Below are 56,863 nucleotides of genomic sequence, written 5' to 3'. Positions count from 1 at the left end.
GGTCGCCCGCGGTGAGCTCGTGTACGCGGTGCTCAACCTGTACCCGTACAACCCCGGCCACATGATGGTGGTCCCGTACCGTCGCGTCGCCAACCTGGAAGACCTCACCGACGCCGAGAGCGCCGAACTGATGGAGTTCACCCAGCAGGCCATCCGGGTGATGAAGCGGGTGTCGCGACCGCACGGTTTCAACGTCGGGCTCAACCTCGGTGGCGTCGCGGGCGGGTCGCTGGCCGACCACCTGCACCAGCACATCGTGCCGCGATGGGGCGGTGACGCGAACTTCATCACCGTGGTGGGCGGGGTCAAGGTGATGCCCCAGTTGCTCAGGGAGACCAGGGCGCTGCTCGCGGCGGCCTGGGACGAGGAGTAGATCGGTGCTCAGCATCTTCGGTCGCGCGACGTTCGCCAAAGCGACGGCGCCGCTCGGCAGGGCACTGGTGCGCACCGGCCTCACCCCGGACACGATGACTCTCATCGGGACCGCAGCCTCGATCGCCGCGGCGGTCACGCTGTTCCCGTCCGGTCACCTGTTCTGGGGAACCATGGTGATCTGGCTGTTCGTCATGTTCGACATGCTCGACGGCGCGATGGCACGGGCTCGCGGCGGCGGGACGAAATACGGCGCCGTGCTCGACGCCACCTGCGACCGCCTTGCCGACGGCGCGATTTTCGGTGGTCTGGCCTGGTGGGCGGTCTATCACGAGCACAGCAAGCCGCTGTTCTTCGCTACCCTGGTCGTGCTGGTGACCTCGCAGGTCATCTCGTATGCGAAAGCGCGGGCCGAAGCCAGCGGACTGTCGGCCGACGGCGGCCTCATCGAGCGCCCGGACCGGCTGGTCATCGTGCTGGTGGGCGCCGGATTGACCGGCATCGGCGGATATTGGGGGATCGAATGGCTGACCTGGGCGGTGCACGTCGCGATGTGGATCCTCGCGGTGCTCAGCATCGTGACGGTATTCCAGCGCGTGCTGGCGGTACGCAATTCGCCGGGCGCGCGCGACATCATCCCGATGCCGCGTCCGCAGGAGCCGGCCGAGGACTCGACGGAGCGGCAGTCGTGACCACGACCGCCACCCGGCCGCGGGCCGCGCAGGCCCTCGACGGCGTTGCCGCACGCATCAAGAGCGGGCTCAGCGACCGTGGTTACGCGACAGGCTGGCGGCTGGTGCGGGCCCTTCCGGAGCCGGTCGCGCGCAGGCTGTTCGATTGGGGCGCCGACCGCGTGGTGCGAGACGGCGGTCCGGAACAACTGCGCCGCAATCTTGCTCGCGTGCTCGGGGTCGCACCGGAGGCCGTGCCCGACGAGCTGATCCGCGCCAGCATGCGGTCCTACGCGCGCTATTGGCGCGAGGCGTTCCGGTTGCCGACTATGGACCATGGCGCGCTGGCTTCCCCTGGCCGGATACCGGTGGAGGGTCTTGCCCATCTGGACGCCGCGCTCGCCGGAGGTCGCGGCGGGATTTTGGTGCTGCCCCATTCGGGTAACTGGGATATGGCGGGTATGTGGCTGGTGCAGAACTACGGCACTTTCAGCACCGTCGCCGAGCGGTTGAAGCCGGAATCGCTGTTCGAACGGTTCGTCGCATACCGCGAGAGCCTCGGCTTCGAGGTGTTCGCGCTGACCGGTGGCGAGCAGCCGCCGTTTCCGCAGCTGGCGGCGCGATTGCGGGAGAACAAGATCGTCTGCCTGATGGGTGAGCGGGATCTGACCGGTAAGGGCGTACCGGTGAATTTCTTCGGTGAGCGCACCTGGATGCCCGCCGGGGCGGCGAAGCTGGCGATCGAGACCGGTGCGGCGCTGATGCCGGTGCACGCCTGGTTCACCGTCGACGAGTCCGGGCATGAGGGTTGGGGTATGAAAGTCGATGCCCCGCTGGATATTTCGGGTGGTGTCGGTCCTGCCGCGCAGGCGCTGGCCGATCGCTTCGCGGCGAATATCGCAGCACATCCCGCCGACTGGCACATGCTGCAACCGCTGTGGGAGAGCGATCTGTCCGAACAGCGACGCGCCAGAATCGCGGCCGCGCAGGCGGATCTGGACGATCCGGGCATACGCGGCGGCGGCAACGACGGGGGAGACGCGCAGCGATGAAGATCGGCATGGTCTGCCCCTATTCGTTCGACGTCCCTGGCGGTGTGCAGGCGCATGTGGTCGAGCTGGCGCGGGTCATGATCGAACGTGGGCACAAGGTGAGTGTCCTTGCGCCCGCGTCTGATTCGACGCCGCTGCCGGAGTTCGTGGTCTCGGCGGGCCGGGCGGTGGCGATCCCGTACAACGGCTCGGTCGCGCGGTTGTCGTTCGGGCCGACGGCCTACACCCGCATCCGCCGCTGGATCGACGGCAACGATTTCGACGTGCTGCACATCCACGAGCCGAACGCGCCGAGCCTGTCCATGCTCGCGCTCAAGATCGCCGAAGGCCCGATCGTGGCAACCTTCCACACCTCGACGACGAAATCGCTGGTGCTCAGTACTTTTCAGGGTGTGCTGCGTCCGTATCACGAGAAGATCAGTGGCCGGATCGCGGTCTCGGAACTGGCGCGACGCTGGCAGGTCGAGGCGCTGGGCTCGGACGCGGTGGAGATCCCCAACGGCGTCGACGTCCCCGCCTTCGCCCGCGCCCCGATGCTCCCCGGCTATCCACGCCGGGGCCCGACCGTACTGTTCCTCGGACGCTACGACGAACCACGCAAGGGCATGGAAGTGCTGCTCGGCGCATTGCCCGAGCTGGTGGGCAAACATCCGGAGATCGAGATCCTGATCGTCGGTCGCGGTGACGAGGAACGGCTGCGCAAGGAGGCGGGCCCGCACGCCGGGCATCTGCGGTTCCTCGGGCAGGTCTCCGATGCAGACAAGGCTTCGGCGATGCGCAGCGCGGACGTCTACGTGGCGCCGAATCTGGGTGGTGAGAGCTTCGGCATCATCCTGATCGAGGCGATGGCCGCGGGTACCGCGGTCGTCGCCAGCGAACTCGACGCGTTCCGCCGTGTGCTGCGCGACGGCCTCGCGGGTCTGCTGGTGCCGGTGGGTGATTCCGCGGCGCTTGCCACCGCGCTGGACACCGTGCTCACCGATGACACCCGGCGCGCGGAATTGGTGCGGGCGGCGACGCAGGTCGTCGGCGAATACGACTGGCCGGTGGTGGCCGAACAGATTCTGCGGGTGTACGAGACGGTGGCCGTCGGCGACATCCGGGTGAGGGCAGCCGGATGATCACCTTTTCCGCGACAACCGTTCTCGTCCTCGCTCTGATCGCCGCGGTGGTCGTGGCCATCGGGCTGTGGGCCTACTCCACCGCCAACCGGCTCGACCGGCTGCATGTGCGATCGGATCAGTCCTGGCAGGCGCTCGACGGCGCGCTGGCGCGCCGTGCCGTTGTCGCCCGTGCGGTGGCAATGGCGATCGCGGGTCCGGTCTCCGATCCGGTGCTCGCCGATCAGGCCAAACAGCTGTCCACGCTGGCCGATCGCGCCGAACGCGCCGGTCGCGCCGACCGGGAAACGGTCGAGAACCAGCTCTCGGCGGCGTTGTCGTCGGTCGATATCGGGCAGCTGCGCCCGCAACTGGTGGCCGAACTGGCCGACGCCGAGGCCAGGGTGCTGATCGCACGCAGGTTCCACAACGACGCTGTCCGCGACACCCTGGCGCTGCGCACCCGGCGTCCGGTGCGGATTCTGCATCTGGGCGGTACCGCCCCACTGCCGACCTACTTCGAGATCACCGAACGCGCGACCCCGGCCGCCGCGACCGGTCTCGAGGTCGACACCATCCGCACCTCTGCCCGGGTGGTGCTGATCGACGACCAGGGCCGCGTGCTGCTGATGCGCGGCAACGATCCGAAAGTGCCGGAGGTGTCGTTCTGGTTCACCGTCGGCGGCGGCGTGGAACCGGGGGAGAGCCTGCGGGCCGCGGCGGTCCGGGAGATCCACGAGGAAACCGGGTTCACCGCGGATCCGGCGGCGCTGCGCGGGCCGATCTGGCGGCGGGTGGCGGTGTTCCCGTTCAATGGCGAGCTGATCCGCTCCGAGGAGCTGTTCTTCGCCCTGCGGGTGCAATTGTTCGATCCGCGACCCGCCAACCTCACCTACGTCGAGCGGCGATCCATCACCGGACACCGCTGGTGCACCGCGGCCGATATCGCCGCACTCGATGCTTCCGGCGAAACGGTGTACCCGTATCACCTCGACGAACTCATCGCCGAAGCCGCCTCCGCTGCGGCCGCCGATACCGACCCAGAGGTACGTTCCATCCGGTGAGGCGGCTATTTCCTCGATCACTGTGACCGGATTCACCGTCGTGTTACCGTCGATGCGGTTTGACCGGCCGAGCGAGGGTCGACTCGGTGGGTGGAGGTGAGTAGTACGTGTCGTACATCCTGTTCGATTTCCTGATGCCGATCATCGGCCCCGCCGCTGCGGAGTATTGGGCGACGTTGCTGGTGATCAACCCGATCTGATCCGGCGCAGGTAGTTCGCCGGGCCCGCGGAAGCCGCATCGGGCCCGGCGAATTCGACTCCACCGACCGGCCACGATCGGTCCAGTCCGGCCAGAGGCCGGCGAACGTGCTGGTCGCGGCAAGGCCAGTCGTCTCCAACTGGCTATCAATGGCACTTCGGGGCACGCCTAGAATCGTGTCGTTCTACCGCTGACGACCCCATAGGCGCACATGACACAGGAGTTTGCCGTGACCACGCCCGAGACCACCCAGACCACCGAGGCGACCCGCGAGGCGGGTACCGCGCGCGTGAAGCGCGGTATGGCCGAAATGCTCAAGGGCGGGGTGATCATGGACGTCGTCACCCCGGACCAGGCCAAGATCGCCGAGGACGCGGGCGCAGTCGCTGTCATGGCGCTCGAGCGCGTGCCCGCCGATATCCGCGCCCAGGGCGGCGTGTCCCGGATGAGCGATCCGGACATGATCGACGGCATCATCGCCGCGGTGTCGATCCCGGTGATGGCCAAGGCCCGCATCGGCCACTTCGTGGAGGCGCAGATCCTGCAGAGCCTCGGCGTCGACTACATCGACGAGTCCGAAGTGCTGACCCCCGCCGACTACACCAACCACATCGAGAAGTGGAACTTCACCGTTCCGTTCGTCTGTGGCGCCACCAACCTCGGTGAGGCCCTTCGCCGCATCACCGAGGGCGCGGCCATGATCCGCTCCAAGGGTGAGGCCGGTACCGGCGACGTCTCCAACGCCACCACCCACATGCGTCAGATCCGCCAGGAGATCCGCAAGCTGGCGTCGCTGCCCGCCGATGAGCTCTACGTCGCCGCCAAAGAGCTGCAGGCGCCCTATGAGCTGGTCCGTGAGGTTGCCGAAACCGGCAAGCTGCCGGTCGTGCTGTTCACCGCGGGCGGTATCGCGACCCCGGCCGACGCCGCGATGATGATGCAGCTCGGCGCCGAGGGCGTGTTCGTCGGCTCCGGCATCTTCAAGTCCGGCAACCCGGCCCAGCGTGCCGCCGCCATTGTCAAGGCCACCACCTTCTACGACGATGCCGACGTGCTGGCCAAGGTGTCGCGTGGCCTTGGCGAGGCCATGGTCGGCATCAATGTCGAGGACATCGCGCAGCCGCACCGCCTGGCCGAACGCGGCTGGTGAGCCTGCGCCCGCGATAGGGCGAGCGGATGTGCGCGGAGCGGGTGCCACAGGCACCCGCTCCGATGCGTTTCGCGGTCCCGAGCCCGTGCCGCAACGTGGTCGGCAGTAGCCGAGCTCAGCGCCGAATTCTGCATTGTCGTGGTACTTTCCGAATCTCAGCGAACCCGGTCTAGGAGTTCCGCGACACAGGGGAACGTGCAGATGAACCTTCACAGGACCGGCAGTCTCGCGACCGCCTGCCTGGCCGTGGCCGTGACGCTCGGCCCAGCTGCCACGGCTGCAGCCGACAACGAGCATCCGCCGCTGCCGTCCGCGAAAGCCCTGCAAGACCAGCTGAGCACCGGCCTCGATCCGGTGGCTCGGGTGTGGGCGTGGATCCACCCGGTCCGCAACGAGCACAAGCTCGCGTTCGTCCAGGGCGCACAGGCCGATCCGGAGCTGCCGTATCGGCTGGCGCAGACGGTACATGAAGCCGGGGCGCGGGTCCGCGTCGTCGAGGTGGACCCGGACCCCTTCGGTGACGCCGTCTACGCGAAGGTCGACATCACCCTCAACGGCGAGGCCAGCCCGGCCGAAATTCCGTTCGTGGTCGAGGACGGCACGTGGAAGGTTCAGCTGACCTGGGCCTGCACCATGCTGTCGATACTCGGTGAGCAGTCGCCCGCCTGCGCCTGAACTCGTTATCGCAGTCGCGCGCACCTGGTCCGCCCCGGCCACGCGCGACCTGCCTGGGGTCGAGGCCGATGTGACCGCCGTCATCCCGGTACGCCCGTGCTGCGCCCCCTGCCGGACCGACCCCGCCTGCGTGCGAACATAGAGATCCCGTCGGGGACCGGCCGGTACGAAAGTTGCCGTCCGATCGCCCGCACGGTTGCGCAGTACTCACACGACCGGCCAGTGGCGCGGAGAGGCGGAGAAGTTGGCGACCATCGAAGAAGCGCTGGAGATCGATCGGCTCGAGCGAGACATCTTTCGGGGAGCCTCGCCCAAGACCCAGCTACGGCGAACCTTCGGCGGTCAGGTCGCAGGCCAGGCCCTGGTCTCGGCGGTGCGCACGGTGGACCCACGGTTCCAGGTGCATTCGCTGCACGGCTACTTCCTGCGGCCGGGCAACCCCGATCAGCCGACGGTGTACCTCGTCGAACGTATCCGTGACGGACGCTCCTTCTGCACCCGCCGGGTGACCGGGGTTCAGGACGGTGCCGCGATCTTCACCATGTCGGCGTCGTTCCATGTCGGTGACGAAGGCCCGTCCCATCAGGACGAGATGCCGGTGGTGCAGGCGCCCGACGAGCTGCCCGATGCGAAGACCACCATGAGCCCCGAGCGACTGTGGGCCATGCGGGAATGGGAGCACTGGGACATCCGCCCGGTCCCGCAGGAGTCGGTCACCCAGCGGCCGGGAGTGGTTTCCCCGCAGCAGGTGTGGTTCCGCTACCGGCACCCGCTGCCCGACGACCCGCTGTTCCACGTGTGCACCCTCGCGTACATGAGCGATATGACGCTGCTGGGTTCGTCGAAGGTCACCCACCCCGACGAGCCCACCCAGGACGCCTCGCTCGACCACGCCATGTGGTTCCTGCGCCCGTTCCGCGCCGACGACTGGCTGCTCTACGACCAGTCCTCGCCGTCGGCGGGCTTCGGCCGCGCTCTCACCGGCGGCAAGATCTTCAACCGCGCAGGCGAACTGGTCGCCTCCGTTGTTCAGGAAGGGCTGATCCGCACGCCGCGCGAGAAGTAAGCACGACGCGCGGGCCTCAGACCGCCTGGACCCGGAGATGACACACGATGGTGTCGCTCATCCGTCGCAGTGTGCGTTCGAGTTCGTCGCTGCGATGGCTGGGTAGCACCCGATCCCAGCCGGTGGGCGGATCCACCTCGGCCACGACCACGATCTTGCGCCGATCCGGGAAGGTCTGGCGCAGATAGTGGGCGACCGGGCCTGCGACGGTCGCGTCGTGGTCGGGGAGCAGGACCAGCGGAACCTCGGGATGCCAGTTCTCCCAGGCGGCGGTGAACTCCTCGGCGCGTTCGTCGTCCAGGCAGACGTGCACCGCCACCACCTCGCTCCCCAGCGACAGCGCCGCCGACAATGCCTCACAAGTGAGCCCGGATACCTCCGCCGCAGGAACCACGACGACGGCGTCCCGCCCTCGCGGTGCGGGCGGCACGGCGTCCGCGCGACGCTGGGCGCCGATGAGTCGATAGGCGCGTCGCACCCGCCGCATCCCGAAGACCAGCGCGGCCAGCACGACAATGATCAGCCACGCGCCCTCCTGGAATTTCACGGCCATGGTGACGACGGCCGCCGCGCCGGTCGCCGCGGCACCGAATCCATTGAGCGCCAACCGCAGCCGGCGACGTGGGGCGTGCGGTGTCGCCCACCAGTGGCGCACCATGCCGGCCTGGGCGAGGGTGAACCCGACGAACACGCCGATCGCGAACAGCGGCACCAGCGCGTTCATGTTTCCGCTGGATCCGATCAGCAGCACCGCCGCGCAGATCCCGAGAGCGAGCACACCGTGCCGGTACACCCGTCGCGGCGAATTCACGGCGAACCGGTGCGGCAGGCAGTTGTCGTCGGCCAGCAGCCGAGCCAAGGTCGGCAGTCCGCCATACGAGGTGTTGGCCGCCAGCGCCAGCAGCACCACGGTGGCGAATTGCACGATGTAGTAGCCGACTCCGTGGCCGAGCGCCGCCTCGGTCAACTGCGACAGCACCGTGGTGCCCGCGACGGGGTGCAGGGCGAATTTCTCGATCAGCAGGGCGAGTCCGATGAGCATCGTGCCGAGCAGCGCTCCCAGCGCCACCTCGGCGCGCTGCGCCCGGCGGATACCGGGCGAGCGGAAGTCCGGCACCGCGTTGGCGATAGCCTCCACGCCGGTCAGCGCCGCGCATCCGCTGGAGAAGGCCTTGAGCAGCAACAGGACTCCGACCGTCTGCACATCCGTCACCGCGGCCGCGCCCGTGGTGACGCTCGCCGGCTCCGCACGCAGCAGCCCCGCGACGATCACGGTGCAGATGCCGGCCACGAACACGATCGTCGGCACCATGAACGCACGTGCGCTGTGGGTGATACCAAGCAGATTCACCGCCGTGATGCCGATCAGCACCGCAAGGCACAGCCACACCGTGTAGTTGTGCAGCGCCGGGAACGCCGAAGTCAGCGCCGCCACACCGGCCGCGATGGACACCGCGACATTCAGCACGTAGTCCACGATCAGCGAGGCCGCCGCCACCAGCGCCGCGCGATCGCCCAGCTGTGCCTTGGCCACCGCATAGGCGCCGCCACCGTTGGGGAACGCCGCGATGACCTGGCGGTAGGAGGCGATCAGCACCGCGAGCAGCGCGGTGATCGCCAGGGTGACCGGCAGCGTCATCCCGAGTCCGGCCGAGCCCGCCGCGGCGAGCACCAGCACGATGGCCTCGGGGCCGTAGGAAACCGACGCCATCGCGTCCAGTGAGAGCCCGGACAAGCCCGTCGGGACGGTCAGTCCTCGGCGTGCGGCGGATACGTCCCCGGGCCCCGGTGACGGCAACACAGTAGTCATGTCAGCGAGTGTCGGCCCGTGCGCGACGATCATCGGCGGGGCTTGACGCAATGTTGACGGCGACCGTGAGCAGGCCCACAGCGCGACGCCTCGTAAGCTCTGCGGGGTGAACGGTTCAGCGGTCGCCGCGCCCGCGGCGCAGACCTCCGCGCGCGAGAGCGCCCAGCCTGCCATCGGTGTGCTGGCCCTGCAGGGTGATGTGCGCGAACATGTGTCGGCGCTGGAGCGCTGCGGTGCGCGTCCGGTGCTGGTGCGCCGGGTCGAGGAGCTCGCGGCCGTCGACGGGCTGGTGCTGCCCGGTGGGGAATCCACCGCCATCAGCAAACTGCTCGAGGTGTTCGAGCTGCTGGAACCGTTGCGCGCCCGGCTGCGTGACGGGCTGCCCGCCTTCGGGTCGTGCGCGGGCATGATCTTGCTCGCCGACGAGGTGCTCGACACCCGCCCGGATGCCAAGCATCTGTCCGGAATCGATATGACAGTGCGGCGCAATGCTTTCGGCCGTCAGGTCGATTCCTTCGAAACCGATCTCGAGTTCGCCGGGCTCGACGATGGACCGGTCCGCGCGGTGTTCATCCGGGCACCATGGGTCGAGCGGGTGGGTGAGGGCGTCGAGGTGCTGGCACGGGTGCCGAGCGGTCCGGCCGCGGGCAGGATCGTCGCCGTGCGTCAGCGCAATGTCCTCGCGACGTCGTTCCATCCTGAAGTCACCGGCGATCTGCGGGTGCACCGAATGTTCGTCGATCTGGTTCGCGCGAGCTGATCAGGGCCCGCCAGGCCACACGCCGCACCCCTGCCGAGTAGGCTGATCGAGTTGTCCGCCCGGCGCAGCCGGTACCGTAGACGACCACACATGCCATCGACCTGAAGGAAGTAGGGGAATGAGCGGCCACTCCAAATGGGCCACCACCAAGCACAAGAAGGCGGCGATCGACGCGAAGCGCGGCAAGCTCTTCGCCAAGTTGATCAAGAACATCGAGGTGGCGGCCCGGACGGGTGGCGGTGACCCGGAGGGCAACCCGACCCTGTTCGACGCCATCCAGAAGGCGAAGAAGTCGTCGGTCCCCAACGACAACATCGAGCGTGCCCGCAAGCGAGGTGGCGGCGAGGAAGCCGGCGGCGCCGACTGGCAGACCATCATGTACGAGGGCTACGGCCCCAATGGTGTCGCCGTGCTGATCGAATGCCTCACCGACAACCGCAACCGCGCCGCAGGTGAGGTGCGTGTCGCGATGACCCGCAACGGCGGCAATATGGCCGACCCGGGTTCGGTGTCGTACCTGTTCCACCGCAAGGGCGTCGTCATGCTGGACAAGAACGGCCTGTCCGAGGACGACGTGCTGATGGCGGTCCTGGACGCGGGCGCCGAAGAGGTCAACGATCTCGGTGAAGCCTTCGAGATCATCAGCGAGCCCGGCGACCTGATCGCGGTGCGTTCGGCGCTGCAGTCCGCCGGTATCGACTACGACTCCGCCGAGTCCGGCTTCCAGCCCTCGGTCAGTGTCGCGGTCGACGCCGACGGCGCGCGCAAGGTCTTCAAACTGGTCGACGCCCTCGAAGACAGCGACGACGTGCAGAACGTTTACACCAACGTCGACGTCTCCGACGAGGTCCTCGCTGAACTGGACGACTGACCCGGCCATTCGACGACTCGTCGGCGACTGGAGTCTCGAGGCCCCCGCACTGGTGCGCGCACCGATGCGGGGGCTTTCTGTGTCGAGGCAGCGGGCGCCGTCCCTCGAGTTGACGAGCGACACTGAACGGCCAAGGCAGATGCGGCAGCGGGTGATGCCCTCGGCGTCAGCGGATGAACCGTGACGGTTCAGCCGGTCTGCAGTTCGTAGTGCTCCTTCATCGCCGGGTAATAGTCGTCGAAATCGGGGCGGTCGGTGCCGGCGCGGGCGGCGCCGAGCATGTCGAGGTAGAACTCCCAGCCCGGTCCGACCTGCGGAGCCTGAGCAATCTCGTCCTCGGTGCGCAGGTGGTGGGTGAATCGCAGTTCGGTGGTGCCGTCTGTTTCGGTGAGCTCCACGTCCAGGAACCAGGATCCGGCCTCGTCCTCGGCGGAGACGCCGAGGTGGCGGGGCGGCTCGCAGGCGTCGATGCGCATATCCATCCATGGCTCGTCGTCTTCGAACGCCATCTGCACCTTGATGGTCTTACCGGCGCCCGCCTCGCCCTCCCAGGGGCCGAACCAGCGCGCGGTGCGGTCGGATTCGGTGATACTGGCCCACACGTCCTCGATCGGGGCGCGGTAGATGCGGGTCAACACCAGGTCCCGGCCGGTCGGCGCGGGAAACAGTCGTCCGGTGGGTCGGGGGGTCATGCGGTGTTCTCCTTTGTCGTCGCGTGGTCCGCGGTGCGGCGTTCGCGCCTGGTGCGGTAGACCTCGGTGTCGAGTGCGTCGAGGTGGCGTTCCCAGGTGGCCGACTGGGTGAATGCGGTCAGCCAGTCGGTGAGGGCGCCGAAGGGCGCGGTGTCGAGCCGGTAATAGCGCTGTCTGCCGACGAGTTTGTCGTGTACCAGGCCGCTGTCGCGCAGGACGCGCAGATGTCTGCTGATCGCGGGCCTGCTGATGGTGAAGTGTCCGGCGATCTCACCGGCGGTGAGCCGGGTACCGCGCAGCATCTCCAGGATTTCCCGGCGTACCGGATCGGCGATCGCGCCCGCCACCTCGTCCACGGAGAAAGTGTAACCATGTGGTTACGCATTTGTCCATCGATGGAGTTCGTGAAACGGCGGGAGAGTGGCGACGGCCCGATCAGTGCCGCCGCCTACAGGGATCGTGCGGGATCACTCCGCGATTTCGGTGCGGTCGCTCCAGGCGTAGACCGGCAGTCGACCTTCGGGTGTGTCCTGCTCCCGTCCGGTGGTCTTGAAGTGTTCGTAGCCACCTTTGAACTGGATCTTCAGCTCGTACCCGGGCGGGGTGATCGGCACGATACGTTCGGGCAGGTCCTGCGGCCCGCCCTCGAGGACAGCCTTGGCGCCAATGCTCATACTCGGATGGTAGAAGCGCGCGCGCTCCGAATGCGGGACATTCGCCACCGGTGTGCGCATCGGTTTGCCAACGATATGCCCGGCGGTGCCCGGATTCGCCGCGGAAAACGGTGGCGACGTCACGGTATGCCGGTGAGAATCGAGGAATGGTCGAGCTGCTGTTCGTGCGCGGAGACATCACCGAACAGGAGGTGGACGCGGTGGTCAACGCCGCGAATTCGTCGCTGCTCGGTGGTGGGGGAGTCGACGGTGCCATTCACCGTCGTGGCGGGCCCGAAGTCCTGGCCGAATGCCGCAAACTCCGCGCCTCCCAATATGGCAAGGGCTTGCCGACGGGCCAGGCGGTGGCCACAACGGCGGGAAACCTCCCGGCCCGCTGGGTCATCCACACCGTGGGACCGGTGTGGTCGGCCGGTGACGACCGCTCCGCCCTGCTGGCCTCCTGCTACCGCGAATCACTTCGGGTCGCCGATGAACTGGGTGCGGACACCGTCGCGTTTCCAGCGATCTCGACCGGCATCTTCGGCTGGCCGATCGACGACGGTGCCCGCATTGCCATCGAAACGGTCACCCACACCAGCACTTCGGTACGCGAGGCTCGCTTCGTCCTGTTCGATGAACGCGCCCACGCCGCCTTCGCTGCCCACGCGCCGGACTGACCGGACTCACCTCCGCGGCGCCCGACTCACCGCGCCGATCAGCACTGCCGCGCCGGCGCGTCCACTGCGACGGCGGCGGTCGATGGCGGGGGCAGCGGCGGCAACAGCAGAACCAGCGCGAGGGCTTAGTGCCTGCGCCGCGGCCTCTGGGTGGCTGGTCGACGCCGTTGGGCCCTGCCTAGTACCGTGCTGGGGGATCGGCTTTTTCGTTCGGGACTTCATCATCGGCGCCCGCATCGGGTGTCCGGTATCCGCCAGGGAGAGGCAGGGCTATGACCACAACGATCGGCAAGGTCACCGTGCTCGGCACGGGCGTGCTCGGCTCGCAGATCGCATTCCAGACCGCCTACAGCGGCTTCGACGTGGTCGCCTACGACATCGACGACGCGGCCGTGGAGAAGGCGGCGTCCCGGTTCGACGGTTTGGTGCAGACCTATCGGGACGAGGTGGCCGGTGCGGCCGACGGCAAGGCCGAGGACGGGCGGGCGAGGATCCGGCTCACCGCCGACCTCGCCGACGCGGTGCGCGAAGCCGATCTGGTCATCGAGGCGATCCCCGAGGTGCTGAAGATCAAGATCGACACCTATACCGAGCTCGGCAAGCTGGCCCCGCAGTCGACGATCTTCGCCACCAACTCCTCCACCCTGCTGCCCAGCGATATGAAGGACGCGACCGGCCGCCCGGACCGATTCCTCGCCCTGCACTTCGCCAATCGGGTGTGGACGTTCAACACCGCCGAGGTGATGGGTACCGCCGACACCGATCCGCAAGTGTTTCGCACGGTGGTGCAGTTCGCGAAGGACATCGGCATGGTGCCGATCGAACTGCACAAGGAAAAGGCCGGCTACGTACTGAACTCATTGCTGGTGCCGTTCCTGAACGCGGCGGGCGAGCTGGTCGCCGATGGTTACGCCGACCCCGAGACCGTCGACAAGACCTGGAAGATCGCCACCGGCGCACCTATGGGCCCGCTGCAGATCTTCGACATCGTCGGCCTCACCACCGCGTACAACATCTCCGCCCACGGCGACGAGGCCGCTCAGCGATTCGCCGCGTACCTGAAGGAGAACTACATCGACAAGGGCAAACTCGGCATAGCCACCGGGGAAGGGTTCTACAAATATCCGAGCAAGTAGCCGCAGGCCCGTGCAGGTAGCCGTCTGCGGCCCCAGCGCCTGCACCGACATCGACACCGCGAATGCGCGGACGGTCGGGCGGCTGCTCGGCGAGGCCGGGGCGACCGTGTTGTGCGGTGGCGGCACCGGGGTCATGGCCGCGGTGGCCGAAGGCGCTTCGCGCGCTGGTGGATTGGTGATCGGCGTGCGCCCCGACACCGACCGTGGTGGCACGTGCGCGGGCCTGTCGGCGGTGCTCTATACGAACATGGGCGAGGCACGCAACGCGATCCTGGTGCGCTCGGCCGACGCTGTCATCGTCATCGGCGGATCGTGGGGCACGCTGTCGGAATTGGCACTGGCCCGGCACCGTGCGACCGTCCCGGTCGTGTCCCTCGGCGGTTGGCGGGTCGTGGATGCCGACGGCGCGCCGTTGAACATCGGGATGATCGCCGACGATCCTGCCGAGGCCGTGGAATTGGCCCTCGCGCGGAGATCGCCCGGACGGCGGTGAGTACACGGCATGGACATACCTCCGCGCGCGGTGAGCAAGCACGCCGAGCGCCTGCCTCGACTCAGTGCGTCCTACGTCGACGGATCAGTGCGACGAGAATGCCGGCTGCGGCCACGACGCACACGCCGAGCGCACTCGCGACCCACACCACCGGCGGCACTCCGTCACCATCTCCGGACTCGCCCGCGGCGACGGTCTGGTCACCACCGGGGCGATCGACCGGCTTGTCGTTGCCGAAGGTTTCGCCTGCGGCTTCCCGGTATTGGGGTCCGGGCTCCGGGTCGCCGGTGACATCGAGTTCCAGCTCGATCGGTACCCCTGCGGCCCGCTCATTCCCGGCCGACGGGCTCAGCTTCACCGCGATGTAGTACCAACCGGCCACCGCCTGTTTTGCGATGGCGCCGTCACGGACATCACGATTCAGGTATCGGACCGGCGCGGTCGCCAGCGCGGGATCGTTCGTCGGCAGGATCTTCTCGTGCCCCCCGTAGGAGGTGGTGTCGGAGTCGATTTCCTCGCGAGAGGGCGCATAGAGCGTGGTGGCGATATTGGAGATGTTCTCGGATCCGCGCCCCGGTGTCTCGGCGAAACGCACTCGGTAGGCCAGGGCCTGACCCCAATCCAGTTTCACCCGGTAGAAAACGAACTCACCGCGCTGCAAAGTATCGGTGTACCGGCCGGATTCGGGCAGCGTGGCCGCGACGTTGAACGATCCACCGCCGGTTACCGGCACCATCGGGCCGTCCGGTGCGGTGAAGGTGACCGGGGCCGGTTCGGCGGCCTCCCCGGGATCGGTTACCGCGGGCTCGATACCGACCGAAACCTCGACCGGCAGTTGGGCTGGTGCGTTATCGGCGACATGGGCCCATTCCAGGGTGAAGTAGTACCGGCCGCCACCGGTGCATTTGGCGGTGCTCGGGCTGTCCGACTCCGGCTGTGTCGCACCGTCCCACACCGTGCCGACCGTCAGTGCGACACCATCGGCAGATCGAGTGGCCAACTCGTTCTCGTAGGCGTGGCAGTCGTGTCCGTCGGTGCCGAACACCCGCAGATCGAGACGGTTGTTCGCGGACACGGCCTCGCCGCCGCGCGGGAACGAAACGGTGCCACTGAAATACGCTGTCGCGCCCTCGGGGACATCCACCGCGTAGAAGCGCTGCTTCTTCTGCCCGAGCACATCCAGATACTGGCCGGGCTCGGCGACCGGCGCGTCTCGGTAACCGTCGGTCCCTTCGATCGGGGTGCCCACCGCGGAGTAGTTGCGCAACGCGGTGGCGCTGACCCGGGGCAGCACCTGTCCGAGGGTCTTGCCGTCGACCGCGTCGGTGTAAGTGCCGCCTGTGCTCTGCGCGATGCAGGTCAGCTGGGCGCGGGAGGGATCGTCGACGCCGAAACCGATGGCGTGCACGACGAGATCGGTGCCCTGTGCCTCGAGCTCACGGGCGACCTCACACGGATCGGGCGGCATGCAGGTGTCCAGACCGTCGGATACCAGCACGATCGACTTCGGGCCGTCCTTCGGCAACGCATCGTTCGCCGTGCGCAGCGATGTGCCGATCGGGGTGTAGCCGCGCGGAGCGATCTGATCGACCGCAGAGGTCAGTGCGGATTTATCGATGGTCTCGGCGGGTTGCAGTACTCGGACATCGCGGCAGCCCGCGTCTTTCTCCGCATCCGAGTTCCCTGTCTCGGTGCCATACACCGTCAGGCCGACTGTGGATGCGTCCGGCGCTGAGGCGACGAAGGTCCGCACGGCGGTCTTGGCGGCGTCCATCTTGGTCCCGCCGCTGGGATCGGCCGCGAGCATCGAGCCCGACGCGTCGAGCACGAGCATCGTGGGCGCGTACTGCGGCTGCTGCGGGGATGGCTGGGCGAAGGCGGGTGTGGCAACGGAAACCAGGCCGATCACCCCGGCCGCCACCGCGCCGATGACCTTTGTCGATAGCGACACGCTGACACAACTCCAATCACTGCATTCACTGCTGTCGCATGTCAGGACATGCGGCGCACGGGACCCTACGTCACCCCAGAGGTTGCGGCCAGGTGTGGGAATCGCTGAGCGCGCCCGGCGCCGTCGCGATATGGCGGGGTCCGTGTCGCTCGAACCGCCCGCGCCGCGCGTCGACTAGACTTCGAACAACTGTTCGCGTGTCCGAAGGGGTGTTTTCCGTGCGGGTGATGGGTGTCGACCCCGGGCTCACTCGATGCGGGCTCAGCATGGTCGAAGGCGGTGTCGGCAGGAAGGTCACCGCACTCGACGTCGACGTCGTGCGCACCCCCGCGGACATGGATCTGGCGCTGCGGCTGATGGCGGTCGCCGACGCCGCCGAGCACTGGATGGACACCCACCGCCCCGCCGCGGTGGCGATCGAGCGCGTCTTCGCCCAGCACAATGTGCGCACCGCGATGGGCACGGCACAGGCGGGTGGGGTGATCGCATTGGCCGCCGCGCGGCGCGGTATACCCGTCGCATTCCACACCCCCAGCGAGGTGAAGGCCGCCGTCACCGGTAACGGCACCGCCGACAAAGCCCAGGTGACAGCCATGGTCACCCGGATTCTCGGGCTGCAGGTCGCGCCCAAACCGGCCGACGCCGCCGATGCGCTCGCCCTGGCCATCTGTCATTGTTGGCGTGCCCCGCTGATGGAGCGCATGGCCCGCGCCGAAGCCCAGGCCGAACAGGCACGCAAGCGGTATGCCGAGAAGCTGGATCGACAACGGAAGGCGGTGCGCCGGTGATCGCGTCGGTACGCGGTGAGGTACTCGAGATCGCGCTCGACCATGTAGTGGTCGAGGCCGCCGGCGTCGGCTATCGGCTCAACGCCACCCCGGCCACCCTGTCCGGGCTCACCCGCGGGGAACAGGCTCGGCTGTACACGGCGATGATCGTGCGCGAGGACTCGATGACGCTGTACGGGTTCGCCGATACCGAGGCGCGTGACCTGTTCGGTCTCCTGCAAACCGTCTCCGGTGTCGGCCCTCGGCTGGCGATGGCCGTCCTTGCGGTGCTCGAACCCGAAGCGCTGCGCAAGGCGCTGGCCGAAAGCAATGTCGCCGCGCTCACCCGGGTGCCCGGCATCGGCAAACGCGGCGCCGAGCGCATGGTCGTCGAACTGCGCGACAAGGTGAATCTCGTTCCGGTGCAATCAGGTCCGCCCGGCAGTGCGCCCGCGGCGGTGGTCACGCCGGTGCGCGATCAGGTCGTCGAGGCACTCACCGGGCTGGGATTCCCCCTCAAACAGGCCGAACCGGCCGTCGACTCCGTCCTGGCCGACGATCCGGCTGCCACCACTTCGGCCGCGCTGCGCGCCGCGCTCGGCATGCTGGGCAAGAACCGGTAGGCGCAGATGGAATACGACGAGCACGATCACGACGAATCCCCGGTCAGCGCACACTATTCCAGCGTCGACGGAGATATCGAGACCAGCCTGCGCCCGAAATCGCTGGACGACTTCATCGGCCAGCCCCGGGTGCGTGAACAGCTCGCGCTGGTTCTGCGCGGTGCGCGCGGGCGTGGCGGCACCCCCGACCACATCCTGCTGTCCGGCCCGCCCGGCCTCGGCAAGACCAGCATGGCGATGATCATCGCCGGCGAACTCGGCACCGCCCTGCGGATCACCTCCGGTCCGGCGCTGGAACGCGCCGGTGATCTGGCGGCTATGCTGAGCAATCTGGTCGAGGGCGATGTGCTGTTCATCGACGAAATCCACCGGATGGCGCGGCCCGCCGAGGAAATGCTGTACCTGGCGATGGAGGACTTCCGGGTCGACGTGGTTGTCGGCAAGGGCCCGGGCGCCACCTCGATCCCGCTCGATATCGCGCCGTTCACCCTGGTCGGCGCCACCACCCGCTCCGGTGCGCTGACCGGTCCACTGCGCGACCGTTTCGGCTTCACCGGCCATATGGATTTCTACGAACCGAGCGAACTACTCGGCATTCTGCTGCGGTCGGCGCGCATCCTCGGCGTCGATATCGACCACGACGCCGCCGCCGAGATCGCCGGACGTTCCCGCGGCACCCCGCGTATCGCCAACCGGCTGCTGCGCCGCGTCCGTGATTACGCCGAGGTCCGCGCCGACGGTCACATCACCAAGCCCATCGCCGCGGCGGCGCTGCAGGTGTACGACGTCGACGGCCTCGGCTTGGACCGGTTGGACCGGGCCGTGCTGGGCGCGCTGGTCCGCGGCTTCGGCGGCGGGCCGGTCGGGGTGTCGACGCTCGCGGTCGCGGTGGGGGAGGAGGCCGCCACCGTCGAGGAGGTCTGCGAACCGTTCCTTGTCCGCGCAGGCATGGTGGCCCGCACACCACGTGGCCGTGTCGCGACGGCGACGGCCTGGGAGCACCTCGGGCTGGTTCCGCCGCCAGACCTGGTCTTCGGGTCGATCGAAGTCCGTGGGCGTGAACCACATCCGACGCTGGACCTGTTCGAGTAGGCGAACAGACAACCTCAGCGCAGGTACGCGGGTTGCTGCAGCGCGGTGATCACCAGATCGAGAAACGCATCCACTTCGTCGCGCTGATAGCCGCGTACCCCCAGGCGCGCCACCGTGAACCGCACCGCGCGCACATCCTCGACAGTGAGACTGCCCGGGCCGTCGTGCGCCAGTGTCGCGGCGACCAGATCGAGAAAGGCATCCACCTCTTCGATGTGGTACCCGCGCTGCTCGAGCGGTGCTGGGGTGAACCGCATCCGGTGCACATCGGCAGGTGTCAGCAACGTCGCCGGCGCGGGTGCCGGTGCTGCCGCGGGCACCGGCCGCACTCCACGCTGGCGGAACTCGAGTTCGGCACGCACCCGGTCGAGGAATTCGTCCACCTGCTCGGCGCGGTAGCCGCGCCGCCCGCCGCGGGGTGCGCCGAAACCGACCTGGCGCAGGTCGTCCGCGGTGAGCGCGCCGCTACCGCCGAGGGTGGCGGCGACCAGTTCGAGGAAGGCGTCGACCTCGTCTGTGTGGTATCCGCGACGTCCGGGCGGGGTCAAAGCGAACGTCGTCTGTCCGACATCCTCGGGAGTCACGGGCGTCATTGTGTCAGCACCTGTGCCGGATTACCGTGCTTCCGGCCAGTTTTCGAGCGCCACGGCCTCGATCACGGTTTGCGCACGCCTTCGATCAGCAGTCGGCGGATCGCCTCGTTGAGGGCGGCGATGGCGGTCTCGTCCATATCGCGCAGCCCGTGCACCACGCCCGCCATCAGCATTCCGGTCACCGCCCGCGCGGTGTTCAGGGTGTCGAGGTCCTCGCGCAGATAGCCCAGCTCTACACCGTGCTCGAGATAGCCGGCGGTCAGTGTGTCGGCCGTGTCGAGCAGCCCGTACAGGCGCTCGGTCAGCTCGTCGTCGATCCCGGTGGCGTGGAACAGCAGCAACTGCGCCACCCGCCGGTCCTCGATCAGGATGTGGGTCAGCGCGGTGCCGATGCGATCGATCTGCTCGCGGTATTCCTCCAGGCTGGTGGCGGCGTCGGGGGCGTTCTCGGTGCCGAGTGCCTCGATGATCCTGGTTGCCAGATCGTCGATGACATGGTCGATGATGTCGCGCTTATTGCTGAAGTACCGGTAGAAGGTGCCGTGGCCGATCCCCAGGTGAGCGGCGATATCGGCGATACCGGTCGCGTGGTAGCCCTTCTCGGCGAAACACACGAAAGCGGTATCGATGATCTCCCGGCGCAGTTCGGCCTTGCGGCGCTCGGCACGTGTGGATGGCTTCGTCACACCTGTGATGATACCGTTGTCACAAACGGAATGATGTGTCATTCCCGGAGAGTCGGTTCAGATAACAGGAGGTTCGACGTGGCGCCTCAGTTCGATGCCATCGTGGTCGGTGCGGGTTTCGGCGGAATGGGGGCGGGTATCGAGCTCGACCGCCTCGGCCTGAGTAATTTCGTCATCCTGGAGCGTGAAGACGATCTCGGCGGCACCTGGCATGTGAACCGGTATCCGGGCCTTGCCGTCGATATCGCCTCGGTGACCTACTCCTATTCCTTCGAACCCAACCCGTACTGGTCGCGGCTGTTCGCGCCGGGTGCCGAACTGAAGAAGTACGCCGAGCACGTCGCCGACAAATACGGCCTGCGCCGCCGGATGCGCTTCGGCACCGTCGTCGACGGCGCCCGCTGGGACGAAGAAGACCAGCAGTGGGTGGTCTCGATCGCCGGCGGGGAAACTCTCACCGGCCGCTACCTACTCGCCGCCACCGGTTTCCTGTCCCAGCCCTACACGCCGCCGTTCCCCGGTATCGAATCCTTCGCCGGCAAGATCATCCACACCACCGCGTGGGACGACGGTGTCGATCTCACCGATCGCAAGGCCGCCGTCATCGGTACCGGCGCCACCGGCGTGCAGCTGGTCCCCGAGGTGGCCAAGAAGGTTCGCGAGCTGACCGTCTTCCAGCGCACCCCGATCTGGGTGGTGCCCAAGGTGGATGCGCCGATTCCGGCGCCGGTGCAGAAGCTGTTCGCCTCGGCCCCGCTGACGCAGAAGGCCGCGCGCCTGGTCAACACCAGCATGCTCGAGGCCTTGATGGTGGTCGGCGTTCTGCACTTCAAGCAGGCCAAACTCATGAACAAGGGCGCGGCGCTGCTGGCCAAGGCCCATCTGCGTGCCCAGGTCCGCGATCCGCAGACCCGCAAGCAGCTCACCCCGCACTACGACTTCGGCTGTAAGCGACCCACCTTCTCCAACCAGTACTTCAAGACCTTCAACGAACCGCATGTGCGATTGGAGACCAACTCGATCGAGCGGATCGAACCCGACGGCATCGTCACCGCCGACGGGCACAAGACCGAGATCGACACCCTCATCCTTGCCACCGGGTTCAACCTGTGGGACGTGAACTTCCCGGCCATCGAGATCATCGGACGCGATGGGGTGAATCTCGGAAAGTTCTGGCGCGACAATCGTTTCCAGGCCTACGAGGGCATCACCGTGCCCAAGTTCCCCAACTTCCTGAGCCTCAACAGCCCCTATTCCTACAGCGGGCTGTCCTACTTCACCACCATCGAGGCGCAGATGAAACATATGGGCAGGCTGTTCGCCGAGCTGTTCCGGCGCGGCGAGACCACCTTCGAGGTGAGCGAGCGCGCCAACACCGAGTTCCTGGACCGAGTGACCACCAAGCTCGACAACTCGGTGTTCTACGGCGGCGACTGCTCGACCGCGCGCAGCTACTACTTCAACCAGCACGGGGAGGCAGCCTTGCTACGCCCGACCAGCACCATCAACGCGCACCGGGAAGCGGTGAGCTTCCCGCTCGACGACTACAGCTACGGCCACAGCGCCTGATATGTCCGCACCCGGGCCCCGCCACCGATGTTTCGGTCGCGGGGCCCGCTGCCGCGCGCTACCGTGCAGCATGGCCCGCACGTCCCTCCAGGGTGTGCGGGTGTGGTGCCGGTGACCGAAGCTGGCAGACTGTGTGAGTACCTGTCCATTCCCACCCCACAGACTAGGGACTGACTTCGACGATGGAACTGCTGTTTCCGCTGCTGCTGGTAGCCCTGCTCGTACCGATGTTCCTCGGCGTCCGCCGCCAGAAGCGGGAAGCCGAGAAGGTCGCCACGATGCAGGAAGGCCTGAAGGTCGGCGACCAGGTCATCACCACGTCGGGTCTGTACGGCACCGTGGTCGAGGCCGATGAAACGACCGTCGATCTCGAGATCGCCGAGGAGGTCGTCACCACCTGGCTGCGTCAGGCGATCCGTGAGGTTCGCATCGACGACGAGGCCGATGAGACGACGACCGGTGACACCGAGGCCGATGAGGCGCCCGGTACCGCCACCGAGGAATCCGCCGAGCAGACCGAAACCCGGCTGACCAAGGACTGACCGTCCGCGTATGCGCCGGATGCCCACCTGCGGATAACCGCACGGCACCCGGCGTCATCGGCGTGTGCCCCGCCTGTTCCACCTCGACTTCCGCCTAGGAGATGACCAACTGTGCCACCTTCCCAGGGATCGGCGCATCCGTTCAGGTTGCTCGGTGTCTATGCCGCGCTGCTGGCCGTGATCTACGCGCTGGTGTTCTTCACCGGTGACCAATCCCCGACACCGAAGCTCGGCATCGACCTGCAGGGTGGCACCCGGGTCACGCTGACAGCACGTACGCCTGACGGCAGCAAACCGAGCCAGGACAGCCTGAAGCAGGCCCAGGGCATCATCGAGAACCGTGTCAACGGTCTCGGTGTCTCGGGATCCGAGGTCGTCATCGATGGCGACAATCTGGTGATCACCGTGCCCGGCGACGACAGCCAGCAGGCGCGCTCGCTGGCCACCACCGCCAAGCTCTACATCCGGCCGGTGCTGCAGGCCGCGCCCGCGACCGCAGGGCAGGCGCCGCAGCCGGGCCAGGGCACTCCGGCGCCGGCTCCCGGCACGACCGGTCAGGCACCCGCTCCCGGCGGCACCGCACCCGCGCCGGAGACCGGCCAGGCTCCCGCACCGCAGAACCGGGTGTTCCCCGCACAGGCGCCGACCGAACCCACGCCCTCGCCGGCGCCCCCTGCCGACGACGCGGATCTGACGCCGCAGGAGCAGACGCAGCAGGAGATCGCCGCTGCCAAGGCGATCAGGCAGAGCGAGGACCCGGCGACGCAGCAGGCCGCGATGGCGTCGATGGACTGCAGCAAGCCCGATCCGCTGGCCGGTAACGACGATCCCGCCAAGCCGCTGGTGACCTGCTCGACCGACGGCACCGAGGTCTACCTGCTCGCCCCCAGCCGCATCGACGGCCAGGAGATCAAGGACGCCTCCTCCGGTCTGAACCAGCAGCAGGCCCGTCACGAGGTCACACTGGAGTTCAAGTCCAGCGGTAGCCAGGCGTGGGCCGATCTCACCGGTGAGTACGTCTACAAGCGAGTGGCGTTCGTGCTGGACTCGCAGGTCGTCAGCGCGCCGGTCGTGCAGCAGGGCCCCCAGCAGGGTGGCAGCACGCAGATCTCGGGCAACTTCACCGCCTCGAGCGCCAAGGAGCTGGCCAACACCCTGAAGTACGGCTCGCTGCCACTGTCGTTCCAGACCTCGGAGGCCGAAACCGTCTCCGCGACGCTCGGTCTGTCCTCGTTGCGCGCGGGTCTGATCGCCGGTGCGATCGGCATGGTCGTTGTCCTGCTGTACTGCCTGCTCTACTACCGCATGCTCGGCTTCCTGGCGGGGCTGTCGCTGGTCGCGGCCGGTATTGCGGTCTACGGACTGATCGTGCTGCTCGGCCGTTGGATCGGGTTCACCCTCGATCTGGCCGGTATCGCCGGTCTGATCATCGGTATCGGTATGACCGCCGACTCGTTCGTCGTGTTCTTCGAACGCATCAAGGACGAGATGCGTGAGGGCCGCAGCTTCCGCTCCGCGGTACCACGCGGCTGGGCCCGTGCTCAGCGCACCAACCTCTCGGGTAAGACGGTCAGCTTGATCGCCGCCGTCGTGCTCTACATCCTGGCCGCCGGGCAGGTCAAGGGCTTCGCCTTCACCCTCGGCCTCACGACCGTGCTCGACGTGATCGTGCTCTATCTGGTCACCGCACCGCTGATGATGCTCGCCGCGCGCTCGCCGTTCTGGGCGAAGCCGTCGGTGAACGGTCTCGGTGTGATGCAACAGATAGCCAGGGAACGCGGCGCGGGCGGACCGGCGCTGGTGAAGGAGACCGCACGATGAGCACTTCGAGCCCGACCCTGGAGCCGGACGCCCCCAACCGTTCGCGGGCCCCGCAGCACGGCTTCTTCGAACGCCTCTACACCGGTACCGGTGGTTTCGAGATCGTCGGCCGCCGCCGGTTCTTCTACATGCTGAGCGCGACGTTCCTGCTGTTGTCGATTCTCAGTATCGCGGTGCGCGGCTTCACCCTCGGAATCGACTTTGCCGGCGGTTCGCGTATTCAGTTGCCCGCATCCGACATAGCGACCACCCAACAGGTCGAGGACGTCTATACCGAGACCATCGGCCATGAGCCGGTGACGGTGCAGAAGGTCGGCTCCGGCGACTCCGCGACCATCCAGGTCCGCTCCGAGACCCTGGACCTAGAGCAAACCGCAGCACTCCAAACCGCGCTGTTCGACGAGTTCCAGCCGAAGAACGCCGACGGCGAGGTGACGCGCAATGCGATCAGCATCGCCGAGATCAGCGAAACCTGGGGCAGTCAGATCACCAGGCAAGCGGTGATCGCGCTGTTGGTCTTCGTGGTCTTGACGATGATCTACATTGCGATCCGCTTCGAACGAGATATGTCGATCGCCGCGATCGCGTCCTTGTTCTTCAACCTGGTCGTCACCGCGGGCATTTATTCGCTGGTCGGATTCGAGGTCACCCCGGCCGCGGTGATCGGTCTGCTCACCATCCTCGGCTTCGTGCTCTACGACAACGTCGTGGTGTTCGACAAGGTCGAGGAGAACACCCGCGGCGTGCTGCACCTGACCAGGCGTACCTACGCAGAACAGGCGAACCTCGCCGCCAACCAGACGCTGATGCGCTCGATCAACACCACCGTGATCGGCATCCTGCCCATCATCGGCATGCTGGTCATCGCGGTGTGGCTGCTCGGTGTCGGCACCCTGAAGGATCTGGCGCTGGTACAGCTGGTCGGCATGATCGTCGGCGCGTATTCGTCGATCTTCTTCGCCGTGCCGGTGCTGGTGTCGATCAAGGAACGCTGGGGCCCGGTGGCCGCGCACACCAAGAAGGTGCTGGCCAAGCGCTCGGGTGCGGCGGGTGCCAAGGCCGCGGCGGCAGGCGAGCGTCGCGCGGGGTCCGCGGCAGGCCGCGAGGTCTCCGAAACGCCGCGTCGTACCCGCGACACCGGCCCGCGCCCCGGAACTCGGCCGAGCGGAAAACGTCACCGGAAGAGCCACTGACGACAGGGGGTTCGGTTCATGCGACAGCCGCGAGGTTTCGCGCGCCGGCCGCATCGCTTGCTCGCGGCCGCGGTCGCCGGGGCGGTGGTGGCCGGGCTGGCGGCCGGATGTTCGAGTGAGAGCCAGGTCCCGTCCATCGGGTTCGCCGTCGACGCGGCCGTCGCCAGCTACAACGGCGGCAGCACGCTCGGCGCGAGTACCGGCGCCCCCGCGGTGTTCGGGCGGGTACTGACCGGCTTCTTCTACACCGGCCCCGACGGCCAGCAGATCGCCGACACCGATGTCGGCACGGCCAAGGAGGTGCCGGGGGAGTCGCAGACCATCCAGTACCGGCTCAATCCCGACGGTGTGTACTCCGATGGTGTACCCACCTCGTGCGACGACCTGATCCTGGCCTGGGCGGCCCGCAGCGGCCGGTTCACCCGGCCTGGCGACGGCGGCCCGGTGCCGCTGTTCGACGCCGCGAGCACGGCCGGTTACGAGGACATCGAGCGGGTGGAATGCCTGCCCGGTTCCAAGGACGCCACGGTCGTGTTCCGGCCGGACCGCCGCTATCTCGACTGGCGGAACCTGTTCACCGCAGGCGAGCTGATGCCCGCGCATATCGCGGCGCGTGCGGCGAATGTGCCGAATGTGGTGTCGGCGGTGCAGTCGGGTGATCCGGGCGCCATCCAGCGGCTGGCCGACTTCTGGAACGGTGGCTGGACGCTGGCACCGGGTGAGCTCGACGCGAGCCGGTTCCCGTCGTCGGGGCCGTACCGGATCGAATCGTTCAGCGCAGACGAGGGTCTGGTACTGGTGGCCAACGAACGCTGGTGGGGCAATAAGCCCGAGACCGGTCGCGTGGTGGTGTGGCCCAAGTCGACGGATCTGGCGGCCAAAGTGGGCGAGGGCGCGGTGAGCGTCGTCGATATCGGTTCCGGGTCGGTCAAAGACCTCGACCTGGGCGGCTTCTCCGTGCAGCAGGTGCCGGGGCGCGGCGCCGAACAACTGGTGCTGTCCACCGGCGGCGTGCTCGCCTCGGTCGACGCCCGGCGCGCCTTGGCACTCTGTGTGCCGCGCCGGGCCTTGTTCGACGAGATCGGCAAGGTGCCGGAGGCCCCGGAGTCCGGTCTCGGCTCCGGACCACTGAACGCCCATATCGTCCAACAGGATTCGCTCTACTACCCGGCTGTCAGCGGCGCCGCGGAGCCTTTCCGTGCGGCCGACATCGAGGGCTCGAAGGCAGCCCTCGCGGCAGCGGGTGCACCGGAGCTGACCATTCGCGTCGGCTATCAGACCCCCGATGATCGCCGGGCCCGCACCATCGCCAAGATCGCCGAATCCTGCAAACCCGCAGGTATCACCGTGGTCGATGCCGGCGCGCCCGATTTCCGCCCGGCGCAGCTGGCCGCGGGCGGGGTAGATGCCGTGCTGGCCGGTACCGCGGGCGTCCCCGGCCCCGCGGGCTCATTGGACGGCGTGGCCGCGACCAGCGCGTTGCGGACCGGTAGCGGGCTGAATTTCGGGCGATTCGGTAACGGCCGTTACGATGCGATCACCGATCAGCTTGCGGCCGACGACAACTCGACCGCACGACTGAATCTGCTCACCGAGGCCGAGAACCTGCTGTGGGCGCAGCTGCCGAGCATCCCGTTGTTCGCCACGCCGCGCACCATCGCCTTCGGCAGCGGTTTGCAGAACGGCATCGCGGCCCCCACCCAAGCGGGTACCGGTTGGAACATGGACCGGTGGGTACTGAAGCGGTGACAAGGTGTTGTGGGTGATGTGACTATGGAGAGGTGTCGATGAGCAAGCACGCGGCGATCGAATCCGACGACGCAGTCGCCGAGCGGACGGGCAAGGCCGCGGAGGTCGTCAATCAGTTGACCCGCTGGCGCGACGATTTCCCGGAGCCCGGCGTCCGCTTCGCCGATCTCACCCCCGTCTTCGCTGATCCCGAGGGCTTCCGCACCGTCATCGACTGCCTCGCCGCCAGCGCCCCCGACGCCGACCTGGTCGCCGCCGTCGACGCCCGCGGCTTCCTGCTCGGCGCGGGCGTGGCCGCCACCCTCGGCACCGGCGTGCTCGCCGTGCGCAAGGCGGGCAAACTGCCGCCGCCGGTCGTCACCCGCGAATACGACCTCGAGTACGGGAAAGCGGCTCTGGAGATCCCCGCCGACGGCGTCGACCTGGTCGGCCGCAAGGTTTTGCTCCTCGACGACGTCCTTGCCACCGGCGGCACCCTCGCTGCCGCGGCCGACCTGTTCACCCAGGCAGGCGCCGAGATCGTCGCCGCGGCGGTCGTGCTGGAACTGGAATCGCTCGGTGGGCGTAAGCGTCAGGGTGATTACCCGCTGACAGCCATCGTTACCGTCTGATAGGCGTGTGGCCGCCGTCTACCGGCGGCCACGGCATCCGTCTGCCGGGTGCCGATCAGTGAACGGCTGAACGAACCTGACCGTCAATCCAGTTGTGCCACCAGCTTTTTCGGCGCAACTCTGCGGTACCCATCGCGAATGATCGCATCGATCTCATCCCAATCGGCATCGACATCGAGCCGCACACCGATCCATCCACTGTGCCCGACGTAGGGCGGTACGAAGAATCGTTCGGGTTCGGTGTCGATCAATTCTTCCTGCACACCCTCCGGTGCCGGGCACCACAGTGTCGGTCCTGGCTCGTGATAGCCGCCGTCGACGTAGACAGCGAACGACTTCTTCGCGCGCACGAAGAACGTCGGGGATCCGTGACTCATACGTTCGCCGGCCTCGGGTAATCGCAGGCAGCTCGCCCGCACACGAGTCAACGTGTCCATCTCGGCAGTATAGGTGCCGTGTGCGCGGTTGAACGTTGCGCATCGGTACGATGGTCCCAGAAATTGGCCTGAGCAACCTGTTGTGGGACGGTCCGGGGAAGCGGGGGCTAGAGTTGATGGTCTGGGAGGTTGCGGTGGTCGGATGAGGTCCCGGCCACGGCGTGGAGAGGTGGTGGCATGACACAGCATCTGGGCGAGGCGAACGTCGAGCAATCGGCTGCCTCGCGGCCCGGCGGTGCCGCGGCCACCTCGTCCGATGGTGCAGCGGCCCAACCCGCCCGGCCCGCGACCCCTGGACCCAATCCCGAGGTGGTGCGCCAGGGTGGCACTGCGGCGGTGCCGACCTCGGCGTCGCGACGGGTGCGGGCGCGCCTGGCTCGGCGGATGACAGGCCAGCGCGGAATCGCGGCGGTCAAGCCGGTGCTCGAGCCGCTGGCGACGGTGCATCGCGAGCTGTATCCCAAGGCGAACCTGACGCTGTTGCAACGCGCCTTCGATGTCGCCGACGAGCGTCACGCCAAGCAGTTCCGCAAGTCCGGTGACCCCTACATCACCCATCCGCTCGCCGTGGCCAACATCCTGGCCGAGCTCGGCATGGACACCACCACCCTGGTGGCGGCACTGCTGCACGACACGGTGGAAGACACCGGGTATTCGCTCGACCAGCTCACCGCCGACTTCGGCGCCGAGGTCGCGCACCTGGTCGACGGTGTCACCAAGCTGGACAAGGTCAACCTCGGCGCGGCCGCCGAGGCCGAGACCATCCGCAAGATGATCATCGCGATGGCCCGCGATCCCCGCGTGCTGGTGATCAAGGTGGCCGACCGGCTGCACAACATGCGCACCATGCGGTTCCTGCCGCCGGAGAAGCAGGCCAAGAAGGCCAAGGAGACCCTCGAGGTCATCGCGCCGCTGGCCCATCGCCTCGGTATGGCCACCGTCAAATGGGAGCTCGAGGACCTGGCCTTCGCCATCCTGCACCCCAAGAAGTACGACGAGATCGTGCGCCTGGTCGCCGACCGCGCGCCCTCGCGCGATACCTACCTGGCCAAGGTGCGCGCCGAGATCGTCAACACCCTGGCGGCCAGCCGGATCAACGCCATCGTCGAGGGCAGGCCCAAGCACTACTGGTCGATCTATCAGAAGATGATCGTCAAAGGTAAGGACTTCGACGATATCCACGACCTGGTCGGCATCCGCATCCTCTGCGATGAGGTGCGCGACTGCTACGCGGCCGTCGGTGTCGTGCACTCGCTGTGGCAGCCGATGGCCGGCCGGTTCAAGGACTACATCGCCCAGCCGCGCTATGGCGTCTACCAGTCGCTGCACACCACCGTCGTCGGACCGGACGGCAAGCCGCTCGAAGTGCAGATCCGCACCCAGGACATGCACCGCACCGCCGAATTCGGTATCGCCGCGCACTGGCGGTACAAGGAGACCCGCGGCAAGCACACCAGCGATACCGCCGAAGTCGACGACATGGCGTGGATGCGCCAGCTGCTGGACTGGCAGCGTGAGGCCGCCGATCCCGCCGAATTCCTCGAGTCGCTGCGCTTCGACCTCAAGGCGCCGGAGATCTTCGTGTTCACCCCCAAGGGTGATGTGATCACCCTGCCGCAGAAATCCACCCCGGTGGACTTCGCGTACGCGGTGCACACCGAGGTCGGTCACCGCTGCATCGGTGCGCGAGTGAACGGGCGGCTGGTCGCGCTGGAACGACAGCTGGAGAACGGCGAAGTCGTCGAGGTGTTCACCTCGAAGGCACAGAACGCCGGACCCAGCCGCGACTGGCAGAGCTTCGTGGTCTCGCCCCGCGCCAAGGCCAAGATCCGGCAGTGGTTCGCCAAGGAACGTCGCGAAGAGGCGCTCGAGAGCGGTAAAGAGCAGATCAACAAGGAAGTCCGCCGCGTCGGGCTGCCACTGCAACGGCTCATGAACGTCGACGCGATGAATGCCGTCGCCAAGGAGCTGCACTACACCGACATCTCCGCGCTCTACACCGCCGTCGGCGAACACCAGGTCTCCGCGCATCACGTCGTCCAGCGCCTGATGGCGCAGCTCGGCGGCATCGGCGATGTGGAAAACGAACTCGCCGAACGCTCCACACCGTCGACCACCCCGGCGCGCCAACGCGTCTCCGGCGATGCGGGCGTGCTCATCCCCGGTGCCGAGGGCACCGTGGCCAAACTGGCCAAATGCTGCACGCCGGTGCCCGGCGACGAGATCATGGGCTTCGTGACCCGCGGTGGCGCGGTGAGCGTGCACCGGATCGACTGCACCAACGCCGGATCGCTGCAGGCTCAGGCCGAACGCATCATCGACGTGGAGTGGGCGCCGTCGCCGTCGTCGGTGTTCCTGGTCGCCATCCAGATCGAGGCACTGGACCGCACCAGGTTGCTCTCCGATGTCACCAAGGTGCTCGCCGACGAGAAGGTCAACATCCTGTCCGCGTCGGTGGCCACACACGGTGATCGGGTGGCGATCAGCAAGTTCACCTTCGAGATGGGCGATCCGAAACATCTGGGGCACATCCTCAACGTCGTCCGCAATGTCGAGGGCGTGTACGACGTCTACCGGGTCACCTCCGCCGCCTGAATCACGCGCCGCGCAGCCTGGCTCCCTGAGGTTCTGCGGGCTCCGCCCCGCCCGTTGCTCTGTCATGGGGGCTTGGCAAGCATCCCGGCGAGTTCGGAAACTTTGCCATGGGTCTCATTCGCCGCGCCGTGGCGTATCCGGGGGCGGGCGGTGGGTCCTGTAAACTTTCCACCGCTTCAGCGGTGATAGCCGGAATCTGTTACGGTCTATTGCGTTTCACGGCGCTTGGGTAACTGCTGCAATACGGATTGCGGGTCGCTATGGCTGGATGCACGGCACGATTTTCGGGGATGCTGGTCGCGCTCACCGTCGCTGTGTCGACCGCTACCGCCGGTACGGTCGCGGGTGGCGCTGCGGCGGCACAGGCACCCGTTCCCGCAGGCCCGTCGACCAATTTGCCGATTGATAGCTGTCCTGCGCTGTACGCGTTGGGAATTCAAGGTACGGGGCAGTCGTCCCCGGATGCCGCACCCACCACCGACACCGGAATGCTGTCGACGGTCTTCATGCCGATGATGGCCAAAGCGCCAGATGACGGGCTTGTCGACCGTGCCTACGTGCCTTACGAATCCGGATTCGGTGGCGCCACCGGCGGTGGGGTCGTACCGTATTCGGAATCGGTAACCGGAGGGTTGTCGAGGCTGCGCACCATGGCGAAATCGGTCGCCGCGCGCTGCCCGGACACCAGGTTCGGGATCGTCGGCTACTCCCAAGGCGCGCACGTCGCATCGATGTTCGCTCAGGAAGTCGGGCAGGGCTCCGGTGTGCTGCCCGCCGAAAAGGTCGCCGCGGTCGCGCTGTTCGCCGACCCCACCCGCAACCCGGGCGCGCCGCTGTTCCCGGGCGCGCCGGGCAAGGCCACACCTGATGCCGCACCCGGTACCGAGGGCGGCGAGCTGGCCGAGATCGTCGCGCTGCCGCAGGTTCCCGCGAGCGGCGGCGGCATCGGTCCCGAACGTGACAAGGCGGAGAACTTCGGCGCGCTCACCGGGCGGGTGGCCAGCTTCTGCGCGGCAGGCGATCTCGCCTGCGACGCCCCCGAAGGCGCGCCCATCCTGAAGGCGGTCGCGAATATCGCGGGCCAGGCCAAGCTCAGTGGTGGCGACCCCGTCGCCTCCCTGGTGTCGATCGCGCAGGCGCTTGCCTACACCTCGATCAAGACCGCCACCACGGTGGTCAACGAGGATATACAGGGCAATACGCTGGCGAATCTGTCCATCTCGCCGAAGAAGTCGATCTCCGAGCGTCTGGCCGACGCCGCTGATCCGCGCACACCGCTGGACATCCCGGCCGCATTGCGCGGGCTGCTCAAAGTGGGGATGATCGGCCTGAACGCGGTCGTCACCGTGGTGCGCTCGGTGCTGAACCCGGCCGCCATCGCCGATCTGGCCACCGCTGGGCTGTCCAATCCGCCGGCCGCACTGCTGATGCTCGGCACCAAGCTGGTGGGCGCAATCCCGCAGCTCATTCCGCCGACCACCGGCGTCCGGCTGGTGAACCAGGCCTTCGACGCGGTGGTGCAGAACATCACCGACAACAAAGAGCTGCTCAATACCACCACGTGGGTGCGTTATTGGGATACGGTTCAACGTCACGGCGCCTACGGCACGGCCACCGTGTCCGCCAACGGGGATGCACCGACGACCTTCGTCGCCGACTGGTTCGCCGCCGTCGCCCGGGATCTGGCCGGTACCTTCGGTTCCGGCAATACGCCGCAAGCGGGCTCGGGCACCGCGCAGGCTCCGGCACCGGGATTCGCCGTGCCCGACTCCGGCGCGTCGCCTTCACCTGAGGAATCCGGTACGGGACAATTTCCGTTTGGGACAGGAGTCGACGGCGCCTCCTTTGGCGGCGCGACTGCGGACCGAACCACCGAACCGATTGCGACGACCGAACGGATCGAGCCGACCGAACGACCCGACACACCCATTAGCTACCCGTTCTCCACGAACTGATCGCCGAGAGGGTTCGACGATGCGATACCACGTGCCCCGATCTGCGGGAATGGGGGAATGTTGAAGTCGTACAAACAGCTCAATCGCTGGTACGGCGCGCTCGAGCCGGAGACCGGCTCGAGCGCCCCGGCACGCCCCGCCGAGGAGAGCGCGCCGATCGCCGACGAGGACGACGGCCCCGCGAGGTACCCCGACTACATCCACGACGACGAGGCGGTCGACCCTCCCGACCCGCCCGTGCGACGCAGCGAATTCACCGGCGGCTGGTCGGATTGGGTGGCCGATCGGGCACCGGGGCCCGACGACGACTACACCCCGCGCGACGGCGACGTGGTCCGGTTCCCGTGGCCGGAGGACGAGCATCCGGAGATCGCCGAACCCGTCCGGCTCGGAACGACGCGCGAACTGCGCGCCGCCGGGAAGCGTTCCGGGGTCGGGCGCGGGCGCACTCTTGCGGTGCTGATCGGGACGGTGCTGTTGCTGGCCGCCGCGGCGGCCGGCGTGCTGTATCTGCTCGGCGGCTCGGGCGATCGGCAGGCCGGTGAAGCCACCGCGGTGCAGTTCACCGCGGGCAGCTCCGATTCCGCCGTCGGTGCGGTCGATCGCTGTCCCACCGAACGCACCCACGAGGTTGTGCGCGGGGCGGACGCGGGAGGTACCGGCTCCGGCCCTGATGCGATCCTGCGATTCCAATACTCCTACTACGTCGACCGTTCCGCAGTGCTGGCATGGGAAGTGGTTGCGCCCGGCGCGGCCGTCCCTCCGGTATCGGTCATCCAACGCGGAATCGACAGCGTCGCCGAGGGCACCACGCACTGCGTTCGTGTCCTGACCCTCGAGCAGGGGCGGTACTCGGTCGAGGTCACCGAGTACCGGCCCGATGGCCAACCGGCCACCTACAGCAAGCAGATGGTCACCACTCAGGTGATCGGCGGCCGCACCCTCATCACGGGTATTGCGGCCGGGTAGAGGGAGAGCAGAGCGATGGGAGACGACTGGAGCCGCTGGCTCGACGACGCGCCGGATGGCGACGCGCCGTCGGACCGCTCCGGGCGCACGAAGGCCCCGGTGGTGCGGTTGCGCGGTGAGGGCGGCTCCACGCGTGGCGGACGAGCAGGGCACCGGCCGGTACTGGTGGTCGGGGGTTGCGGTGGTGCTGGAACCACCACCACGGCATTGGGACTGGCCGGTGAGCTCGCCCTGTCGGGCACGCAGACCGTTGCGGTCGACGCCACCGCCGCGGGCAGCGATCTCGGCCTGCGCGGCGCCGATGAGCATCTGCATCCGATCAGCCTGCAGTCGTGGTTGTACGGACGCGGTGACGAACCGGCGCCGTTGAAGGAATGCCTGTCGCGGTCGACATCGGGCTTCGGGCTGCTGTGGCGCGACGCGGCACCGCTGCGCAGGCGTGCGAGTTATCTCACGGTCGGGCGCGCGGTCGACGACGCGGGCTACACCGCGGTATACGACGGTGGCCACCCGATTGCCGGACGTCAGCTGCGGCCATTGCTCGACGATGCGGAAGTCGCTCTGGTGCTTGCCATTCCGGCCCGCACCGATGCCGCAAACCGGCTGCGGGTGACGCTGGAATGGCTCGACGACGAGTTCGGTGACACCATCGATGGTCCGGGCAGCGGCATCGTCGGTGATACCACCATCGTCATCTCTCATCAGCAGCCCGGCGTCGACTCGCGGGTTGCCGATCATTTGCGTGAACACCTGTCCGGGTGGGTTCGCGACATCGTGGAGATCCCCTACGACGCGCATCTGGCGCGCGGCGAACTCGTCCGGCACATCTCGCTGGACGAGCAGACGCGTCGAGCGTATGGGCGCCTGCTCGCCGGGGTGGCATCATGACCGCCGCCATGAATCTTCGCCGCCGCAGGCCCGAACCCGCATCCGCCGGGGTGATCGCCCCGCCGGAGTCCCGGCGCGCACCCATCTGGGAACGCCCGGTGCCCGGTGCCGGGCGTGCACCGCTGGTGTGGCTGCTGGGGGTGCACGGTGGCGCCGGAGCCAGTAGCCTCGCGCACGTGCTTGCGCCCGCGGCGGATTCGGGCCGCCGCTGGCCCGGCGTCTTCGACCGCGAATCGCCCTTCGTCGTCCTGGTCGCCAGGGAAACCATTGCGGGTCTGACCCGCGCCCACGACCTGCTGCGCCAGCATCACGCGGGGTTCGCCGGCCCTTCCGAGGTGCTCGGGCTGGTTACCGTGGCGGCACGGCCCGGCCGGATGCCTGCCGAGATCCGGCGCTACCGCGAGGTCGTCGGATCGCTGGCCGGCCGGTTGTGGCAGGTGCCGTGGTATGAGGAATGGACCCTCGTAGAACCGGAAAAGCTTCCGGTGTGGGCGCCGGGGGTGGAGCCGCCACTGAAGAAGCGCAGGATTGATCCGCTCGACGAAGTTCCGCTCGAACTGCGCGATCTCGGTGCCGAGATCGTCGCGGCGGCACGGGAGAGCATCGCGGACGAGGCGAACGAGGAGGGGGCGCTATGAGTACGGTTATGGCGGTACACGAGGGTGTCCAGGCGATTCTGGCGCAGGTCGGGAACCCTACGCCGGAGGCTCCGCCCGCTGCAGATGCGGGGTTGCAGGCAAGCCGATGGGGGTTTTGGCTCCTGCTGGTAGGGATTCCAGTGGCGGCGATAGGCGTCGTGGTCTTCGTCGTCGTGCGTGTGTCGACATCGGATCGACGCGGGCCCGCCGGGCAGAGCGCACCGCCGGGGTGGGCAGCTCCCGGGCATCAACCCGCAGGGAATCCGTACGGCAGGCAGCCGGTTCCGCAGCAGAACGGCCGGCACGCCGGATTCGGAGCCGCGGCTCAACCCGGCCAGTACGTGGCGAACCCACAGGCCGCCCCCGGCTGGGATCAGCGGGGACCGCAGTCTGCCCAGGGCTCCTGGAACCAGAACAGCGCGCCACCCGCGCCGCCGACCTGGGGACCGCAGGGCCAGCCGCCTGTCACCACACACCCACCGGGGCACTGATGAGCCAATTGCATGCGATGCCGTCGATCTCCAACCCTCCACCCATCGAGAAAGGCACCCGATGAGCACGATCCTCCTCGCCGTGCAAGACACATACGGCACCGTTCTCGCCCAGGTGGGCAATCCGACACCCGAGGCGCCTCCCGGGTCGGAGAAGATCCTGCAGCTGGTGCGCTATCTGACCTGGTTCGTGCTGCTGTCGGGTATCTGCGGTATCACCTACGCGGGCGGTAAGTTCGCCTGGGAGAAGTGGACCGGCGGCGGTCTCGAATCGCCGAAGATGGTCGCGGGCGCCATGATCGGCGGTGTCGTCGCCACCAGCGCGGGCACCATCATGAACGCCGTCATCGGTACGTGAGGTCGACGATGTCCAGCGTGCGGGCCATGGAAATGCTGGCCTACAAGCAGATGCCTGCCGAGGTCGTCGAGCCGATCATGCAGTTGCTCAACTGGCTGCTGTGGTTCGTGCTGATCGGATGCCTGGCCTGGATGATCGTCTCGGCGGGCAAGCTGTGGATCGCGTTCCGTGGCGACCTGGCGATGAACGACTCCTCGCACGGCGTACTCATGAGCCTGCTCGGCGCGGGGGTGGCCAGCACGGCCTCCGGTATCGCGCTGGCGTTTCTGCCTGCATGAGTCGACGGCATCGAACTCGAGGAGGCCTGCCTTGCTGGCATCGGTGCTCCCCGCGCACGCGGGGATGAGCCCAGAGAATCACCAGCCGATGAAATCCACAGTAGGAAACCAGCAGGCGCGGTGGCGCGGCGTACGCGGCCCGGTGGCGGGTGCGTTCGCCGCGACATTGCTGCTCGCCGCAGCGGGCTGCGGTGGCGGCGATCAGGCAGAACCTGATTTGTCCGCCGCGCCGTCCAATGTTCGGTGGGAGCCGTTCCAGGGTGTGGCGTTGCCGCATACCGACCAGGGGCCCTCGCGGGAATCCGGTGGTGCCGCCACGGGTTTCGACCGTTCCCCGCCCGGTGCCGCGATCGCCGCGATCACCCACACGGTCCGGCTGTCGGTGGCCACGGACAGCCAATGGCCGAGGGTGGTCGCCGAGGAAGTTGTGCCGGGCCCGGGCAAGGACGAGTGGGTGGTGAGCCGGGTGCAGCTATCCATCACCGGGCCTGCGGCACCGGAATACGCCCCACGGCTGCTCGGCTACAAGATCACCGGATACACCGATGAACGTTCCACCGTGGACGTCTACACCGAGTATTCGGACAGTTCGAAGGCGGTGAACCACACCGTTGTCGAATGGTTCGACGAGGACTGGAGGTTACGTCTGCCCGACCCGGACTCGACCGCGCGCCCGGTCGAGGACATCGACGAATTACCCAGCGACATCGTGATATTGGAGGCACCACAGTGAGCGAGAAGAGGGAGTCGTACGCGCGTGATCGCGTCTCCTTCGGCCTCGTCGCGTCCGCTGCGGTGCTCACGCTCATCGTGATAATCGGTGTCTTCGTCTATATCGGAGGCGATGACGCGCCGGACCAGCAGGGCAGCGTGCCGGTGGTCGACGGACCGGCGGCCGAGGGCTTCGCCGAACCCGATGCCGACATCTTCGGGCGTCGCGTCGATGTACCGAACAATCCTGCCGGACAGCCACTTCCGCAGGACCCGGAGCTGCAGGCCGCACCCTCGGATCCGGACTGGCTGACGGCGGCGCCCGCGGGGACCACACAACCGCACGGCTGGCAGCGGGTGTACGGCGCGTCGGTGCCGTTCTCCACCTCCGATGGGCCGACACGGATCGAAGATGGCCTGGCCGTGGGGTATTCGCATACTCCGCAGGGCGCGGCGCTGGCGGCGGCGCAGATCACCTACCGGCTCAACGCGCGTCCGGCGCACCGGGATCTGTATGTCCGGCAGGTGCGGGTCTCCGCGCAGCAGATCGCGGCCTACGATCGCGCGCTGGAGGCGGATCGGCTTCCGGAGCAGCAGCCGGAGGACGTGACTCAGTATTTCGTCGCCTCGGACGCGTTCAAGGTCGACGACTACGCCGACGATATGGCCATCGTGCGCCTGGCCACGCGCGCCCAGGTGGTGGATGGCAAACAGTTGTGGGTGGCCATGCGGATGATCATGGTGTGGGATGCCGGTGACTGGCGGCTGAAGCCGACCACCTCGCAGAACCCGCCCGCGGAATACATCGAATCGCTGCAGGGGTGGACGGCATGGTGACCGCAACGCGCGCACGGAGTACCGAGACGGCGACAGGGAGATGGGAAGCTCACGAGGGTGACAGACGAACTGCTGGACCGGACCGATTCCCCGCACGACAACGAGGGGTTGACATGGTGAGGCGAATTGTCACGATCTTCGCGGTCATCTTCACGGTGATGATCGCGACGCCGACGGTGGCCTATGGCCAGACCTACGGCTTCGACGAGGCGTGCAACGAAATCCACGACACCCTCGACAATGTCGGCATCCCCGGCGTCTCGCTCGGTGACGCCGCCTCGGCGGTGTGCAAGGCGGGCAACGCCGGCGCACATCCCGGCCAAGCCGCGACCGCGGTGAAGGACAAGGCCTGGGATTCGACCTTCGGCAAGGTGGTCGACTCGCTGATGAACGGCCTCGGTGAGGCGATCATCCTCGCGCTGACCTTCTGGATGAAGGTCCCGAACGAGGCGGTCAGCGATTCCGGATCGCTGTTCACCAAGATCAACGACTACACCTATCAGGTGCAGATCCTGTTGCTCATCGCGTCGGTGATGATCTCCGGACTCAGATTGGCCGAAGCCAGACGCGGGGCCGTGATGAATGAAGCGGCCGAATCGTTCCGCATGTTCGCGCGCGTGGTGTTCAGTTCCTGGATGCTCGGTGCGGTGATCGTGGCCGGGACCATAGCCTCGGACCGCTTCGCCGAATGGATCATCACCGACTCCACCAATGGCAATGCCAAGAACCTGGCCGAGTTGATGGTGAAAACCAGTAAGCTCCAGGCATTTTCGCCCGGCCTCGTGCTGATCATCGCGATCGTCGGATTGCTCGGCGCGCTGGCCCAGATCGTGCTCGCCATCGTCCGGCAGGGCCTGCTGGTGATCGCTGCCGGTGTGCTACCGCTCGCGGCCGCCGCCTCGGGAATGAATACCGGCAAGCAGTCCTATCAGAAGCTGGTGGGCTGGATCATCGCCTTCATGTTGTGGAAACCCGTCGCCGCGATCGTGTACATGATCGCCTTCACCACCGCGGGCCACGTCGACGAGCTGACCAGTACCTCCGGGCTGCCCGATGCCGAACAGGCGCAGCGCATGCTGGTATCGATCGTGCTGCTGTGCAGCGTGGCGTTCGTGCTGCCCGCGCTGATGCGCCTGGTGACACCGGCCGTCGCGATCGTCGGCAGTGGTGGCTCGGGTCTGACGGCAACGGGCGGCACCCTGCTGGCCGCGGCGGGCATCGGCGCCCTGGCGGGCACCAAGGCCGTCGGGGTCAAGAGCACAGCTGCGCCGGGTGCGGCAGGTTACGTCGGTGGGGCAGGCAGCCCGCCGCCGGGCGGGGGAGGCGGACGCGGCGGTGGCGCACCACGACCCGCACCGCCACCGCGCGGCGGTGGCGGCGGCACCGGCCAGCCACCACGAGCCTCGGGCGGGCCCGCCGGTGCGGCCGGGGTACCGTCCGGAGCGGCCGCCGCGGCAGGACGGATCGGTGCGGCACGCGCCGCGACGGCCGGCATGAGCCGCGCAGATCAAGCCATGGGTGATGTCGCGGGCGACCGCTGGGCCAACCGCGCACCCGACCTCGGCAGGAGCACCATCCCGCGATGACGACCACCGACACCTACGAGCGCCGTTCCTACGGCCTGTGGCAGAAACCGCGCAGCGCAGGCCTTTTCGGCCTGCGCTGGGAAGAGACCGTGCTCGGTTTCGTCGTCGTGATCACCGCACTGATCACCGCGATGGTCGGCGGCTTCCAGTGGGGGCTGATCGTGGGTGGCCTCGGCATCGCGGTGATGGTTCCACTGGTGTGGCGGACGGGGGGCCGCTCCGGATACGAGACGGGATTGATGATGTTCAACTGGATGCGTTCGCGCAGTCGCGGCGAGCACGTGTATCGCGGCGGCCGGTTCTCCCGGATCCCCGGCGGGGTCACCCGGCTGCCCGGACTACTGGCTCCGTCGAAGTTGTACGAGGGCATCGACGCGGGTGGGTACAGCTTCGGCATGATCCACCTGCCACAGTTCGCCCAGTACACGGTGGTGTTGCGGGCATGGCCGCAAGGCCATGAGGCGGTCGACCAGCCGGTGATCGATCGCTGGGTTTCGGCCTGGGGCACCTTCCTCGCCTCGGTGGGCCAGACCAGCGACATCGTCGCCGTCGTGCCCGTCATCGATACCGTGCCCGAAACCGGAAACCGGCTGCTCACCGAGGTTTCCACGATCACGCGGCCGGAAGCCCCTGAGCTGGCCCAGCAGGTGATGTACGAGCTGGCCACCGAATTGCCGCAGGAGCGGGTGCAGTTGCTGCCGCGCGTGGCGATCACCTTCAAGGCCACCACGGCCGAACGCCGCAAGAACCCGGCCGAGGAAGCGGTGGAGATCGGGCGCAGGCTGCCCGGTATCTGCGCCGCGCTCGCCGAGGCGGGTGTGCGGGCCCAGCCCATGGCGGCCGACGAAGTGATCTCGTTCATCCGGCGCAGCTACGATCCGGCCGCCCAGGCCGACCTCGAGGTCGCCGCAGGCGACCCTGAAGGCCACGGGCTGGACTGGGCCGATGCGGGCCCGATCTCGCACGACGAGAAATGGGATCACTTCGTGCACGACGGTGGTCGCTCGGTTACCTGGGAGATGGACGCGGCACCGGAGGGCGCCGTCGACGAACGGGTGCTGCAGCGGCTGCTTGCGCCGAATCCCGAAGTGCCGCGTAAGCGTATCGCCATCGTGTACCGTCCGCATTCAGCCGCCGACGCCGCCGAGATCGTCGATGACGACTTCAAGAACGCGCTGGTGGCCCAGCAGAGCGAACGCGGAGTCGTCTCCGCGTCGGCGACACTGCGGGTCGGCGCCACCCAGCAGGCCCGTGAGGAGCAGGCGCGTGGCCACGGCGTGACCCGCTTCGGGGCTCTGGTGACCATCACCGAGCCCCTACGCGGGGATCTGCCACGGATCGAGGCGATCACCCGTGACCTGTCCACACAGGCGCGGTTGAAGATCCGGCGGTGCTACCGCTACCAGGCGGCAGCCTTCGCGGCCTCACTCGGCTGCGGAGTGATCCTGCCCGAACACGCGACGATTCCGAAAGCACTTGCGGGGTGAGCGATTGATGGCACGCGAGCACGAGCCACCCGTACGGGAGCGCGAGGAGGCCGTCCGCCGGGCTTGGCGGGCCGAGACCGATCACGACGAATGGGCACGGCCCGAACGTCGGCGCGAATCCACGCGGGAGGAACCCGCCAGGCGTGCCCCTCGCACGGGCGGACAACGCCCACGCGCCGGTGCGCCGCGGGCCGACGGTGATCGCTCGCGTGCCGACCTTCCGCGGACCGACCCGGCGCAAGGCACTGCGGACGGAACCGGCCGCGGCGGCAGAGCCCGGCCCAAGCGCGCCGACCAGAACCGCGCGCGCCCGGTGACATTCGACAAGTCCGCCGACCGCGCTATGCGCACCCCGAAACAGGACCGGGCCGCCCAGCGGGCGAAGGCCAAGGCAGACAAGCGTCAGCAGTCCGGGCCGCCACTGCTCGATGACCAGACGCGCGCCCGGCTGGAAATGATCAGCCGCGAGCAGTCCGGGCTGCGCGCGGCCTGGGCCACCTTCCGCGTGCGCACCGACGACATCCGGCGCCGCAACTACGCCGCGCGCGCCGAACAGACCTTCGAGGACGGATTCGACCGTCAGGTCGCCGAGCTCACCGACCGCGGTTACGCGGGCGCGGGCGGCGGCCGGATGAACGTCGTCGGGCGCCCGGTCGAATACCGCGCCACCACCGCCCAGGTCGCGGGCCTGTGGCCGTGGTCGGTCGGCGCGGGTGCACCACTGATCGGCACCCCGCTCGGCTCGCACCTGCATACCGGCGCACCGGTGTGTTTCGACCCGATGAACTGGTTCATGCGCGGCAGCTTCATCACCGCGCCCAGCCTGTTCGTGCTCGGGCTCAACGGATTCGGTAAGTCCTCGCTGGTGCGCCGGATCGTGCTCGGCGGTATCGCCCAGGGCATCACGCCGCTGATCCTGGCCGACGTCAAACCGGACTACCGCAAGATGGTGGAAATGGTCGGCGGCCAGGTGATCGATCTCGGCTACGGTCACGGCAAACTCAATCCGCTGGCCGCGGGCGTGCTCGGCCACGTCGTGCCGCGACTGGATCATCTGCCCGCACTGCAACTACAGGTGATGCAGGATCTGCGCGCTCGTCAGGTGACGCTGATCGCGGGCCTGGTGGAGTTGGTGCGTGGTGCCAGGGTGCGCGATTTCGAGGAAACGCTCATCTCCACCGCGCTGCGCATCCTGTACCGGCCGGGCAGCGGATTCACCCCGGACCAGCCGCCCATCATGGACAACCTGCTCGAGGTGATCGTCGCGGGCGGCGAGGAGATGATGCTGGACGCGGGCGCCGATAACGAATCCGAGTACCAGGTGGCGATCAAGAACCTGCGCCGATCGCTGCGAGCCCTCACCCAGGGCCCGTTCGGCGCGGTCTTCAACGGCCAGACTTCGGTACCCATCGACACCGATTCGGTCGCCGTCTGCATCGATGTCTCGCATATTCCGCAAGGCGACAAGAAACTCAAGGCCGCGGTCATGCTGGCTTGCTGGGCCGACGGTTTCGCAGCGGTGGAGGCCGCGCACACGCTCACCGACGCGGGGATGGCGCCACAACGCTACTTCCAGGTGGTGATGGACGAGCTGTGGCAGGTGCTCGGCCTCGGCGACTTCATGGTCGACCGCGTCGACGAGCTGACCCGTCTGCAGCGCGGTATCGCCACCGCGCTGATCATGATCAGCCACACCATCAAGGACCTGCAGTCGCTGGGTTCGGAAGCGGCGATCGCCAAGGCACTCGGCTTCCTGGAACGCGCACGCGCCAAGATCTTCGGCGCACTGCCTGCCGAGGAGATCAAACGACTCGACAGCACGATCCCGTTCACCGCCGCCGAGGAGGAGATGGTCACCGGCTGGTCGGCGCCCCAGGCACTCACGGGTGAGGCGCTCAAACCGGGTCAGGTGCGGCCGTCCCCGCCGGGAACCGGCAAGTTCTTGCTCAAGATCGGTGAGGATCGCAGGCCGGGTATTCCGTTCCACATGGAGTTCACGCTGTCGGAGAAGGAAAGCGGGATCCACGACACCAATCAGCGGTTCGACGAGTTCAACCGGGTGCCCGACCCCGCGGGTGGTTCCGACCCCGGCGGTTCTGATTCGGCGGGCGGGAGCGCAGCATGATGCCGCACCGGTCCTATCGCAGGGTCTCGCCCGAAGTGCGTGACGCCGCCGTAGAGCAGGTCGTCGCGCTCACCGATAAGTTGCGCAGCGAGTCCGAGGCGTGCCGAGTGGTCGCCGAACAGATCGGGGTGCACACCAATTCGGTGCGCAACTGGGTACGTGCTGCGGAGGGGCCGGGTCTGGAACGGATGGATGCAGTTGCCCTGCGGCGCAAGGTCGCGCTGTTACAGCAGCAGCTGGCCGCCGCGGCGGAAATGAACAGGGCATTGGCCGATACCCTCAACGAATCCCGGCGCCGCACGTGAACCCTGCGAGGGTGTCATGAACGTGCGTTCTGTGCTGGCGCTGGCCGTCGGTGCGATGCTCGGACTGATGATGCTGGTGGTGGTGATCGTGCTGCCGTCGGTGGACGATCCCTGTGAGGGCGGCTCCGTCCTCGGACCTTCGCAGACGATGCTGCCGCCGCTGGGCGGATACGCGCCGGGCGATCCGCGGGCCGCGGGTGCTTCGCCGTCGGCGCCTGCCTCGGGTAGTCCGGCGGCACAGGCGAATCCGGCCGTCATCGCGACACCGTCGCTGGCCGCCGGTGTGGGTTCACTGCGTCGCACATTGCCGCTGGCCACCGGCACCTACAGCATTTCCGATGTCTTCGGTTCCCGCGACGGCGGGCACAAGGGCATCGATATGGCGGCTTCCGATGGCACCCCGATTTTCTCGGTCGGCGATGGTCGCGTCGTCGCCGCCGGTCCGGCCTCCGGGTTCGGCAACTGGATCGTCGTCGACTCCGTCGACACCAACGGCCGCGCCTATTCGGCGGTCTACGGCCATATGTGGGACAGCGGGGTGCTGGTGCGGGTGGGCGAGACCGTCCGCGCGGGCCAGCACATCGGTTACGTCGGGTCGGCAGGCGAGTCCAGTGGTCCGCACCTGCATTTCGAGGTCGTTCCGGGCGGTCGATTCACCGGCGGTCGCCAGATCGACCCGATGCCGTGGCTCGAGGGGGCTCCGACACCGGATGTCGGTGGCGCGCGCGCCTTCTCCGCCGACCCGCGCTGTGTCCGCGGATTCGGTAGCGCCGGTGGCGCACTGGCCGACGGCAAGGTCCCGCAGGAACTCGAGATCTGGTATCGCCGCGCCGGTTCGATCTGCCCGGAGATCACCCCGTCGCTGCTCGCAGCGCAGGGCAGGCAGGAATCCGGCTTCCGCCGCGGCGCCACCTCGCCCGCGGGTGCGCAGGGCTTGGCACAGTTCCTGCCGGGGACGGCGGCCAGTATCAATCCCGATGACGGACAACCGTATGTGATCGACGCCGACGGCAACGGTGACGCCAGTGTGTGGGACGACGGTGACGCCATCGTCGGCCAGGGTCGCTATATGTGCGCCATCGCGCACAAGATCACCGGCTGGATGTCCGAGGGTCGTGTGCAGGGCGACCTCGTATCGTTGACGCTCGCCGCCTACAACGCGGGCGAGGGCGCGGTGCTCGCCTCGGGCGGTATGCCGAATCAGGTTGCCGCCCACTACTCCGAGACCCATCCGTACGTGGCGAACATCCTGGCGATGGAACCGCAATACCGTGCTCCCGGTTCGCTCGGGCGATTCACCCCGGGTGAGGGCACCGGCGGCAGCCAGATCGTCGAAGCGGCCCACGATTGGCTCGGCACACCGTATGTGTGGGGTGGTGGCGGCGCGCAAGGTCCGACCGGTGGTGGACTCGACGGTCCCGGCCTTACCGCGGCCGCGGTTTTTGCCGCATCGTCGGGAGCGATTACCTTGCCCCGCACCGCCGAACAGCAGTGGGAGGCCGGGGTCGAGGTGTCGTTGAGCGCACTACAGCCGGGTGACCTGGTATTCAGCGACTTCGGTCCGCGCGGTCCCGCCCAGGTCGGCGTCTATGCCGGTGACGGGCAGATGATCCGGTCCGCACCCGGCGCGGACGTGAATTCCGCCGGTGGGGTCGCCGAGGCACCGGTGCCGGGCGATGCGCGAGCGAGGAGAGTGCTGTGAACACGCGTGCGGTAGTGCCGAACCGGCGGCCCGGGCGGTTAGCCTGGAAGAACAAGGTATCGGCGCACGCGAAACTGGTGGTGGTGCTGGTGACGGGCATCGCGATGCTGAGCGCGGCCTGCGGTCGCGAGCAAGAACAGGCAGGTCCGGGCGACGGACCCGCCACCTCGACGACCCGTCGGCTGGAAGCCGTTCCGGCACCGGACCCGGTGACCCCCGAGGGAGTCGCGGTCGCGGCATTGCGGGAGATCTACACCTGGAAACCGGTCAGTGAAGATCAGGGCGCCTCGTTGGTGCGCGCGCGTAAATGGCTCGGCCCCAGCCTGACCCGGGTAGTCGATGGATCTACAGACGTTCGTGAAACGCCCAAACCAACGCTGCGCTGGGCGGAATGGGCGAGCGCGGGTGCACAGGTCGAGGCGTTCACCTTCGCATCTGGGGAGAAGGCGCCCGTAGGCGCCGATCCGAATGTGCAGCAGTTCAAGATCGGTATCGAGCAGACCGTCGTCTATCCGGACGGGCGCGAGGAGCAGCTCCCGCCCGCTACCGTCATCGCCACCGTCGTCCGCACACCGGACGGCTGGCGCCTCGACGGCTATCGGTGACAACGCTTTCCACACGGGAACCATCAGGAGGCAGGTATGGCGAAAAAGAAACCGGTGAAGGATCCGGCTGTTGTCGGACCCGACGCCACCCTCATCCTGATCTACGCGGTGGGGGCGATCCTCGCAACACTGTGGCTGGCCCTGCATCTGGGCAATATGCTCGCGGTGACCCACCAGAACATCCCGGTGAACCCGATCGAGATCGTCGCCGGGCTGATCCGCGGCAACCTGCAATGGCCACGCGCGTCGACGGTGATCGTGCTGCTCGTCATCGCGACCGCGGCCGGGGTCGTGATGTTCCGGCGCCGGATGAAGGCCCGCCGCAGCAAGGGCAGGCTCGGCGTCGACGACAAGGCCGATGTCATGGGCAACGGCGGCGCCATCGCCTCCCTCACCGAAGCCGGTGTGCGGGAGAAGGCCAAGCAGCTGGGCGTGCGCCTCGGCTACGACGACGCACCCGGCGTCCCGATCGGCATCGGCGTCGCCGACGGTGTGATGCTGTACGGCTCCTACGAAGACCTGCACCTCGACATCTGGGGCCCGCGTCAGGGCAAGTCGACCTCCCGGGTCATCCCGGCCATCCTCACCGCCGTCGGTCCGGTATTGGCCACATCGAACAAACGCGACGTAGTGGATGCGACCCGTGACGTGCGCGAGGCCAAGGGTTCGCCGACCTTCGTGTTCGACCCGCAGAGCGTCGCGGGTGAGGAACCCACGTGGTATTGGGATCCGCTGGCCTGGGTCGACGCCAGGCATGAAGGGTGCGAGATGCGAGCGGCCCGCCTCGCCGGCCATTTCGCTGATGGCGACGATGGCTCTGATGCCAAGACAGACGCGTTCTTCGACCCGGAAGCCGAGGACCTGCTCGCGGGCCTGTTCCTCGCCGCGGCCGTCGGCAACCGGCCGATCACGCAAGTGTGGGAGTGGGTCACCGATCCTGGCGATACCGAGCCGATCGTGTTGCTGCGCACCTCGGGCCACGACTACACGGCATCGGGCCTGTCGTCGCAGTACAACGCCGACCAGCGCACTCGAAGCGGAATCTTCGGTACCGCAAAGAAGATGACCCGCTGCCTCAAACTGACCAACGTGCATCCATGGATCACCGCGGGAACAGATCGGAGGCAGTTCGACGAGCTGGATTTCATCGAGCGCAACGGCACGCTGTACAGCCTCTCGCTCGAGGGCCGGGGTTCCGCATCACCATTGGTGAGTGCGCTCACCGAGGCGGTCATCGATGTCGCGATGCGTAAGGCATCCAGGTCGGCCGGAGGCCGGCTGCCCATCCCGCTGCTCGCGGTGCTCGACGAGGCCGCCAACGTCGTGCGCTGGAAGGACCTGCCCAAGCAGTACAGCCATTTCGGCTCGCGCGGCATCGTCGTGATGACCGTGCTGCAGTCCTGGGCGCAGGGCGTGCGCTGCTGGGGTGATGCGGGCATGAACGCCCTGTGGTCGGCGGCCAATATCAAGGTCCTCGGCAGCGGTGTCGACGATACGAACTTCTTGCGTGAACGTTCCGAAGCCATCGGCGAGCATTCCGCGATCTCGGCCTCGGTATCGGAATCCAAAGGTGGCAAGAGTTATTCGCGATCGCTGGGCTCGTCGAAGACGTTCACCGTTCAGGCGTTGGCGACACTGCCACGCGGACGCGTCATCGTCTTCCCCTCGGGTGCGCCGCCGGTCCTTGTGCGCACTGTCCCGTGGTGGGAGGGCGAATACGCTGACGAGGTGAAGAACTCGATCGTGGAGCACGATCCGCAGCGCAAGACGCTGATCACCGACCTGATCGGCTCGCCGTCGCTGGTGAAGGGGACCCCACCGCCCGACCAGGGTGATGGGCACGGCAAGATCGAGGAGGTCCGTCCGCTGTGAGCGAGAACGAGCAAGACGGCCTGATCTATTCGGGCGTGGTCGATTTCGTCGAGAGCTACCTGAGCGTGGTGTATCGCAGGCAGGTCAGCGATCTCAGCGATACGGTGTGGTGCCCGGAGTGGTGGCAACACGCCGAGGCGGTTGCCCGGCTCGATGCGCTGTGGCGGGCGTGGGAGCATTTCCGTCAGGATCCGGCGACGGGGATCAGCGTGTGGTTCCTCGACCACGCGGACAAGCACATGGCCAAGCTGTTCGATCCGAAGGGGCCGTTCAAGTACTGCAGCGTGCGAAACGGTCACAAAGACATGCTTGTCCCGCTGCCATTGACTACGCCGGATGATGGATTCTTCAGCAATCCAGCCGATCCGGACTTCCGCTCCTGAACCGGTCAGCGCCGACAACAACGCCCGCTGGATATCCAGCGGGCGTTGTGCGTTGGTAGGGTCTGGATCAGCGGGTCCGTTCCAGACCGCGGATGAGCTCTTCTTCCCGGGCCCGTGTCACCGCAGGCGCGTATTCGGGCCGCGTGCGGACCGCTTCGATGGGCGGTTTCGCCTGACCCACCTCGACGAGCATCCGTACAGCGGCGAGTTCCGGTGCTACACCGATCTTCGCCAGATGCGCGGCCAACGCCATCCGGCGTTCCACCGAGTCATAGCGGATAGCGGGCTGGGCGGCTGCGGCCACCTGTCCGGCCGGTCCGGTGAATGAGAACCGGTCCTTCTCCAGCGAGACGCCCCGGCTCGGCGCGGCCTCCCGCTGTATCGCCACGGATGCGACCTTTTCGGGTGCACCCATCGTCTTCTCCGGCGCGGGCCGGGAAACCATCTGAGCCAGTTCCACATTGCGCGGATCCTTGGACTTGGATTCGCGCGCCTCACGGACCTGCATCTCGCGGGCTTCTTTCATGCGGGCCTCGGTGACCTTGGCCCTGGCCTCGGCTTCCTTCTGGCCACGTTCCCGGGTCTTCAACGCGACCAAGGTCGCGATCTGCAACATGGTCCTCATCATGGCCGCGGTTTCCCGGCCGATATCGTCCAGTTCCTCGGACATGGCTGCTCCCGATGCTGCGGTGATCCCTATGGATGATTGTGGTGCTTCGTCATGAACGCCGCTTCATATGTGATCGACTTCTTACGTCATCGATACAACCGCCATGCGAAAAAGGTGGCCGCCCGGCGATATCGTGGCTTACCTGTGCGAACACCGGAAGGCACGCAGCCGACTTCACTACGCGCACTCCGTATTACGAGATTACCCGAGATCACCCGAGTGCAGTCGTACGAGCGTGCCGCCCCACAGCATATATCGCACATTTCCGGCACGGAACGAAACTCGCCGGATGATCTTCGGCCCGCGAACGGCGAAGCCGGATGATGAGGGTGCTCGGCGGGTTTGCCGCCTACACGTCGGGCCCGGTACCGCGATGCGATACCGGGCCCGAGCCGAGTGGGTGTGAGGTCAGTCCATGCGGACCGAATTCAGCGTCACCGGCAGGAGCGGCTTACCGTCGCCGGGGCCGTTGGACTCGTCCTGACCGGCCTGGGCGATCTTGTCCAGCGTGGCGAGGCCGGTCTCGTCGATCGTGCCGAAGATGGTGTAGTTCGGCGGTAGCTGGGAATCGCCGTAGACCAGGAAGAACTGGCTACCGTTGGTACCGGGCCCGGCATTGGCCATGGCGATGACACCGCGCTTGTAGGCGATGGGCTCCTGCAGGCCGGGATCGGTCGGCGCGTACTGATCGGTGGGGTACTCGTTGCCGAACTGGTAGCCGGGGCCGCCCATACCGGTGCCGGTGGGATCGCCGCACTGCAGCACCTCGAGGCCGGGGCCCTGGGTGAGTCGATGGCAGCTGGTGCCGTCGAAGAAGCCCTGACCGGCCAGGCTGGCGAAACTGTTCACCGTGCACGGCGATTCGGCGTTGTTGAGGGTCAGGCCGATCGGGCCCTGGCTGGTGTCCACGCTGATGCTCAGGGTGGCGTTGTCACCGGCGGTCGGAATGCCCTCGGTGCGCGGCTTCTCGGCCGGCTTGTCGGCCGGTTTGGGGCTGTCGGGGTAGGCGCAACTGACCGTCGCGGGCTTGGCCTGCGCGGGCGGCGGCGGTGCCGCGATCGGGGTGCTCGACAGCGAGGCGTCCGGTGTTTCGGAAGCGGTGTTCTCGCTGTCGTCACCACGGGTCAGGAAATACACACCGGTCACCGCCGCGACCGCGACGACGACGCCGAGCGCCGACATGGCGATGGTGAGTTGCTTGCGCTTGCGCGCCCGCGCGGCCCGGTTGGCCAGCTGGCGCTCCAGCTTGCGTTTCGCTGCCGCTCGACGCTGTTCGTTGCTCGGCACTACCACGTTCCTCCCGTGCGGCGGCCGGACCCGAGGTCCGGCCGTGCGCTGTTCTTCGCTATGGCTGTTCTGCACCACGAAGGTGTCGGTTTCGGCTAAGAGTGTGCCATCTCTTCCTGAGACCGCTCGGCACTTGTCGCGACCCGCCCGGGATAACCGGTTGGACTCGAGGCCCTGTGGTGAGGGAAAATGGCCCATCGTGACCAAGACCAGCAGCTTCTCCGCCCCGAAGGGGGTACCGGATTACGTGCCACCCGGCTCGGCCGAGTTCGTCGCGGTGCGCGACGGACTGATCCGCGCCGCCCGACTCGCCGGGTACGGGCATATCGAGCTGCCGATCTTCGAGGACACCGAGCTGTTCGCGCGCGGCGTCGGCGAGTCGACCGACGTGGTGAGCAAGGAGATGTTCACCTTCTCCGACCGCAGCAATCGCAGTGTCACCCTGCGGCCCGAGGGCACCGCGGGCGTGATGCGGGCGGTCATCGAGCACGGACTCGATCGCGGCCAGCTGCCGGTCAAGCTGAGCTATTCCGGCCCGTTCTTCCGCTACGAGCGGCCACAGGCCGGGCGCTACCGGCAGTTGCAGCAGGTGGGCATCGAGGCCATCGGTGTGGACGATCCGGCACTGGATGCCGAGGTCATCGCCGTGGCCGACGCCGGCTTCCGTGGCCTCGGCCTCGACGGCTTCCGGCTCGAGATCACCTCACTCGGCGATGAGACCTGCCGCCCGCAGTACCGTGAGCTGCTCCAGGAATTCCTGCTGGCCCTGCCGCTGGACGAGGACACCCGCCGTCGCGCCCAGATCAACCCGCTGCGCGTGCTCGACGACAAACGTCCTGAGGTGCGCGAGCTGACCGCCGACGCGCCGCTGATGATCGATCACCTGTCGGAGTCGGCGAAGACCCACTTCGAGCAGGTCATCGGTCACCTCGATGCGCTCGGCGTGCCGTACGTGGTCAACCCGCGGATGGTGCGCGGTCTGGACTACTACACCAAGACCACCTTCGAGTTCGTCCACGACGGTCTCGGCGCGCAGTCCGGTATCGGTGGCGGCGGCCGCTACGACGGCCTGATGGCCGAGCTCGGTGGTCAGGCGCTGTCGGGGATCGGCTTCGGTATCGGTGTCGACCGCACGGTGCTCGCATTGGCGGCCGAGGGCAAGACCGCGGGCGATCCGGCCCGCTGTGAGGTCTTCGGTGTGCCGCTGGGCGAGGCCGCGACACAGCGGATGGTGGTGCTGGCCGCGCAGTTGCGTGCCGCGGGCGTACGAGTCGACCTGGCCTACGGTGGGCGCGGGTTGAAGGGCGCGATGAAGGCGGCCGACCGTTCCGGCGCGAGGTTCACCCTCGTGCTCGGCGACCGCGACCTGGCCGAGCACACCATCGGGCTCAAGAACATGGGCACCGGTGACCAGCGGCAGATCCCGTTGGGTGAGGTGGTCGGCGCGGTAACCGCCGCGCTGCACCGCCCGGAGTAGTACGGTGCCCGGGAAATATCCCGCCGTGAGGACGAATACGCAGCCGTGACCGATGCAACGCCCGGATCGGGCGAACCTGATCCGCCGATCGGGCTCGACCTGGTCGCACCCGAGGTATACGCGCCGATGCTGCGGCGCCTGACCCTTGCCGCCATCGGAGTCGGCCTCGGCGCCGCGCTCCTGGCGGCGGTCTGGGTGAGCTGGCCGGTCGCCCTGCTCATCGGACTGGTGGTCGGCGCGCCGACGGTCGGCTATGCCTTGGCACTGCGGCGGCGGCGGATGTGGCTGAGCGGAACCAGCATCCACGCGCGCAGGCTCTTCGGCGAGCGGGTGGTCTCGCTGGCGGCGGCGACCGGGGTGGAGATGCTGGTCTATCCGGCTCGGTTGAGCCGGGTCGTGCTGCGGGTGACGGCCGGGCCCGATGTGCAGATCGTGCCGCTGGCGATGTACACCGATGCCGGGAGCGGCCGCGAACTGCATCTGCTCGGGCTGCGCAAACTGGCCGACGCACTCGCCGCCAGCCATCTCGCCGCGGCCGTCGCGGTCTCCGGGGTGCTGGTCCAGCAGCTGCGCGCCGAGGCGCGGGATGCGGGGCTGGGGGAGCGGCCGCTGTACCGGGCGGTGACCCTGGTCCGCGCCAAGGACTATGTCTCTCCGGTTGTACTGACCGACACGGAAGTAGCGGAACTCGGCTGAGTGTCTGTTAGCTCACCGTCGGCCTGATCAGGCTGTGCGCCTGATTAGGGTGGGAAACGGAGATCATCCGGCCGACCGCCCGAGGAGACGCTGTGAGCCCTACCGCCCGAACCGCGCCCGTGACCGTCGCCGTGACCGGCGGTGCGGGACAGATCGCCTACGGATTGCTGTTCCGGATCGCCTCCGGCGCCATGCTCGGACCGGACACGCCGATCCGGCTGCGGCTGCTGGAGATTCCGGCCGCGGTGAGCTCGCTCGAAGGTGTCGCGATGGAACTCGAGGACGGCGCCTTCCCGCTGCTCGAATCGGTGGACATCAGCGACGATCCCTGGGAGGGATTCGACCGCGCGAATATCGCACTGCTGGTCGGTGCGCGGCCGCGGACCGCGGGAATGGAGCGCGCGGACCTGTTGGCCGCCAATGGTCCGATCTTCACCGATCAGGGCGCCGCGATCAACGCCAGCGCCGCCGATGACGTCAAGGTGCTCGTGGTGGGCAACCCGGCCAACACCAACGCCTACATCGCCATGTCCAACGCGCCGGACGTACCCGCCGAGCGGTTCACCGCGATGACGCGCCTGGACCACAATCGGGCCATCGCCCAGCTGGCGAAGAAGACGGGCGCCGCCGCCACCGACATCGAGCGCGTCGCGATCTGGGGCAACCATTCGGCCACCCAGTACCCGGATCTCACCCACGCCACCGTCGCCGGGCGCCCAGCGCAGGAACTGGTGGATCAGGACTGGGTGCGGACCGACTTCCTGCCGACGGTCCAACAGCGCGGCACCGCCATCATCCAGGCCCGCGGCGCGTCCTCGGCCGCCAGCGCGGCCAGCGCCGCGATCGACCACATCCACGACTGGGCGCTGGGCACCTCGGGTGACTGGGTGTCGATGGCCGTGCCGTCCGACGGCTCCTACGGCGTCCCGGAGGGCCTGATCAGCTCCTTCCCGGTGACCTGCGCCCACGGCGGATACACGATCGTGCCCGGCCTCGACATCGACGAGTTCTCGCGCGCGCGGATCGACGCCACCGTCACGGAACTCGACGCCGAACGCACCGCGGTCATCGACCTCGGCTTCGCCAAACCGGCGTGAGCGGGACGGACCGGGTCAGCTGACCGTCCAGGTTTCCGTGCCGGTCAGCAATTCCTGTAGCCCGGTGCGGCGGTCCTGTTTCGCGGCGGTGGTCTGGGCGCGTACCGCGTCGTCGTAGGTCGGGCGCGCGACATCACGGAAGACGCCGGTCACGACGTGATCGAGATTCTGGTCCGACAACCGTGACAGGGCGTAGGCGTACTCGGGCGCATCGGACTGCGCGTCGTGCACGATGATCTCGCTGTCGGCCACCTCGGCGGTGCGGGCCACCGCGAGTGCGAAACCGTCACGCACCACGGCGAACTCGCCCTCGGCGCCGAAAACGATCGGCTGACCGTCGCGCAACGGGATCAGCCGGGATTCACTGTCGCCGCGGCGCAGCACATCGAAGGATCCGTCGTTGAAGATCGGGCAGTCCTGCAACACCTCGACGAACGAGGTGCCGCGATGCGCGGTCGCCGCCCGCAGCACCTCGGTGAGCCCGGCACGATCAGAATCCAGGGCCCGTGCGGCGAAGGTGGCCTCGGCGCCCAGCGCCACCGACAGGGTGTTGAACGGATGATCCACCGACCCCATGGGCGTCGATTTGGTGACCTTGCCCGGCTCCGAGGTCGGTGAGTACTGGCCCTTGGTCAGCCCGTAGATCCGATTGTTGAACAGCAGGATGGTCATATTGACGTTGCGGCGCAGCGCGTGAATGAGGTGATTGCCGCCGATGGACAACGCGTCACCGTCGCCGGTCACCACCCATACCGACAGATCGGGCCTCGTCACCGCCAGTCCGGTCGCGAGGGCGGGGGCGCGGCCGTGGATGGAGTGGATACCGTAGGCGTCGAGGTAGTACGGGAAGCGGCTCGAGCAGCCGATCCCGGAGACGAACATCAGGTTCTCCTTGCGCAACCCGAGCTCGGCGAGGAAGCCGCGCACAGTCGCCAGGATGACGTAGTCGCCGCATCCGGGGCACCACCGCACCTCTTGATCCGAGGCGAAATCCTTCGCGCGCTGCGGGGTATCAGAGCGCGGGACCGCCGCGGTGCCCGAAGCGTCGGGCATACCGAGAAAGGCTGCGAGATCAGAGGTTTCGATGATGGTCATGACCGGCCCCCTGGCGTGCGATAGGTGGCCCGCGCCCTCGCGGCGAAGGCCTTGTCCTGTTCCATCTCGTCGATGGATCCATCGAGTGCGGCATCGATGACCCCGACGAGTTCCTGGGCGGAGAACGCGGTGCCTGCGATCTTGGTCCACGGGCGGACGTCGACGAGGTAGCGGGCCCGCAGCAGCGCGGTGAGCTGGCCGCCGTTCATTTCCGGCGCGACCACGGTCCGATATCCGCCCAGCACCTCGCCGAGGCCCGGCGGCAGCGGGTTGAGATGGCGCAGATGCAGGTGGGCGACCGGGACGCCACGGCGGCGTGCGCGCCGGCAGGCTTCACCGATCGGACCGTAGGAGCTGCCCCAACCCACCAGCAGTAGCTCCGCGCGGCCGTCTGGGTCGTCGACCTCGACCGCGGGGACGGCGATCGAATCGATCTTGGCTTGGCGCAGCCGCACCATGAGTTCGTGATTGGCCGGATCGTAGGAGATCTCACCGCTGCCGTCGGACTTCTCCAACCCGCCGATGCGATGGGCCAGCCCCGTGGTGCCGGGGACAGCGAGCGGGCGGGCCAGGGTCTCCGGGTCGCGGGCGTAAGGCTGGAAGGAGCCGTCGTCCGAGGGCTCGGTTTCGAAGGCGGGATCGATCGGTGCCAGCTCCTCGACGCGCGGAATCGCCCACGGCTCGGACCCGTTGGCGATCGCGCCGTCGGACAACAGCAGTACCGGCGTGCGATAGGTGAGGGCGATGCGTGCCGCTTCGATCGCGGTGTCGAAACAGTCCGCCGGTGAGCGTGGGGCCAGGACCGCGACCGGCGATTCGCCGTTGCGGCCGTAGAGGGCCTGGAAGAGATCGGCCTGCTCGGTCTTGGTCGGCAGGCCGGTGGACGGACCGCCGCGCTGCACATCGATCACCACCAGCGGTAGCTCGGTCATCACCGCCAACCCGATGGTCTCGCTCTTGAGCGACAGACCGGGCCCGGAGGTGCTGGTGACGCCGAGCGCCCCGCCGAGTGCGGCACCGAGCGCGGCGCCGATACCGGCGATCTCGTCCTCGGCTTGGAACGTAGTGACGTCGAAGTCCTTGTGCTTGCTCAGTTCGTGCAGGATGTCGGAGGCCGGAGTGATCGGATATGAGCCGAGGAAGACCGGTAGACCCGCCAGCCGCCCGGCGGTGATCAGGCCGTAGGCGAGGGCGGTGTTACCGGTGATCTGCCGGTAGGTGCCTGGTGGCAGGGCCGCACGCGCCACCGTATAGGTGGTCGCGAAGGTCTCGGTGGTCTCGCCGTAGTTCCATCCGGCGTGAAAGGCCAGGATATTGGCCTCGGCGACGGCGGGGGAGTCGGCGAATTTGTCCCGCATGAATCGTTCGGTGCTGCCGAGTTCGCGCCCGTACATCCACGACAGCAGGCCGAGTGCGAACATGTTCTTGGCGCGCTGGGCGGCCTTCTTACCGACCTCGGCGGATTCGGTGGCGGCCAGCGTCAGCGAACTCATCGGCACCGGATGCACCACGAAATCGGCCAGGGTGTCATCGGTGCGTGGATCGATGGCGTAGCCGACACGGGTCAGGTTGCGGGTGGTGAATTCGTCGGTGTCGATGATGACGGTGCCGCCGCGGGGCAGGTCGGCGAGGTTGGCCTTGAGTGCGGCCGGGTTCATGGCGACCAGGACGTCGGGCTGATCGCCCGCGGTGAGGATGTCGTGGTCGGCGATCTGGATCTGGAACGACGAAACCCCGGGCAGGGTGCCCTGCGGCGCGCGGATCTCGGCGGGGAAGCTGGGCTGGGTGGCGAGGTCGTTACCGAAGGCGGCCGCCTCATGGGTGAAGCGGTCGCCGGTGAGTTGCATACCGTCGCCGGAATCGCCGGCGAATCGGATCACCACCTGATCCACCGGGGTCGCGTCTGCACGGGTGCGCGCGCCGGGATCGCCCGCCCGGCCTGCGTCGTTGTGGTGCGAAACCATGTGCCTGCTTCACTTCCTGTCGAAGAGAGCTGCCCCTGGCCAACCTACTCCGCTCGGCGGGTGACCTGCCCGGAAAGCACGCTGATCGCTGGCGCGTCGCACGGCCGTACTCGGTGCCCGCGTACCCATCAGGCGAACAGGGCCAATTGTGGATCGACCGCTGCCGGAGCCCGCACGGCCGCCTCGGTCTGTTCGGAGGTGTCGCGCCGCAGCCGGTGCCGCTCCAGGAGTGGGTCGATCCGCCCGCGCAACCAGCTGGAGTATTCGGGGGTGACGTAAGCGCCGCGCCCGTAGAGCTGGCGGTAACGACGCAGTAGTGCGGGATGGGTCTCGCCCAGCCAGCCGAGGAACCAGCCGCGGGTACTGCCGCGCAGGTGCATGGGGAACGCGATCACGCTGCGCGCACCTGCCTCGGCGATAGCGGCGAACAGCTCGTCGAGATGGCTGCTGCCGTCGGTGAGATACGGAATCACCGGCGCCACCATCACATCGACCTCGAAACCGGCGTCGGCGAGGGCCCGCACCAACTCCAGCCGGGCCTTCGGCGCCGGGGTGCCCGGCTCGACACTGTGATGCAGGTCGGGATCGAGCATCGCCAGCGAGACTCCGATATGCACCGGCACCTGACGGGCGGCCGAGGTGAGTAGCGGCAGATCGCGGCGCAGCAGCGTGCCCTTGGTGAGGATGGAGAACGGGGTTCCGGAGTCGGTGAGT

The 56,863-nt window shown here is 67.7% G+C and carries 54 protein-coding genes and 1 pseudogene (2 of these 55 only partly in view); 42 read left to right on the top strand and 13 right to left on the bottom strand.

Going from position 1 to position 56,863, the window contains the following annotated elements; genetic code table 11:
- The 8 genes from ACFXNW_RS09790 to ACFXNW_RS09755 form a co-directional block, all read left to right on the top strand.
- Nucleotides 1-373, top strand: partial view of an HIT family protein gene (locus ACFXNW_RS09790; protein WP_379417214.1) — the 3' portion only. The gene continues 209 nt to the left of window position 1, outside the view; 373 of the gene's 582 nt are visible here — the last part of the coding sequence; its start codon lies off the left edge, out of view; the stop codon is at nucleotides 371-373.
- A gap of 4 nt (nucleotides 374-377) precedes the next feature.
- Nucleotides 378-1,064 carry a phosphatidylinositol phosphate synthase gene (gene pgsA / locus ACFXNW_RS09785; RefSeq protein WP_379417213.1) on the top strand — a complete coding sequence of 229 codons (687 nt, stop codon included), beginning with the start codon at nucleotides 378-380 and terminating at the stop codon, nucleotides 1,062-1,064.
- 56 nt (nucleotides 1,065-1,120) lie between these two features.
- Complete coding sequence (locus tag ACFXNW_RS09780; RefSeq protein ID WP_379417368.1) at nucleotides 1,121-2,095, top strand: phosphatidylinositol mannoside acyltransferase; 975 nt, start codon at nucleotides 1,121-1,123, stop codon at nucleotides 2,093-2,095.
- Nucleotides 2,092-3,216 (top strand): glycosyltransferase family 4 protein, encoded by a 1,125-nt coding sequence (locus tag ACFXNW_RS09775; RefSeq protein ID WP_379417212.1) that lies wholly within the window; start codon nucleotides 2,092-2,094, stop codon nucleotides 3,214-3,216. The genes ACFXNW_RS09780 and ACFXNW_RS09775 overlap by 4 nt, the downstream gene beginning before the upstream one ends.
- Nucleotides 3,216-4,259 (top strand): NUDIX domain-containing protein, encoded by a 1,044-nt coding sequence (locus ACFXNW_RS09770; RefSeq protein WP_379417367.1) that lies wholly within the window; start codon nucleotides 3,216-3,218, stop codon nucleotides 4,257-4,259. The genes ACFXNW_RS09775 and ACFXNW_RS09770 overlap by 1 nt, the downstream gene beginning before the upstream one ends.
- 410 nt (nucleotides 4,260-4,669) lie before the next feature.
- Nucleotides 4,670-5,608 (top strand): pyridoxal 5'-phosphate synthase lyase subunit PdxS, encoded by a 939-nt coding sequence (gene pdxS, locus ACFXNW_RS09765; RefSeq protein ID WP_379417211.1) that lies wholly within the window; start codon nucleotides 4,670-4,672, stop codon nucleotides 5,606-5,608.
- Nucleotides 5,609-5,809: 201 nt separating this feature from the next.
- Nucleotides 5,810-6,283, top strand: coding sequence for a hypothetical protein (locus tag ACFXNW_RS09760; RefSeq protein WP_379417210.1), 474 nt, complete (start codon nucleotides 5,810-5,812; stop codon nucleotides 6,281-6,283).
- A 244-nt stretch (nucleotides 6,284-6,527) separates the two neighbouring features.
- Nucleotides 6,528-7,349, top strand: coding sequence for an acyl-CoA thioesterase II (locus ACFXNW_RS09755; protein ID WP_280468251.1), 822 nt, complete (start codon nucleotides 6,528-6,530; stop codon nucleotides 7,347-7,349).
- Nucleotides 7,350-7,365: 16 nt separating this feature from the next.
- On the opposite strand, the gene ACFXNW_RS09750 is transcribed toward ACFXNW_RS09755, so the two are convergent.
- Nucleotides 7,366-9,159 (bottom strand): APC family permease, encoded by a 1,794-nt coding sequence (locus tag ACFXNW_RS09750; protein ID WP_379417209.1) that lies wholly within the window; start codon nucleotides 9,157-9,159, stop codon nucleotides 7,366-7,368.
- A 106-nt stretch (nucleotides 9,160-9,265) separates the two neighbouring features.
- On the opposite strand from ACFXNW_RS09750, the gene pdxT reads away from it, so the two are divergent.
- On the top strand, nucleotides 9,266-9,919 hold the full coding sequence (pdxT, locus tag ACFXNW_RS09745) for a pyridoxal 5'-phosphate synthase glutaminase subunit PdxT (RefSeq protein WP_379417208.1): 654 nt from the start codon (nucleotides 9,266-9,268) through the stop codon (nucleotides 9,917-9,919).
- Nucleotides 9,920-10,037: 118 nt separating this feature from the next.
- Nucleotides 10,038-10,790 (top strand): YebC/PmpR family DNA-binding transcriptional regulator, encoded by a 753-nt coding sequence (locus tag ACFXNW_RS09740; RefSeq protein WP_379417207.1) that lies wholly within the window; start codon nucleotides 10,038-10,040, stop codon nucleotides 10,788-10,790.
- Nucleotides 10,791-10,978: 188 nt separating this feature from the next.
- Here ACFXNW_RS09740 and ACFXNW_RS09735 read toward each other — a convergent pair whose 3' ends face one another.
- From ACFXNW_RS09735 to ACFXNW_RS09725, 3 genes are all read right to left on the bottom strand, one after another.
- Nucleotides 10,979-11,482, bottom strand: coding sequence for an SRPBCC family protein (locus ACFXNW_RS09735; protein ID WP_379417206.1), 504 nt, complete (start codon nucleotides 11,480-11,482; stop codon nucleotides 10,979-10,981).
- Nucleotides 11,479-11,838, bottom strand: coding sequence for a metalloregulator ArsR/SmtB family transcription factor (locus tag ACFXNW_RS09730; RefSeq protein ID WP_379417205.1), 360 nt, complete (start codon nucleotides 11,836-11,838; stop codon nucleotides 11,479-11,481). Before ACFXNW_RS09730 ends, ACFXNW_RS09735 begins: the two co-directional genes overlap by 4 nt.
- A 111-nt stretch (nucleotides 11,839-11,949) precedes the next feature.
- Complete coding sequence (locus ACFXNW_RS09725; RefSeq protein WP_379417204.1) at nucleotides 11,950-12,156, bottom strand: DUF5988 family protein; 207 nt, start codon at nucleotides 12,154-12,156, stop codon at nucleotides 11,950-11,952.
- Between the two features lie 146 nt (nucleotides 12,157-12,302).
- Between ACFXNW_RS09725 and ACFXNW_RS09720 the strand changes: the two genes are divergently transcribed.
- The 3 genes and pseudogenes from ACFXNW_RS09720 (at nucleotide 12,303) to ACFXNW_RS09710 (ending at nucleotide 14,444) form a co-directional block, all read left to right on the top strand.
- Nucleotides 12,303-12,815, top strand: a complete 513-nt coding sequence (locus ACFXNW_RS09720; RefSeq protein WP_379417203.1) for an O-acetyl-ADP-ribose deacetylase — start codon at nucleotides 12,303-12,305, stop codon at nucleotides 12,813-12,815.
- Between the two features lie 245 nt (nucleotides 12,816-13,060).
- Nucleotides 13,061-13,951: pseudogene (locus ACFXNW_RS09715) on the top strand (3-hydroxyacyl-CoA dehydrogenase); the annotation flags it as partial.
- A gap of 10 nt (nucleotides 13,952-13,961) precedes the next feature.
- Entirely contained in the window at nucleotides 13,962-14,444 is a 483-nt protein-coding gene (locus tag ACFXNW_RS09710) for an LOG family protein (RefSeq protein ID WP_379417202.1), read from the top strand.
- Between the two features lie 61 nt (nucleotides 14,445-14,505).
- Here the strand turns inward: ACFXNW_RS09710 and ACFXNW_RS09705 are convergent, their stop codons facing one another.
- Nucleotides 14,506-16,395 (bottom strand): VWA domain-containing protein, encoded by a 1,890-nt coding sequence (locus ACFXNW_RS09705; RefSeq protein ID WP_379417201.1) that lies wholly within the window; start codon nucleotides 16,393-16,395, stop codon nucleotides 14,506-14,508.
- Between the two features lie 218 nt (nucleotides 16,396-16,613).
- Here ACFXNW_RS09705 and ruvC point away from each other — a divergent pair, with 218 nt between their 5' ends.
- Genes ruvC through ruvB form a run of 3 tightly spaced genes read left to right on the top strand, consistent with a single transcriptional unit; the run spans nucleotide 16,614 to nucleotide 18,877 of the window.
- Nucleotides 16,614-17,183: a crossover junction endodeoxyribonuclease RuvC gene (gene ruvC, locus ACFXNW_RS09700; protein ID WP_379417366.1), complete on the top strand. Its 570-nt coding sequence runs from the start codon at nucleotides 16,614-16,616 to the stop codon at nucleotides 17,181-17,183.
- Nucleotides 17,180-17,785, top strand: a complete 606-nt coding sequence (gene ruvA / locus ACFXNW_RS09695; protein ID WP_379417200.1) for a Holliday junction branch migration protein RuvA — start codon at nucleotides 17,180-17,182, stop codon at nucleotides 17,783-17,785. The genes ruvC and ruvA overlap by 4 nt, the downstream gene beginning before the upstream one ends.
- Nucleotides 17,786-17,791: 6 nt before the next feature.
- Nucleotides 17,792-18,877, top strand: a complete 1,086-nt coding sequence (gene ruvB, locus ACFXNW_RS09690; RefSeq protein ID WP_379417199.1) for a Holliday junction branch migration DNA helicase RuvB — start codon at nucleotides 17,792-17,794, stop codon at nucleotides 18,875-18,877.
- A 14-nt stretch (nucleotides 18,878-18,891) separates the two neighbouring features.
- Here ruvB and ACFXNW_RS09685 read toward each other — a convergent pair whose 3' ends face one another.
- A complete protein-coding gene (locus ACFXNW_RS09685) occupies nucleotides 18,892-19,470 on the bottom strand; it encodes a DivIVA domain-containing protein (protein ID WP_379417198.1) in 579 nt (192 codons plus the stop codon).
- A 62-nt stretch (nucleotides 19,471-19,532) separates the two neighbouring features.
- Nucleotides 19,533-20,198, bottom strand: a complete 666-nt coding sequence (locus ACFXNW_RS09680) for a TetR/AcrR family transcriptional regulator (protein WP_379417197.1) — start codon at nucleotides 20,196-20,198, stop codon at nucleotides 19,533-19,535.
- Between the two features lie 36 nt (nucleotides 20,199-20,234).
- Here ACFXNW_RS09680 and ACFXNW_RS09675 point away from each other — a divergent pair, with 36 nt between their 5' ends.
- The 6 genes from ACFXNW_RS09675 (at nucleotide 20,235) to ACFXNW_RS09650 (ending at nucleotide 27,641) form a co-directional block, all read left to right on the top strand.
- Nucleotides 20,235-21,725 (top strand): flavin-containing monooxygenase, encoded by a 1,491-nt coding sequence (locus ACFXNW_RS09675; protein WP_379417196.1) that lies wholly within the window; start codon nucleotides 20,235-20,237, stop codon nucleotides 21,723-21,725.
- Between the two features lie 182 nt (nucleotides 21,726-21,907).
- Entirely contained in the window at nucleotides 21,908-22,267 is a 360-nt protein-coding gene (gene yajC, locus ACFXNW_RS09670) for a preprotein translocase subunit YajC (protein WP_379417195.1), read from the top strand.
- 111 nt (nucleotides 22,268-22,378) lie between these two features.
- The gene (gene secD, locus ACFXNW_RS09665; protein ID WP_379417194.1) at nucleotides 22,379-24,088 is read left to right on the top strand and encodes a protein translocase subunit SecD; all 1,710 of its coding nucleotides are present in this window, start codon (nucleotides 22,379-22,381) and stop codon (nucleotides 24,086-24,088) included.
- Nucleotides 24,085-25,281, top strand: a complete 1,197-nt coding sequence (gene secF / locus ACFXNW_RS09660; RefSeq protein WP_379417193.1) for a protein translocase subunit SecF — start codon at nucleotides 24,085-24,087, stop codon at nucleotides 25,279-25,281. The genes secD and secF overlap by 4 nt, the downstream gene beginning before the upstream one ends.
- A gap of 18 nt (nucleotides 25,282-25,299) precedes the next feature.
- Nucleotides 25,300-27,030, top strand: a complete 1,731-nt coding sequence (locus ACFXNW_RS09655; protein WP_379417192.1) for an ABC transporter substrate-binding protein — start codon at nucleotides 25,300-25,302, stop codon at nucleotides 27,028-27,030.
- Nucleotides 27,031-27,068: 38 nt separating this feature from the next.
- Entirely contained in the window at nucleotides 27,069-27,641 is a 573-nt protein-coding gene (locus ACFXNW_RS09650; protein ID WP_379417191.1) for an adenine phosphoribosyltransferase, read from the top strand.
- An 83-nt stretch (nucleotides 27,642-27,724) separates the two neighbouring features.
- Here the strand turns inward: ACFXNW_RS09650 and ACFXNW_RS09645 are convergent, their stop codons facing one another.
- Entirely contained in the window at nucleotides 27,725-28,078 is a 354-nt protein-coding gene (locus ACFXNW_RS09645; protein ID WP_379417190.1) for an MmcQ/YjbR family DNA-binding protein, read from the bottom strand.
- 177 nt (nucleotides 28,079-28,255) lie between these two features.
- Between ACFXNW_RS09645 and ACFXNW_RS09640 the strand changes: the two genes are divergently transcribed.
- From ACFXNW_RS09640 to ACFXNW_RS09560, 17 genes are all read left to right on the top strand, one after another.
- Nucleotides 28,256-30,673, top strand: coding sequence for a RelA/SpoT family protein (locus ACFXNW_RS09640; protein ID WP_379417189.1), 2,418 nt, complete (start codon nucleotides 28,256-28,258; stop codon nucleotides 30,671-30,673).
- A gap of 290 nt (nucleotides 30,674-30,963) precedes the next feature.
- Complete coding sequence (locus tag ACFXNW_RS09635) at nucleotides 30,964-32,628, top strand: cutinase family protein (RefSeq protein ID WP_379417188.1); 1,665 nt, start codon at nucleotides 30,964-30,966, stop codon at nucleotides 32,626-32,628.
- A 57-nt stretch (nucleotides 32,629-32,685) separates the two neighbouring features.
- Complete coding sequence (locus ACFXNW_RS09630; RefSeq protein WP_379417187.1) at nucleotides 32,686-33,597, top strand: hypothetical protein; 912 nt, start codon at nucleotides 32,686-32,688, stop codon at nucleotides 33,595-33,597.
- 15 nt (nucleotides 33,598-33,612) lie between these two features.
- Nucleotides 33,613-34,485 carry a MinD/ParA family protein gene (locus tag ACFXNW_RS09625; RefSeq protein ID WP_379417186.1) on the top strand — a complete coding sequence of 291 codons (873 nt, stop codon included), beginning with the start codon at nucleotides 33,613-33,615 and terminating at the stop codon, nucleotides 34,483-34,485.
- The gene (locus tag ACFXNW_RS09620) at nucleotides 34,482-35,123 is read left to right on the top strand and encodes a hypothetical protein (protein ID WP_379417185.1); all 642 of its coding nucleotides are present in this window, start codon (nucleotides 34,482-34,484) and stop codon (nucleotides 35,121-35,123) included. The genes ACFXNW_RS09625 and ACFXNW_RS09620 overlap by 4 nt, the downstream gene beginning before the upstream one ends.
- A gap of 552 nt (nucleotides 35,124-35,675) precedes the next feature.
- Nucleotides 35,676-35,972: a hypothetical protein gene (locus tag ACFXNW_RS09615; protein ID WP_014351788.1), complete on the top strand. Its 297-nt coding sequence runs from the start codon at nucleotides 35,676-35,678 to the stop codon at nucleotides 35,970-35,972.
- 8 nt (nucleotides 35,973-35,980) lie between these two features.
- A complete protein-coding gene (locus ACFXNW_RS09610) occupies nucleotides 35,981-36,250 on the top strand; it encodes a hypothetical protein (protein WP_163825035.1) in 270 nt (89 codons plus the stop codon).
- An 88-nt stretch (nucleotides 36,251-36,338) separates the two neighbouring features.
- On the top strand, nucleotides 36,339-36,983 hold the full coding sequence (locus ACFXNW_RS09605; RefSeq protein WP_379417184.1) for a hypothetical protein: 645 nt from the start codon (nucleotides 36,339-36,341) through the stop codon (nucleotides 36,981-36,983).
- Nucleotides 36,980-37,798, top strand: a complete 819-nt coding sequence (locus ACFXNW_RS09600) for a hypothetical protein (RefSeq protein ID WP_379417183.1) — start codon at nucleotides 36,980-36,982, stop codon at nucleotides 37,796-37,798. The genes ACFXNW_RS09605 and ACFXNW_RS09600 overlap by 4 nt, the downstream gene beginning before the upstream one ends.
- Before the next feature lie 113 nt (nucleotides 37,799-37,911).
- Nucleotides 37,912-39,384 carry a hypothetical protein gene (locus tag ACFXNW_RS09595; protein WP_379417182.1) on the top strand — a complete coding sequence of 491 codons (1,473 nt, stop codon included), beginning with the start codon at nucleotides 37,912-37,914 and terminating at the stop codon, nucleotides 39,382-39,384.
- The gene (locus ACFXNW_RS09590; protein ID WP_379417181.1) at nucleotides 39,381-40,871 is read left to right on the top strand and encodes an SCO6880 family protein; all 1,491 of its coding nucleotides are present in this window, start codon (nucleotides 39,381-39,383) and stop codon (nucleotides 40,869-40,871) included. Before ACFXNW_RS09595 ends, ACFXNW_RS09590 begins: the two co-directional genes overlap by 4 nt.
- 7 nt (nucleotides 40,872-40,878) lie before the next feature.
- On the top strand, nucleotides 40,879-42,996 hold the full coding sequence (locus ACFXNW_RS09585) for a hypothetical protein (protein WP_379417180.1): 2,118 nt from the start codon (nucleotides 40,879-40,881) through the stop codon (nucleotides 42,994-42,996).
- Nucleotides 42,993-43,301 (top strand): transposase, encoded by a 309-nt coding sequence (locus ACFXNW_RS09580; protein ID WP_379417179.1) that lies wholly within the window; start codon nucleotides 42,993-42,995, stop codon nucleotides 43,299-43,301. The genes ACFXNW_RS09585 and ACFXNW_RS09580 overlap by 4 nt, the downstream gene beginning before the upstream one ends.
- 16 nt (nucleotides 43,302-43,317) lie before the next feature.
- Complete coding sequence (locus tag ACFXNW_RS09575; RefSeq protein ID WP_379417178.1) at nucleotides 43,318-45,003, top strand: peptidoglycan DD-metalloendopeptidase family protein; 1,686 nt, start codon at nucleotides 43,318-43,320, stop codon at nucleotides 45,001-45,003.
- Nucleotides 45,000-45,608, top strand: coding sequence for a hypothetical protein (locus tag ACFXNW_RS09570; RefSeq protein WP_379417177.1), 609 nt, complete (start codon nucleotides 45,000-45,002; stop codon nucleotides 45,606-45,608). The genes ACFXNW_RS09575 and ACFXNW_RS09570 overlap by 4 nt, the downstream gene beginning before the upstream one ends.
- Before the next feature lie 36 nt (nucleotides 45,609-45,644).
- On the top strand, nucleotides 45,645-47,480 hold the full coding sequence (locus ACFXNW_RS09565; RefSeq protein WP_379417176.1) for a type IV secretory system conjugative DNA transfer family protein: 1,836 nt from the start codon (nucleotides 45,645-45,647) through the stop codon (nucleotides 47,478-47,480).
- Entirely contained in the window at nucleotides 47,477-47,863 is a 387-nt protein-coding gene (locus tag ACFXNW_RS09560; protein WP_379417175.1) for a DUF4913 domain-containing protein, read from the top strand. Before ACFXNW_RS09565 ends, ACFXNW_RS09560 begins: the two co-directional genes overlap by 4 nt.
- A gap of 67 nt (nucleotides 47,864-47,930) precedes the next feature.
- Here ACFXNW_RS09560 and ACFXNW_RS09555 read toward each other — a convergent pair whose 3' ends face one another.
- Both ACFXNW_RS09555 and ACFXNW_RS09550 read right to left on the bottom strand, forming a co-directional pair.
- Nucleotides 47,931-48,533, bottom strand: coding sequence for a hypothetical protein (locus ACFXNW_RS09555; protein WP_379417174.1), 603 nt, complete (start codon nucleotides 48,531-48,533; stop codon nucleotides 47,931-47,933).
- Between the two features lie 408 nt (nucleotides 48,534-48,941).
- A complete protein-coding gene (locus ACFXNW_RS09550; protein WP_379417173.1) occupies nucleotides 48,942-49,820 on the bottom strand; it encodes a peptidylprolyl isomerase in 879 nt (292 codons plus the stop codon).
- Nucleotides 49,821-50,019: 199 nt separating this feature from the next.
- Here ACFXNW_RS09550 and hisS point away from each other — a divergent pair, with 199 nt between their 5' ends.
- The 3 genes from hisS to ACFXNW_RS09535 all read left to right on the top strand — a co-directional run bounded on the left by hisS (nucleotide 50,020) and on the right by ACFXNW_RS09535 (nucleotide 53,090).
- A complete protein-coding gene (gene hisS, locus ACFXNW_RS09545; RefSeq protein ID WP_379417172.1) occupies nucleotides 50,020-51,297 on the top strand; it encodes a histidine--tRNA ligase in 1,278 nt (425 codons plus the stop codon).
- Between the two features lie 45 nt (nucleotides 51,298-51,342).
- Nucleotides 51,343-51,993, top strand: coding sequence for a hypothetical protein (locus ACFXNW_RS09540; protein WP_379417171.1), 651 nt, complete (start codon nucleotides 51,343-51,345; stop codon nucleotides 51,991-51,993).
- Nucleotides 51,994-52,085: 92 nt separating this feature from the next.
- Nucleotides 52,086-53,090 carry a malate dehydrogenase gene (locus tag ACFXNW_RS09535; protein ID WP_379417170.1) on the top strand — a complete coding sequence of 335 codons (1,005 nt, stop codon included), beginning with the start codon at nucleotides 52,086-52,088 and terminating at the stop codon, nucleotides 53,088-53,090.
- 15 nt (nucleotides 53,091-53,105) lie between these two features.
- On the opposite strand, the gene ACFXNW_RS09530 is transcribed toward ACFXNW_RS09535, so the two are convergent.
- The 3 genes from ACFXNW_RS09530 to ACFXNW_RS09520 form a co-directional block, all read right to left on the bottom strand.
- Entirely contained in the window at nucleotides 53,106-54,185 is a 1,080-nt protein-coding gene (locus tag ACFXNW_RS09530) for a 2-oxoacid:ferredoxin oxidoreductase subunit beta (protein ID WP_379417169.1), read from the bottom strand.
- Entirely contained in the window at nucleotides 54,182-56,149 is a 1,968-nt protein-coding gene (locus ACFXNW_RS09525; RefSeq protein WP_379417168.1) for a 2-oxoacid:acceptor oxidoreductase subunit alpha, read from the bottom strand. Before ACFXNW_RS09525 ends, ACFXNW_RS09530 begins: the two co-directional genes overlap by 4 nt.
- A 128-nt stretch (nucleotides 56,150-56,277) precedes the next feature.
- A protein-coding gene (locus tag ACFXNW_RS09520) for an Rv2578c family radical SAM protein (protein WP_379417167.1) crosses the window boundary here: on the bottom strand, nucleotides 56,278-56,863 show its 3' portion. The gene runs 431 nt beyond the window's last position; the window shows 586 of its 1,017 coding nt (coding positions 432-1,017); the start codon falls outside the window, past its right edge; the stop codon is at nucleotides 56,278-56,280.

The sequence above is a fragment of the Nocardia sp. NPDC059180 genome, from assembly GCF_042754945.1.
In the GTDB taxonomy this organism is placed as follows: Bacteria; Actinomycetota; Actinomycetes; order Mycobacteriales; family Mycobacteriaceae; genus Nocardia.
The sequence above is the reverse complement of the archived record's forward strand: the minus strand, read 5'-3'. Positions and strand labels throughout refer to the sequence as shown.

What these genes read in the sequence shown, in the direction of transcription:
- ACFXNW_RS09775 (WP_379417212.1), top strand. Translation starts at nt 2,092, where the DNA reads ATGAAGATCGGCATGGTCTGCCCCTATTCGTTCGACGTCCCTGGCGGT.
- pdxS (WP_379417211.1), top strand. Translation starts at nt 4,670, where the DNA reads ATGACACAGGAGTTTGCCGTGACCACGCCCGAGACCACCCAGACCACC.
- ACFXNW_RS09760 (WP_379417210.1), top strand. Translation starts at nt 5,810, where the DNA reads ATGAACCTTCACAGGACCGGCAGTCTCGCGACCGCCTGCCTGGCCGTG.
- ACFXNW_RS09750 (WP_379417209.1), bottom strand. Translation starts at nt 9,159, where the DNA reads ATGACTACTGTGTTGCCGTCACCGGGGCCCGGGGACGTATCCGCCGCA.
- ACFXNW_RS09740 (WP_379417207.1), top strand. Translation starts at nt 10,038, where the DNA reads ATGAGCGGCCACTCCAAATGGGCCACCACCAAGCACAAGAAGGCGGCG.
- ACFXNW_RS09735 (WP_379417206.1), bottom strand. Translation starts at nt 11,482, where the DNA reads ATGACCCCCCGACCCACCGGACGACTGTTTCCCGCGCCGACCGGCCGG.
- ACFXNW_RS09725 (WP_379417204.1), bottom strand. Translation starts at nt 12,156, where the DNA reads ATGAGCATTGGCGCCAAGGCTGTCCTCGAGGGCGGGCCGCAGGACCTG.
- ACFXNW_RS09720 (WP_379417203.1), top strand. Translation starts at nt 12,303, where the DNA reads ATGGTCGAGCTGCTGTTCGTGCGCGGAGACATCACCGAACAGGAGGTG.
- ruvB (WP_379417199.1), top strand. Translation starts at nt 17,792, where the DNA reads ATGGAATACGACGAGCACGATCACGACGAATCCCCGGTCAGCGCACAC.
- ACFXNW_RS09685 (WP_379417198.1), bottom strand. Translation starts at nt 19,470, where the DNA reads ATGACGCCCGTGACTCCCGAGGATGTCGGACAGACGACGTTCGCTTTG.
- ACFXNW_RS09680 (WP_379417197.1), bottom strand. Translation starts at nt 20,198, where the DNA reads ATGACACATCATTCCGTTTGTGACAACGGTATCATCACAGGTGTGACG.
- yajC (WP_379417195.1), top strand. Translation starts at nt 21,908, where the DNA reads ATGGAACTGCTGTTTCCGCTGCTGCTGGTAGCCCTGCTCGTACCGATG.
- secF (WP_379417193.1), top strand. Translation starts at nt 24,085, where the DNA reads ATGAGCACTTCGAGCCCGACCCTGGAGCCGGACGCCCCCAACCGTTCG.
- ACFXNW_RS09655 (WP_379417192.1), top strand. Translation starts at nt 25,300, where the DNA reads ATGCGACAGCCGCGAGGTTTCGCGCGCCGGCCGCATCGCTTGCTCGCG.
- ACFXNW_RS09650 (WP_379417191.1), top strand. Translation starts at nt 27,069, where the DNA reads ATGAGCAAGCACGCGGCGATCGAATCCGACGACGCAGTCGCCGAGCGG.
- ACFXNW_RS09645 (WP_379417190.1), bottom strand. Translation starts at nt 28,078, where the DNA reads ATGGACACGTTGACTCGTGTGCGGGCGAGCTGCCTGCGATTACCCGAG.
- ACFXNW_RS09640 (WP_379417189.1), top strand. Translation starts at nt 28,256, where the DNA reads ATGACACAGCATCTGGGCGAGGCGAACGTCGAGCAATCGGCTGCCTCG.
- ACFXNW_RS09635 (WP_379417188.1), top strand. Translation starts at nt 30,964, where the DNA reads ATGCTGGTCGCGCTCACCGTCGCTGTGTCGACCGCTACCGCCGGTACG.
- ACFXNW_RS09630 (WP_379417187.1), top strand. Translation starts at nt 32,686, where the DNA reads ATGTTGAAGTCGTACAAACAGCTCAATCGCTGGTACGGCGCGCTCGAG.
- ACFXNW_RS09625 (WP_379417186.1), top strand. Translation starts at nt 33,613, where the DNA reads ATGGGAGACGACTGGAGCCGCTGGCTCGACGACGCGCCGGATGGCGAC.
- ACFXNW_RS09620 (WP_379417185.1), top strand. Translation starts at nt 34,482, where the DNA reads ATGACCGCCGCCATGAATCTTCGCCGCCGCAGGCCCGAACCCGCATCC.
- ACFXNW_RS09615 (WP_014351788.1), top strand. Translation starts at nt 35,676, where the DNA reads ATGAGCACGATCCTCCTCGCCGTGCAAGACACATACGGCACCGTTCTC.
- ACFXNW_RS09610 (WP_163825035.1), top strand. Translation starts at nt 35,981, where the DNA reads ATGTCCAGCGTGCGGGCCATGGAAATGCTGGCCTACAAGCAGATGCCT.
- ACFXNW_RS09605 (WP_379417184.1), top strand. Translation starts at nt 36,339, where the DNA reads ATGAAATCCACAGTAGGAAACCAGCAGGCGCGGTGGCGCGGCGTACGC.
- ACFXNW_RS09595 (WP_379417182.1), top strand. Translation starts at nt 37,912, where the DNA reads ATGGTGAGGCGAATTGTCACGATCTTCGCGGTCATCTTCACGGTGATG.
- ACFXNW_RS09590 (WP_379417181.1), top strand. Translation starts at nt 39,381, where the DNA reads ATGACGACCACCGACACCTACGAGCGCCGTTCCTACGGCCTGTGGCAG.
- ACFXNW_RS09585 (WP_379417180.1), top strand. Translation starts at nt 40,879, where the DNA reads ATGGCACGCGAGCACGAGCCACCCGTACGGGAGCGCGAGGAGGCCGTC.
- ACFXNW_RS09580 (WP_379417179.1), top strand. Translation starts at nt 42,993, where the DNA reads ATGATGCCGCACCGGTCCTATCGCAGGGTCTCGCCCGAAGTGCGTGAC.
- ACFXNW_RS09575 (WP_379417178.1), top strand. Translation starts at nt 43,318, where the DNA reads ATGAACGTGCGTTCTGTGCTGGCGCTGGCCGTCGGTGCGATGCTCGGA.
- ACFXNW_RS09565 (WP_379417176.1), top strand. Translation starts at nt 45,645, where the DNA reads ATGGCGAAAAAGAAACCGGTGAAGGATCCGGCTGTTGTCGGACCCGAC.
- ACFXNW_RS09555 (WP_379417174.1), bottom strand. Translation starts at nt 48,533, where the DNA reads ATGTCCGAGGAACTGGACGATATCGGCCGGGAAACCGCGGCCATGATG.
- ACFXNW_RS09530 (WP_379417169.1), bottom strand. Translation starts at nt 54,185, where the DNA reads ATGACCATCATCGAAACCTCTGATCTCGCAGCCTTTCTCGGTATGCCC.
- ACFXNW_RS09525 (WP_379417168.1), bottom strand. Translation starts at nt 56,149, where the DNA reads ATGGTTTCGCACCACAACGACGCAGGCCGGGCGGGCGATCCCGGCGCG.